This window comes from Acinetobacter tandoii DSM 14970 = CIP 107469, from assembly GCF_000400735.1.
In the GTDB taxonomy this organism is placed as follows: domain Bacteria; phylum Pseudomonadota; class Gammaproteobacteria; order Pseudomonadales; family Moraxellaceae; genus Acinetobacter; species Acinetobacter tandoii.
On record NZ_KE007368.1, the window covers coordinates 1 to 54,621 of the forward strand.

The 54,621-nt window shown below is 40.2% G+C and carries 71 protein-coding genes and 5 tRNA genes (1 of these 76 only partly in view); 16 read left to right on the forward strand and 60 right to left on the reverse strand.

The window, feature by feature from the left end; translation table 11 throughout:
• Positions 1-587: 587 nt before the first annotated feature.
• The 3 genes from I593_RS13285 to I593_RS13295 are packed head-to-tail and all read left to right on the forward strand — an operon-like array spanning position 588 to position 2,750.
• On the forward strand, positions 588-1,040 hold the full coding sequence (locus I593_RS13285) for a regulatory sequestration protein YfiR (RefSeq protein WP_052662019.1): 453 nt from the start codon (positions 588-590) through the stop codon (positions 1,038-1,040).
• A 2-nt stretch (positions 1,041-1,042) separates the two neighbouring features.
• Positions 1,043-2,254 carry a diguanylate cyclase DgcN/YfiN gene (locus tag I593_RS13290; protein WP_016168101.1) on the forward strand — a complete coding sequence of 404 codons (1,212 nt, stop codon included), beginning with the start codon at positions 1,043-1,045 and terminating at the stop codon, positions 2,252-2,254.
• A 10-nt stretch (positions 2,255-2,264) separates the two neighbouring features.
• Positions 2,265-2,750, forward strand: coding sequence for an outer membrane lipoprotein YfiB (locus I593_RS13295; protein WP_016168102.1), 486 nt, complete (start codon positions 2,265-2,267; stop codon positions 2,748-2,750).
• A gap of 251 nt (positions 2,751-3,001) precedes the next feature.
• Here the strand turns inward: I593_RS13295 and I593_RS13300 are convergent.
• The 13 genes from I593_RS13300 to I593_RS13355 all read right to left on the reverse strand — a co-directional run bounded on the left by I593_RS13300 (position 3,002) and on the right by I593_RS13355 (position 10,958).
• A tRNA-Pro gene (locus I593_RS13300) sits at positions 3,002-3,078 on the reverse strand.
• A 315-nt stretch (positions 3,079-3,393) separates the two neighbouring features.
• Entirely contained in the window at positions 3,394-4,554 is a 1,161-nt protein-coding gene (locus I593_RS13305) for a tyrosine-type recombinase/integrase (protein WP_016168103.1), read from the reverse strand.
• An 87-nt stretch (positions 4,555-4,641) separates the two neighbouring features.
• A complete protein-coding gene (locus I593_RS13310) occupies positions 4,642-5,415 on the reverse strand; it encodes a 3'-5' exonuclease (protein WP_016168104.1) in 774 nt (257 codons plus the stop codon).
• 2 nt (positions 5,416-5,417) lie between these two features.
• On the reverse strand, positions 5,418-5,615 hold the full coding sequence (locus tag I593_RS13315; RefSeq protein ID WP_016168105.1) for a hypothetical protein: 198 nt from the start codon (positions 5,613-5,615) through the stop codon (positions 5,418-5,420).
• Positions 5,615-5,881 carry a hypothetical protein gene (locus I593_RS13320; RefSeq protein ID WP_016168106.1) on the reverse strand — a complete coding sequence of 89 codons (267 nt, stop codon included), beginning with the start codon at positions 5,879-5,881 and terminating at the stop codon, positions 5,615-5,617. Before I593_RS13320 ends, I593_RS13315 begins: the two co-directional genes overlap by 1 nt.
• A 2-nt stretch (positions 5,882-5,883) precedes the next feature.
• Positions 5,884-6,198 carry a hypothetical protein gene (locus I593_RS13325; protein ID WP_016168107.1) on the reverse strand — a complete coding sequence of 105 codons (315 nt, stop codon included), beginning with the start codon at positions 6,196-6,198 and terminating at the stop codon, positions 5,884-5,886.
• A gap of 3 nt (positions 6,199-6,201) precedes the next feature.
• The gene (locus tag I593_RS13330; RefSeq protein ID WP_016168108.1) at positions 6,202-6,690 is read right to left on the reverse strand and encodes a hypothetical protein; all 489 of its coding nucleotides are present in this window, start codon (positions 6,688-6,690) and stop codon (positions 6,202-6,204) included.
• A 3-nt stretch (positions 6,691-6,693) separates the two neighbouring features.
• On the reverse strand, positions 6,694-6,909 hold the full coding sequence (locus I593_RS13335) for a hypothetical protein (protein ID WP_016168109.1): 216 nt from the start codon (positions 6,907-6,909) through the stop codon (positions 6,694-6,696).
• Between the two features lie 68 nt (positions 6,910-6,977).
• Positions 6,978-7,577: a hypothetical protein gene (locus I593_RS13340; protein WP_016168110.1), complete on the reverse strand. Its 600-nt coding sequence runs from the start codon at positions 7,575-7,577 to the stop codon at positions 6,978-6,980.
• 23 nt (positions 7,578-7,600) lie between these two features.
• Positions 7,601-10,315, reverse strand: coding sequence for a toprim domain-containing protein (locus I593_RS13345; RefSeq protein WP_016168111.1), 2,715 nt, complete (start codon positions 10,313-10,315; stop codon positions 7,601-7,603).
• A gap of 17 nt (positions 10,316-10,332) precedes the next feature.
• Positions 10,333-10,509, reverse strand: a complete 177-nt coding sequence (locus I593_RS20665; protein ID WP_016168112.1) for a hypothetical protein — start codon at positions 10,507-10,509, stop codon at positions 10,333-10,335.
• 4 nt (positions 10,510-10,513) lie between these two features.
• Entirely contained in the window at positions 10,514-10,759 is a 246-nt protein-coding gene (locus tag I593_RS13350) for a hypothetical protein (RefSeq protein WP_016168113.1), read from the reverse strand.
• Between the two features lie 4 nt (positions 10,760-10,763).
• Positions 10,764-10,958, reverse strand: a complete 195-nt coding sequence (locus tag I593_RS13355) for a ribbon-helix-helix domain-containing protein (protein WP_016168114.1) — start codon at positions 10,956-10,958, stop codon at positions 10,764-10,766.
• Between the two features lie 82 nt (positions 10,959-11,040).
• On the opposite strand from I593_RS13355, the gene I593_RS13360 reads away from it, so the two are divergent.
• Complete coding sequence (locus I593_RS13360) at positions 11,041-11,379, forward strand: hypothetical protein (protein WP_016168115.1); 339 nt, start codon at positions 11,041-11,043, stop codon at positions 11,377-11,379.
• Positions 11,380-11,424: 45 nt separating this feature from the next.
• On the opposite strand, the gene I593_RS13365 is transcribed toward I593_RS13360, so the two are convergent.
• Both I593_RS13365 and I593_RS13370 read right to left on the reverse strand, forming a co-directional pair.
• Positions 11,425-11,985, reverse strand: a complete 561-nt coding sequence (locus I593_RS13365) for a hypothetical protein (protein ID WP_016168116.1) — start codon at positions 11,983-11,985, stop codon at positions 11,425-11,427.
• A gap of 4 nt (positions 11,986-11,989) precedes the next feature.
• Positions 11,990-12,193, reverse strand: a complete 204-nt coding sequence (locus tag I593_RS13370; protein WP_016168117.1) for a hypothetical protein — start codon at positions 12,191-12,193, stop codon at positions 11,990-11,992.
• Positions 12,194-12,513: 320 nt separating this feature from the next.
• Here I593_RS13370 and I593_RS19805 point away from each other — a divergent pair, with 320 nt between their 5' ends.
• Positions 12,514-12,990, forward strand: coding sequence for a hypothetical protein (locus I593_RS19805; RefSeq protein WP_016168118.1), 477 nt, complete (start codon positions 12,514-12,516; stop codon positions 12,988-12,990).
• A gap of 3 nt (positions 12,991-12,993) precedes the next feature.
• Positions 12,994-13,206, forward strand: a complete 213-nt coding sequence (locus I593_RS13380; RefSeq protein WP_035301908.1) for an excalibur calcium-binding domain-containing protein — start codon at positions 12,994-12,996, stop codon at positions 13,204-13,206.
• A gap of 184 nt (positions 13,207-13,390) precedes the next feature.
• Here the strand turns inward: I593_RS13380 and I593_RS13385 are convergent, their stop codons facing one another.
• The 6 genes from I593_RS13385 to I593_RS13415 all read right to left on the reverse strand — a co-directional run bounded on the left by I593_RS13385 (position 13,391) and on the right by I593_RS13415 (position 15,477).
• Positions 13,391-13,618, reverse strand: a complete 228-nt coding sequence (locus I593_RS13385) for a hypothetical protein (RefSeq protein ID WP_016168120.1) — start codon at positions 13,616-13,618, stop codon at positions 13,391-13,393.
• A gap of 268 nt (positions 13,619-13,886) precedes the next feature.
• Positions 13,887-14,357, reverse strand: a complete 471-nt coding sequence (locus tag I593_RS19810; protein ID WP_016168122.1) for a hypothetical protein — start codon at positions 14,355-14,357, stop codon at positions 13,887-13,889.
• A complete protein-coding gene (locus I593_RS13400) occupies positions 14,350-14,580 on the reverse strand; it encodes a hypothetical protein (RefSeq protein ID WP_016168123.1) in 231 nt (76 codons plus the stop codon). Before I593_RS13400 ends, I593_RS19810 begins: the two co-directional genes overlap by 8 nt.
• A 1-nt stretch (position 14,581) precedes the next feature.
• Positions 14,582-14,995, reverse strand: coding sequence for a hypothetical protein (locus I593_RS13405; RefSeq protein ID WP_016168124.1), 414 nt, complete (start codon positions 14,993-14,995; stop codon positions 14,582-14,584).
• Entirely contained in the window at positions 14,988-15,179 is a 192-nt protein-coding gene (locus I593_RS13410; protein ID WP_016168125.1) for a hypothetical protein, read from the reverse strand. Before I593_RS13410 ends, I593_RS13405 begins: the two co-directional genes overlap by 8 nt.
• Positions 15,172-15,477 carry an ogr/Delta-like zinc finger family protein gene (locus I593_RS13415; protein ID WP_081401318.1) on the reverse strand — a complete coding sequence of 102 codons (306 nt, stop codon included), beginning with the start codon at positions 15,475-15,477 and terminating at the stop codon, positions 15,172-15,174. The genes I593_RS13410 and I593_RS13415 overlap by 8 nt, the downstream gene beginning before the upstream one ends.
• 117 nt (positions 15,478-15,594) lie before the next feature.
• Between I593_RS13415 and I593_RS20145 the strand changes: the two genes are divergently transcribed.
• On the forward strand, positions 15,595-15,798 hold the full coding sequence (locus I593_RS20145) for a Com family DNA-binding transcriptional regulator (protein WP_081401285.1): 204 nt from the start codon (positions 15,595-15,597) through the stop codon (positions 15,796-15,798).
• Positions 15,761-16,567 carry a DNA adenine methylase gene (locus I593_RS13420; protein ID WP_016168127.1) on the forward strand — a complete coding sequence of 269 codons (807 nt, stop codon included), beginning with the start codon at positions 15,761-15,763 and terminating at the stop codon, positions 16,565-16,567. Before I593_RS20145 ends, I593_RS13420 begins: the two co-directional genes overlap by 38 nt.
• 33 nt (positions 16,568-16,600) lie before the next feature.
• Here the strand turns inward: I593_RS13420 and I593_RS13425 are convergent, their stop codons facing one another.
• From I593_RS13425 to I593_RS13545, 25 genes are all read right to left on the reverse strand, one after another.
• Positions 16,601-17,812, reverse strand: coding sequence for a contractile injection system protein, VgrG/Pvc8 family (locus I593_RS13425; RefSeq protein ID WP_016168128.1), 1,212 nt, complete (start codon positions 17,810-17,812; stop codon positions 16,601-16,603).
• Positions 17,809-18,234, reverse strand: coding sequence for a phage tail protein (locus I593_RS13430; protein ID WP_016168129.1), 426 nt, complete (start codon positions 18,232-18,234; stop codon positions 17,809-17,811). Before I593_RS13430 ends, I593_RS13425 begins: the two co-directional genes overlap by 4 nt.
• 11 nt (positions 18,235-18,245) lie before the next feature.
• Positions 18,246-21,386, reverse strand: coding sequence for a hypothetical protein (locus I593_RS13435; RefSeq protein WP_016168130.1), 3,141 nt, complete (start codon positions 21,384-21,386; stop codon positions 18,246-18,248).
• Positions 21,383-21,487 (reverse strand): GpE family phage tail protein, encoded by a 105-nt coding sequence (locus I593_RS20885; protein WP_228130583.1) that lies wholly within the window; start codon positions 21,485-21,487, stop codon positions 21,383-21,385. Before I593_RS20885 ends, I593_RS13435 begins: the two co-directional genes overlap by 4 nt.
• Positions 21,488-21,510: 23 nt before the next feature.
• Positions 21,511-21,846 (reverse strand): phage tail assembly protein, encoded by a 336-nt coding sequence (locus I593_RS13445; RefSeq protein WP_016168131.1) that lies wholly within the window; start codon positions 21,844-21,846, stop codon positions 21,511-21,513.
• 73 nt (positions 21,847-21,919) lie between these two features.
• Positions 21,920-22,435 (reverse strand): phage major tail tube protein, encoded by a 516-nt coding sequence (locus I593_RS13450; RefSeq protein ID WP_016168132.1) that lies wholly within the window; start codon positions 22,433-22,435, stop codon positions 21,920-21,922.
• Between the two features lie 17 nt (positions 22,436-22,452).
• Positions 22,453-23,625 carry a phage tail sheath protein gene (locus tag I593_RS13455; RefSeq protein ID WP_016168133.1) on the reverse strand — a complete coding sequence of 391 codons (1,173 nt, stop codon included), beginning with the start codon at positions 23,623-23,625 and terminating at the stop codon, positions 22,453-22,455.
• 102 nt (positions 23,626-23,727) lie between these two features.
• On the reverse strand, positions 23,728-24,141 hold the full coding sequence (locus I593_RS13460; protein ID WP_016168134.1) for a hypothetical protein: 414 nt from the start codon (positions 24,139-24,141) through the stop codon (positions 23,728-23,730).
• Positions 24,141-27,068 carry a phage tail-collar fiber domain-containing protein gene (locus I593_RS20890; protein WP_016168135.1) on the reverse strand — a complete coding sequence of 976 codons (2,928 nt, stop codon included), beginning with the start codon at positions 27,066-27,068 and terminating at the stop codon, positions 24,141-24,143. The genes I593_RS13460 and I593_RS20890 overlap by 1 nt, the downstream gene beginning before the upstream one ends.
• Before the next feature lie 3 nt (positions 27,069-27,071).
• Positions 27,072-27,602 (reverse strand): phage tail protein I, encoded by a 531-nt coding sequence (locus tag I593_RS13470; RefSeq protein WP_016168136.1) that lies wholly within the window; start codon positions 27,600-27,602, stop codon positions 27,072-27,074.
• Entirely contained in the window at positions 27,599-28,504 is a 906-nt protein-coding gene (locus I593_RS13475) for a baseplate J/gp47 family protein (RefSeq protein ID WP_016168137.1), read from the reverse strand. Before I593_RS13475 ends, I593_RS13470 begins: the two co-directional genes overlap by 4 nt.
• Positions 28,501-28,848 (reverse strand): GPW/gp25 family protein, encoded by a 348-nt coding sequence (locus tag I593_RS13480; RefSeq protein WP_016168138.1) that lies wholly within the window; start codon positions 28,846-28,848, stop codon positions 28,501-28,503. Before I593_RS13480 ends, I593_RS13475 begins: the two co-directional genes overlap by 4 nt.
• Entirely contained in the window at positions 28,845-29,474 is a 630-nt protein-coding gene (locus I593_RS13485; protein WP_016168139.1) for a phage baseplate assembly protein V, read from the reverse strand. The genes I593_RS13480 and I593_RS13485 overlap by 4 nt, the downstream gene beginning before the upstream one ends.
• Positions 29,475-29,550: 76 nt before the next feature.
• Positions 29,551-29,997, reverse strand: a complete 447-nt coding sequence (locus I593_RS13490; RefSeq protein ID WP_016168140.1) for a phage virion morphogenesis protein — start codon at positions 29,995-29,997, stop codon at positions 29,551-29,553.
• Between the two features lie 3 nt (positions 29,998-30,000).
• Positions 30,001-30,510, reverse strand: coding sequence for a phage tail protein (locus tag I593_RS13495; RefSeq protein ID WP_016168141.1), 510 nt, complete (start codon positions 30,508-30,510; stop codon positions 30,001-30,003).
• A gap of 34 nt (positions 30,511-30,544) precedes the next feature.
• Complete coding sequence (locus tag I593_RS13500; protein WP_016168142.1) at positions 30,545-31,399, reverse strand: N-acetylmuramidase domain-containing protein; 855 nt, start codon at positions 31,397-31,399, stop codon at positions 30,545-30,547.
• On the reverse strand, positions 31,396-31,668 hold the full coding sequence (locus tag I593_RS13505; RefSeq protein ID WP_016168143.1) for a phage holin family protein: 273 nt from the start codon (positions 31,666-31,668) through the stop codon (positions 31,396-31,398). The genes I593_RS13500 and I593_RS13505 overlap by 4 nt, the downstream gene beginning before the upstream one ends.
• A complete protein-coding gene (locus I593_RS13510) occupies positions 31,665-32,015 on the reverse strand; it encodes a putative holin (protein ID WP_016168144.1) in 351 nt (116 codons plus the stop codon). Before I593_RS13510 ends, I593_RS13505 begins: the two co-directional genes overlap by 4 nt.
• Before the next feature lie 2 nt (positions 32,016-32,017).
• Positions 32,018-32,230 (reverse strand): tail protein X, encoded by a 213-nt coding sequence (locus I593_RS13515; protein WP_016168145.1) that lies wholly within the window; start codon positions 32,228-32,230, stop codon positions 32,018-32,020.
• Between the two features lie 5 nt (positions 32,231-32,235).
• Positions 32,236-32,463, reverse strand: a complete 228-nt coding sequence (locus I593_RS13520; RefSeq protein WP_016168146.1) for a hypothetical protein — start codon at positions 32,461-32,463, stop codon at positions 32,236-32,238.
• 3 nt (positions 32,464-32,466) lie between these two features.
• On the reverse strand, positions 32,467-32,706 hold the full coding sequence (locus I593_RS13525; RefSeq protein WP_016168147.1) for a hypothetical protein: 240 nt from the start codon (positions 32,704-32,706) through the stop codon (positions 32,467-32,469).
• A complete protein-coding gene (locus I593_RS13530) occupies positions 32,703-33,152 on the reverse strand; it encodes a head completion/stabilization protein (RefSeq protein ID WP_016168148.1) in 450 nt (149 codons plus the stop codon). Before I593_RS13530 ends, I593_RS13525 begins: the two co-directional genes overlap by 4 nt.
• A 112-nt stretch (positions 33,153-33,264) precedes the next feature.
• Positions 33,265-34,083: a phage terminase small subunit gene (gpM, locus tag I593_RS13535; RefSeq protein WP_016168149.1), complete on the reverse strand. Its 819-nt coding sequence runs from the start codon at positions 34,081-34,083 to the stop codon at positions 33,265-33,267.
• A gap of 6 nt (positions 34,084-34,089) precedes the next feature.
• Positions 34,090-35,100 (reverse strand): phage major capsid protein, P2 family, encoded by a 1,011-nt coding sequence (locus tag I593_RS13540; RefSeq protein ID WP_016168150.1) that lies wholly within the window; start codon positions 35,098-35,100, stop codon positions 34,090-34,092.
• 31 nt (positions 35,101-35,131) lie between these two features.
• A complete protein-coding gene (locus I593_RS13545) occupies positions 35,132-35,974 on the reverse strand; it encodes a GPO family capsid scaffolding protein (RefSeq protein WP_016168151.1) in 843 nt (280 codons plus the stop codon).
• A gap of 187 nt (positions 35,975-36,161) precedes the next feature.
• On the opposite strand from I593_RS13545, the gene I593_RS13550 reads away from it, so the two are divergent.
• Together I593_RS13550 and I593_RS13555 are read left to right on the forward strand one after the other, a co-directional pair.
• A complete protein-coding gene (locus tag I593_RS13550) occupies positions 36,162-37,931 on the forward strand; it encodes a terminase large subunit domain-containing protein (protein WP_016168152.1) in 1,770 nt (589 codons plus the stop codon).
• Positions 37,928-38,989, forward strand: coding sequence for a phage portal protein (locus tag I593_RS13555; RefSeq protein WP_016168153.1), 1,062 nt, complete (start codon positions 37,928-37,930; stop codon positions 38,987-38,989). The genes I593_RS13550 and I593_RS13555 overlap by 4 nt, the downstream gene beginning before the upstream one ends.
• Before the next feature lie 43 nt (positions 38,990-39,032).
• On the opposite strand, the gene I593_RS20675 is transcribed toward I593_RS13555, so the two are convergent.
• A complete protein-coding gene (locus tag I593_RS20675) occupies positions 39,033-39,209 on the reverse strand; it encodes a hypothetical protein (RefSeq protein ID WP_016168154.1) in 177 nt (58 codons plus the stop codon).
• Positions 39,210-39,372: 163 nt separating this feature from the next.
• Here I593_RS20675 and I593_RS13560 point away from each other — a divergent pair, with 163 nt between their 5' ends.
• Entirely contained in the window at positions 39,373-39,552 is a 180-nt protein-coding gene (locus I593_RS13560) for a type II toxin-antitoxin system HicA family toxin (protein ID WP_016168155.1), read from the forward strand.
• 60 nt (positions 39,553-39,612) lie between these two features.
• On the forward strand, positions 39,613-40,026 hold the full coding sequence (locus tag I593_RS13565; RefSeq protein WP_016168156.1) for a type II toxin-antitoxin system HicB family antitoxin: 414 nt from the start codon (positions 39,613-39,615) through the stop codon (positions 40,024-40,026).
• Positions 40,027-40,280: 254 nt separating this feature from the next.
• Here the strand turns inward: I593_RS13565 and I593_RS20470 are convergent, their stop codons facing one another.
• The 9 genes from I593_RS20470 to secA all read right to left on the reverse strand — a co-directional run bounded on the left by I593_RS20470 (position 40,281) and on the right by secA (position 47,541).
• On the reverse strand, positions 40,281-40,445 hold the full coding sequence (locus I593_RS20470; RefSeq protein ID WP_016168157.1) for a hypothetical protein: 165 nt from the start codon (positions 40,443-40,445) through the stop codon (positions 40,281-40,283).
• Positions 40,446-41,077: 632 nt separating this feature from the next.
• Positions 41,078-41,154, reverse strand: a tRNA-Pro gene (locus I593_RS13570).
• 4 nt (positions 41,155-41,158) lie between these two features.
• Positions 41,159-41,234, reverse strand: a tRNA-His gene (locus I593_RS13575).
• A gap of 35 nt (positions 41,235-41,269) precedes the next feature.
• A tRNA-Arg gene (locus I593_RS13580) sits at positions 41,270-41,346 on the reverse strand.
• Between the two features lie 45 nt (positions 41,347-41,391).
• Positions 41,392-41,468 (reverse strand) — tRNA-Pro (locus I593_RS13585).
• Between the two features lie 154 nt (positions 41,469-41,622).
• Entirely contained in the window at positions 41,623-42,690 is a 1,068-nt protein-coding gene (gene nadA, locus I593_RS13590) for a quinolinate synthase NadA (protein ID WP_016168158.1), read from the reverse strand.
• 148 nt (positions 42,691-42,838) lie between these two features.
• Positions 42,839-44,059, reverse strand: a complete 1,221-nt coding sequence (gene argJ / locus I593_RS13595; RefSeq protein WP_016168159.1) for a bifunctional glutamate N-acetyltransferase/amino-acid acetyltransferase ArgJ — start codon at positions 44,057-44,059, stop codon at positions 42,839-42,841.
• Between the two features lie 220 nt (positions 44,060-44,279).
• The gene (locus I593_RS13600) at positions 44,280-44,636 is read right to left on the reverse strand and encodes a hypothetical protein (RefSeq protein WP_016168160.1); all 357 of its coding nucleotides are present in this window, start codon (positions 44,634-44,636) and stop codon (positions 44,280-44,282) included.
• Positions 44,637-44,811: 175 nt separating this feature from the next.
• Positions 44,812-47,541, reverse strand: a complete 2,730-nt coding sequence (gene secA / locus I593_RS13605; protein ID WP_016168161.1) for a preprotein translocase subunit SecA — start codon at positions 47,539-47,541, stop codon at positions 44,812-44,814.
• Positions 47,542-47,876: 335 nt separating this feature from the next.
• Here secA and I593_RS13610 point away from each other — a divergent pair, with 335 nt between their 5' ends.
• From I593_RS13610 to I593_RS13620, 3 genes are all read left to right on the forward strand, one after another.
• Positions 47,877-48,518: a peroxiredoxin gene (locus I593_RS13610; protein WP_016168162.1), complete on the forward strand. Its 642-nt coding sequence runs from the start codon at positions 47,877-47,879 to the stop codon at positions 48,516-48,518.
• Between the two features lie 142 nt (positions 48,519-48,660).
• Entirely contained in the window at positions 48,661-49,473 is an 813-nt protein-coding gene (locus I593_RS13615; protein ID WP_035301906.1) for an MBL fold metallo-hydrolase, read from the forward strand.
• Complete coding sequence (locus I593_RS13620) at positions 49,470-50,060, forward strand: dual specificity protein phosphatase family protein (protein ID WP_016168164.1); 591 nt, start codon at positions 49,470-49,472, stop codon at positions 50,058-50,060. Before I593_RS13615 ends, I593_RS13620 begins: the two co-directional genes overlap by 4 nt.
• Positions 50,061-50,077: 17 nt before the next feature.
• Here the strand turns inward: I593_RS13620 and I593_RS13625 are convergent, their stop codons facing one another.
• From I593_RS13625 to trpA, 4 genes are read right to left on the reverse strand one after another with little or no spacing between them, the layout of a single operon-like run.
• The gene (locus I593_RS13625; RefSeq protein WP_171069603.1) at positions 50,078-51,106 is read right to left on the reverse strand and encodes an SPOR domain-containing protein; all 1,029 of its coding nucleotides are present in this window, start codon (positions 51,104-51,106) and stop codon (positions 50,078-50,080) included.
• On the reverse strand, positions 51,097-52,383 hold the full coding sequence (gene folC / locus I593_RS13630; protein ID WP_016168166.1) for a bifunctional tetrahydrofolate synthase/dihydrofolate synthase: 1,287 nt from the start codon (positions 52,381-52,383) through the stop codon (positions 51,097-51,099). Before folC ends, I593_RS13625 begins: the two co-directional genes overlap by 10 nt.
• Entirely contained in the window at positions 52,380-53,276 is an 897-nt protein-coding gene (gene accD, locus I593_RS13635) for an acetyl-CoA carboxylase, carboxyltransferase subunit beta (protein WP_016168167.1), read from the reverse strand. The genes folC and accD overlap by 4 nt, the downstream gene beginning before the upstream one ends.
• On the reverse strand, positions 53,273-54,076 hold the full coding sequence (trpA, locus tag I593_RS13640) for a tryptophan synthase subunit alpha (RefSeq protein WP_016168168.1): 804 nt from the start codon (positions 54,074-54,076) through the stop codon (positions 53,273-53,275). Before trpA ends, accD begins: the two co-directional genes overlap by 4 nt.
• A gap of 361 nt (positions 54,077-54,437) precedes the next feature.
• Here trpA and I593_RS13645 point away from each other — a divergent pair, with 361 nt between their 5' ends.
• Positions 54,438-54,621: the 5' end (the start) of a Na+/H+ antiporter NhaC family protein gene (locus tag I593_RS13645; RefSeq protein WP_016168169.1), read on the forward strand. It continues 1,154 nt past the right edge of the window; the window shows 184 of its 1,338 coding nt (coding positions 1-184); the start codon lies at positions 54,438-54,440; its stop codon lies off the right edge, out of view.

The following is a 54,621-nucleotide window of genomic DNA, read 5'->3' on the forward strand; positions in this document are numbered from 1 at the left end:
ACTCTTCAGTTTAAAATCAATAGTGCTTTATTCTAAACACCAAATCTGGCTCATCAATTTTCTGACATTAATTTCTCAAATAAACTTCGAGTAATTTCTACCATCAATCAATGAAAATAATTTCGATCAATCAATCAGTAAAAATCCACACAAGTTGTTCTTCATAATCTCTTAATGATCTTCTCGATGATTCGTCATCATCAAGCTAGGTCGGCTATGTTACTCTAATCTAAATCAAAGTCAACAGGTAATTTCGATATTTTTAAAACTCATTAAATCAATCTAAAAATTTAACTACTAAGCTAAATCCTTGTTAATCAACAAGTTTTTATCAACACCACCGCCGATGGATGTGCATTCTACAGCATTTCTGATCGCTTGCAATACCCTTTTGAAAATTAAATTATCAAGCGTTCTTTTTTTAACCATAAAATACTATTTCCAGCATTACCCTCTCTAAATATGAGAACTATTTTTATTGACTAGTTTTAGCTACAATCATCCAATTACTTCACTTATTAAATAAATTACTTGAAATGGTTAACACTAAAATAAAGGTTTATGTATTTATTTTCATCACTGTGTTGATGTCAAAGCCTGTGTATGCCGTTTCTACACACAATATGTTTATTATCACATTATCTATCTTAAGTTATGCGAAATGGAATACTCCCACTCCAGCTTTATGTGTGATTGATAATCCAAACTATGCCGTGCAATTTAATCAAGCCTTACGCTTGCAAGGCTATCATTACAAAATTTCATCGATTCGTTTAAATGAATTAGATAAATCTTCATGTAATGCCATTTTTTTATCGACCTTTTCTCCTCAAGAAGAACAAAAAATTATTCACAGTCAAAGACAGGATCCTCCCCTCTCTTTTAGTTCAACCAACCAAGCCTGTGAAATTGGAAGTGCTTTCTGTCTTTATACACGTAATAACAGCACCTCATTTAAAGTGAATTTAGATAGTTTGAGTCAATCCAAAGTACGAGTTGATCCACGCGTGTTATTGCTTGCGAAAGCGACGGAGCAATAAAAATGGCTAAATATTCTCATATGACATCACTACAATCCTTATTTAAACGTTCGCAGCTCGCAATCTTTGCTTTAACTTTTTCAATTTGTACGATTATTTTTATTGTGGTTTCCACCTACACCATGAATACTTACGCAAAACAAAGCTTAAATATTCTTGCGGAGGCGTTGAGTGAGCGTATACAGCCTGCTATGGTATTTAATGACCGCATAACGATTCAACAAATCTTAAATAACTACACCACGCAATATTCTATTCGCTCCATTCAAGTCCTTGATCCTTCAAAACATGAGATTGCAAATAGCCGACAAGTTGTTCAATCCTTCCAGAACACTCAAAGTCTTTTAGATCATTTATTTTTTCAGCAACCCATTCAAATCGCTATTCGACACAATCAGCAATATTACGGCTCGATTGTGGTCTATGGTAGTTCGCAGAGCCTGTTAGATTTTTTCTTTAAAATCTTAATTGGTCTGTGTCTAGCTATTATTTTAATTTTATTCGCACTTCTTTGGTCTGTCCGTTCTACATACCAATATTTAATGCATTCTATTCACCCGCTGGTTTCTACTGCACGCGAAATTAGTGAATTTAAAGCCTATCAACTACGCTTGCCACATTCAAATATCAAAGAACTACAACAACTGAATGAGGTATTTAATGAATTGTTAGATAAGATTCAAGTATCAACCCAAAAACTACGTGCGGAAAATGATGTATTGGCTCATCAAGCATTACATGATCAGCTTACACAACTACCTAACCGTCACTATTTTTATCAAACACTCCTGGCTAGCTTTGACCAATCTCCAAAGACCACCTCTGCATTATTTTTTATTGATAATAACAACTTTAAAGAAATCAACGACCAATATGGTCATTTAGCGGGTGATGCAGTATTACAGGAAATGGCTAAAAGATTGCAAAACAGTTTAAGACAAGATGATTTTATTGCACGCCTGGGTGGAGATGAGTTTGCCATCCTCATTCGCAACATCACCAAGACCGAACACCTCACTAAAATTAGTGAAAATTTATTGAAATGCTGCGAACAACCGCTTCATTTTGATCAACACCAGATTTATTTCAGCTTCTCTATCGGGATTGCTTCAACCGAGCAAGCACATAGCCCCGAGGATCTCATCACGGCCGCCGATAGCGCAATGTATAAAGCAAAAACATTGCAACAAGGCTGGTACTTCTCTCTACGTTAGGAACTTTACAATGATAACCCTTTCCCGTCCTATTAAACTCGCACTCATTCTATTGCTCAGTAGCGTTTTGAGCGCGTGTGCCAGTTGGGGACATTTAAACTATAAACAAGCTCGCATGCTCAAAAAAGAGGGCTTCGTATTAACTGATGAAGGCTGGAGTTTACGCTTACCCGAGCGCTTATTATTTGGTTTTGACAGCTATGAAATTAAAGCTGAGCAAACTGATGAACTTATGCGCCTATCAACACAGTTGCAAAAATATAAGCTCAATAAAATTAAGATTGTTGGTCATACCGATGATATTGGTGACAGTACTTATAATCAAATTTTGTCAGAAAAGCGTGCGACCAGCGTATCTACAATTTTTCTTCAAACAGGCTTTCAACCTAATAATCTTCACACCATTGGACGAGGTTCTTCACACCCCCTTGTAGAAAATAGCTCTGATGAAAATCGTGCGACCAACCGTCGCGTGAATATTATTATTATTCCTTAAGGCTTAAACGACCAAGCTACATTCAAGCTATAAAACAACCGAAGCATCCATCAACATATTTCAGGTTGTCTAGCAATTTGCCTAGACAACTTTTTTTGATTTAAGCAATTAAAGATAAAACAAGAGGAGTTCGATTACTAATCTACTAATCGTGATTATGAAAATTTAGCAAGATATAATAGGGTTTTATTAAATTTTAGACATAAAAAAACCGCTTAACGCGGTATCTTTATCTCGACCATTTTTATAAATGGTCGGAGCAGTAGGATTCGAACCTACGACCCCCTGGTCCCAAACCAGGTGCACTACCAGGCTGTGCTATGCTCCGAAATTGGGGTGAATGACGGGATTCGAACCCATCACAATTTGGATACTTGATCTATAAAAATCATATATTTAGGTAATTGTCGTATTGATAAAGGTGCAAATATGGGAATTATTTGACTCTAGGTCTGAGAAACAATGGGTTTAGACACTCGTTTTTGTGCTTGTTTGAGAATTGAGATTTTGTGACTTAAATTGACCAAACTGACGGTTATTCATATTTAGAGTAATGGAGTAATAAATAAAAAAGTGCCCAATTAATTAGGCACTTATAAAATCTTTCGATTACATTCGTAGAGTAAGTTTCAAGTAACTTTCATTACATACTTATATAGTTATTTAACTTGGTAATGTAATCAGGCAAATCTTCTGCAATTAACTTCCCATAGTGTTTGTAAATCATTGATGTATCACTATGGCCAAGCTGCTCTGCGATCCATTCAGGTGGAACTTGTCCTGAAGTTAAAAGCTGACTGGCAAAGGTGTGTCTGCCTTGGTTAATTCCTCTTTTACGAACTTTGGCTTTCTTAAGGTGTTTATTCCACCGATAGCGTAATTCATGATATTCAAAATGATTCGATCTCTCATGATTGATCCAGACAAAACGGACTCTTTCAGATTTCTTGGTCTTATTGTCACGTTGCAGAATATCAATCGTTTTACCACGCATGTTTCCAGTGATCACATATTGTTTTTTTAATGCTGTGATTGCTGGTTCAAGCAGCTTTATTTTCCGCTTACGTCTGCGGTTTTTGGTTACCCGGTAAATTCCCCGGACATATGATCGTGAAATTTGAATTGTCCCTTTTTCCAAGTCGATATCTTCCCATGCAATTGGGATCTGTTCTGACATTGATAGCCCAGTCCAAAATAAGCATGGCAGAAGGTTCTGAATATCGAGATCTGTTTCAGTATTCAGGATCATTGCGATTTCGGTTTTGGTAAACGGATCTGGCTCTGGAGTATCGGTCTGATGAATGACGATATTTTGAAAAGGATTATATTGAATTTGGAATTCATCTCTCCAAATGGCATGAACTTGAGATAATCGGGTGAGGATCTCTCGAACTGTTTTGTTGTTCAATGTGTCTTTGAGTTGCTCGATCCACTTTTTCAACATATTGGTATTAATGTCTTTGGGGTGCAGTTTGCCCCACTTTGGCAAAATATGATTGTTTACATGACCTTTATATGAATCGAAAGTACTTGGGGCTACTTCCTTTATTGTGATGGTTAGATACAAATTGGCGTAGTAGCTAATTTGGTTCTTCTTTAGATTTTTGGAATTTGGAAAATGCTTGGCCAAACTAAATTTATTAAGTTGGATCTCCAATTTAATGAGCTCTGCAAGTTGCTTTGCTCGCTTTTCATTTTCTGGTGTGAATGGCCAATCTAAAGTTTCACTAATTTTTGGCTCGGATGGATGTGGTTTCATCCAGATACGCATGCTTTTGCCACGTACTTCTAAACCTGCAGACATGTTTAAACCTACATTTAAGTATTTATAAATTTAAGAGATATTTTAGAGGAATGCACCTCCATTCGGAGGTGCTTGAGAGGTGCGCTGTTAGTCGAAAGGTAGTTGGTTTTGTTCGTCTAAATTACTTCTAGCAAGAAGTTCATTTTCAAGTGATATACGAAGATATTGATCATCGGTTTTGTTCAATACTTCATGAAGCTCCTTATCTTCCATATCCTTGATAGCCCAACCTCGATATTTGCCATAGAAAATATGAGTTGGGTACCTTGATTGCTCTGAAAATTCATACAACTCTTCAAAAGAGGAAATTCCAGTTTCTTCAACAATTGCAGTTAAAACTGAAAATGTCGTTTTACAATCACTTAATGCTGAATGTGCAAATCTCAACTCGTGTGCGGTCATTCCTCGATTTGGACTGATATGAAGAGCCATAGCAGAAAGATTATGCGCATCCAATGTTGGCCATAAATATCGAGACATTGCCAAAGTACAAATTGTTTTGATTCCTTTGGTTACGGTGCCTGCTCTATTTACTGCTGCAATGTCGTAATCAATATTATGGCCAATCAAATATTCCGTATTAATTTGCACAGGAAATTTAAACTCATTAAATGATGGGCAATTCTCTAAATCTTCATCTACGATATGGTGCACCGCCATAGCACCTAGACTTATTGGTTCACTTGGTTTATAGCGCTCTGAAAATGTAACTGATTTATGTAATAGAAGTTCCGGGCTTATGCGGTAATCATCCGAAAGTTTGGCGTTTTCCATTATTGAAAAATCAATAGCAATCCCTGCAGCTTCAATGATATCGCCATGTAACTTATGAGTTTCAGTATCAAAAATTAATGCTGTCATGATTATTCCATCCATTGAACACAATTATCAGTCTCGCACTTTGCTGCGATGTGCCCATTTACAGCACTAATTTGATAGCTCAAAGTCCCTGCATTACAAATGGGACAAGACATTTCTGCACCAAAGGTGAGTTGTGGTTTTTGGGTACCATGTTTGTCAGTGATTGCTTGACGGGCTAAAGCGATATTTTGAAAGTTCATTACGCATGTTCCTCCCAGTCGAACTCTTCGCCTAACTGCTCGCGATTATCTTCATCAATTAAAATAACTGAGATAATTTCATAATCATTAAGCTTCTTAACAGTAGCCATTTTCTCAAAGGCATCCTTCATATTTAAAAATGTACCTTCAAGCGTACGAATTTCAGCAACAATACATGCCCCAAAACAAGTCTCCGCTATATGATGGATTTCAGAGTTCTCTAAAATTTTTCGGATACGTACTTGATACTTTTTTGATTGCTTCATGATCAAGCTGCTCCCTGATGATTGTCATCTAATTCACAACGGCATCGACCTATCCGAAAATATTCAATTGGTCCTGGTGCATCCTTTGGCGTAATTTCATAACGTGAAAGCTCATAGGTACGGACTTGGGCTTTTACAGTGATGTCATCACCATCAATTTTAGTAATTTTTCCAGAATGGGCAGTTTGGCTGACGGAAATATTTCCATTGCCTATACTTTTGCGTTTCTGGATCATAAAGTTGACTTCATCACCCACTTGGTATGCTTCAAAATTTGGCAGGATTAAACCACCACAATTACAATGATATTTAGACATGGCTTAACCCTCCAAACCTTCTTCACATTTTTCTTTAATGCAGTCTTCAAGATGTTGAATACATCTTGCCTTTGATTCAAATGGACCTTGCCAACAACCATCTAAAACAATATCCCACTCAACTAAACCATGTTCTTCAATTCGATCTATTTGAACTCTGCCAAAAAATGGAACATCATGCGCAAACCAATGTTCATTATCATCAGTGCCAAATTCTATTTTTGAGTTTTGTGTGACAGCTTCAGCTTGATAGACTTTTTCTGCATGCTTAATTAATGCAGCAACTAATGATCCTTTCATAAACCAGGTTTGATTAATCATGCAGTCATTCTTTAAAGTCTGTGGCTGTGATTCACAAGTTACCCAAGTCAACCAACAAAGTTGTGTTTTCTCATCTTCATAAAGTTCCAGTTCATCATTCCAAGTAAAATCTTTCAGATCGCAAACCATTGCTTCTTCAAATTTTAAATGTGTATCTGTCTTAGTGTTCATAGACTAAGCTCCTAATACTGCGGTACTTGGTATTTGCGCCATTACGGCTGACTGGTTTAATACCCAGCGTTGACGCAAATCAGTTTCAAAACTAGATAAAGGCTTTGGCTGTTTTGGATTACGCTTACTGTGCGTTGTATGTGGATGCTTTTTTGTCATTCGAAAAAAATTCGGATGAATAAGTTCTGGTGTTAATACTGCGTTAGAATTGCTGTGCATTATTGGTTCTCCAACTGATTGATGTGACACATACAGGAGTGGCCGCTTCTGTATGTGTGCTTTTTAAATTAATGAATTGGATGCTGAGTTTTTTTAGATCGCTCTGTTTCAGACTTATCTGACATCACTGCAGCTAAAATAAGGAGTTTCAATAATTCTGGAACTTCTGATTTAACTTCTTTTCGCTTTGGGAATTGTGGAAGTTGTAGCTGCTCATAAAATTCATTCGCATATGCCCATTGATGGATACGTTCTTCTTTCAGACTTCCTCTTCTTGAATGAAATTTCTCATGTTTTTTACAGTATTCGACGCCAGACATAATTTCTTTATCATCAAATACAACGATAATTTCTCGGCCATGCTCAGGCAGTGTTTTAATGCTGTGAAAAATAGGATTCAATTTCGAGTGTGCGGGAATTGCTTCAATTTGCACATGAAATGTTGCGGAATTTGATTCTTTTAAAATGGCATTTGCAAAGTTATAAACGCTATTTAAGAATGAACCTCCTTGCCCACCAATACCCACTGGATAGCCAATTATTTGCATTAGTTCATCTCTTTTGATTTCTTGCTCAATAAGACGATTTTCTAAGTAATGAGCAACGTCTGCAGAAACTGGCAAAGATGCCTTCATGCATGATGGTGTCCAAATATTAAGTTGATACATAGTATTTTCCTTTTAAGTTGGGATTAATCCCGTTGTGAAGTTGGTTTTTCAAAAATCCAACAGCGCTTGGTTGTCCCTGCAATTTTGCTTTGCACGGGTTTATTTGCTTCAATAAATCGATAATGCATGCTGTGGCGTAGTGCATTTTGTAATTCAGTTTGGTCTGGTAAGGCGTAACGATAATCGGCAGCTAGTTTGTACAAGCTTGCGAAATGAATGGCGATTTGATCAGATTTCGCTGAATGATTGATATTACTTAAAACATGCTCTGGTCTTTTAATAGAGTCTTCCATTTCCTCGACTGTGTTCCAGAAGTTTTGCACCAGGACTGAATCAGACTTAAGAACTTTGTCTCGGTTCTGAGCCATTGTTAAAAGTTCGGCGTGGACTTGCTTCTGGATTTGTACTGGTACATCAACAATGTGTTGACACATCGAATCAAATAGAGCCATGAGTTGGGCATGGTTATGTACTATTCGGGAACTTTGTATGTTGTGATGATCTTGATGCAAAAAATCATCATGCTTTTGCAAATTTAGGCTATATGACTCCAGTATTACTTTTTCTTTATTCAGACATTTCAAAATAAACTGACTAACATTCTGATGTTCATACTTGGACAGTCGACGGGATGCGAACAGACTTGCTTTAGTCAATTGATCCTTAAAAAACTTGGTTTGAACAATACGTCCCATCACGGCTTCAGTCGAAATAATTTCGGCATTTTGGCTCATGATTAATGTACCCATAAATGGTGGTTCATAAGTTTCGTTCCCACCATTTTTAACACCTTGTGCACCTAATGATCCCCCGTCATAAAGCGTTTTAAGCGAGTCCCAATCGAATTGCTTTACCCCTTTGTCTCCTTCACGATCTGACTCGATAAGTACAATTGGTAAATTAGAAACTTGTCTGAATGTACGCAATAAACCTGATTTAGAAGATTTGGCTGGATCTAAACCTTCATAATTGATACGACCAAAAAGCTTCCATAAAAATTGTAATAAAGTTGACTTACCTGTTCCTGGTTCACCGACAATTTCCACAAAAGGGAAAGATTTATGCATTTTTCGAATTTGCTGAGCATAAAGGCTGCCAAAAAATGTGGTTAAAGCGATAAGCCCCTTTACCCCATAAGCATCAATTAAGTCTGTGATCCATTGCTTTTGGTAATCTCCTTGATTTGAATTGATATCCAAACTAAATGGTGCACGGCTTTTTAAATTGATATTCTTTGGTAGTTCAAAATAGTCTTCATTGTTAATTTGAAATTGTTTACCTGATTGATAGGCTAGGTCACCTAGGACATAAGTTTTTAATTCAGCTTGATAACCAACATAGTTAATTAATTGCACACGTTTGATGTCTTCAATCCATTTTTCTAAGAGTCGATCAAGTTGGGTACCATTTCCCGTATAAACTACACCAGGTGCAACAGCGAGCAATCTCTTCTTAAATTCTGAGGCTGCTGCTAACTGCGAACCTGTGAATGTATTTTTTACAGCTTTGTTATTTCTAGGAAAATCAATATTAAAGTAATACCAAGCCTCGTCAGTTTCTTCACTGTACTGGTAATACAAAGCTGTTGGTTTACAACTCATAATTTTGGTGACATTTGCTGCAGCATGTAAGGCTTTATCACGACGGTCAGCTAAAGCTTTCTCCTTTTCTTCTTCTAACCAGTCTGAGTTTTCTTTATCTTCGAAGTTAATATCCTTTAGATATTCATCGTATTTATCATTATCTAACTTGAACCAATAAACCTGATTGTGAAAATCAAAAGGGAAAGTTTTTGTACCATTACGCTTGTAGATAAGTAACGCTTTATCCACAGGTTTTGGTGCAACCAGTAATGCACCATAGTATTTATAATTTTCTAAATCGGTAAATTTGAGACGATCCTGTTTATAAAGATCATTCCAATCTACTTTTTTACGTCCACTAGGAGGAAGAGCTGCTTCACATTCAAATCCGTCTGTTAAGCCTCTTTCCATATTATGGAAAATACCATCATGCCCTGCTTTGTCATTATCAAAAGCCCACACCAATTTCGGTAATGGCTTCCCTGCAGAGATACACTCTTGTTTAAGTTCATTCAAAAAGATAGACGGATAGTAACCTGATCCAGCAGATAAACAGCTAAAACTCGTTATGTCGGATAACCACAAAGCAATGGTGTCGAAAATACCCTCTGTAATCCAAATTTCTTTTGAATCTATGTAATTAGTATTGGGTGTTAACCATGAATGCCCTTTCGAATTCCATCCTTTCTTATAAGTGGTTTTAGGTAAAACACCTTGATCATCTAAAATTCGTTGCCACCAACCTTCATTTCCTTTTTCATCTTTAATAGGAAAACGTAAAGTCGTTGAACCAACACCTAAATCGTAATCTTTGAAATATTCTTGTGAATAAAGGCCTTTCAACCGATCAATAGGCAACCCACGACCTTCGACCAAATAAGCATCCACTGTTTTGTTAGGATTTTCAGCCGTTGGTTTAAAACGTTTTTCCCATTTTTCAAAAAGGTCTGGATAAAGATCACGAATATAGGTCGGAATACCACATTTATTGTTACGTGGACAGTGGACAACCCAAGGGCTCTCCAAACTGGTCCACGCTTCCTTATGCGAACAATTGGGGCATTTGCCAAGGCGAAGTTTGTCACCGCGCTCTTTAAACTCATATTCAGCTTTTAAACGATCAACTACTAAAGTTTGAGTTTCTGGAAACATCATTTAATTTGACTGCCTTATTACAAATGCCGTTTACGTTTAACTTCATCTCCTGCCAAGTTGAGCAATTTTTCTTGGATGCGCTCTCTGGCCAGAAATTCTATTGTTTCTTCAACTGAAGCAAGCCCCAGTTGCTTTTGCACTTCTTGCACGATTTTTAGTTCTTGCTCTGAAAGTGCTATTTCCTGTTTGAGCATTCTTTCAGCTCCTAGAAAGCTGCTTGTTTGCACCTTCACTTAAAAATTCGTACAAATTAAAATCATCTTCAGAATCGTCTACTAAGGTATGAATGGCTTGCTTCATTGCCATTTGGCGAATGAGCACACTAATTTCGATGCCCAACATATTTGAAGCTGCTGTGAGTAAGTCGGTTTCATCATTCGTTAAGTTGATGCTGAAGCGGTTATCACGAAGTTGTTTTTTAATACGACGATGTTTTAAGGACATAGTTTTAACCCTCTTGATTGATGTTTTTACCTAATAAATAGAACTTGGTAATAATGCTCGACTGGCTTTGCTGTGTTTGATTTGCCAATTCATTAATAGCGTCTGCTTCTTCTTTGGGGAGATAGACATTGAACCGAACACGCCCACCAGTGATCTTTTTTGATCTGGGGCGATTTTGAGGTGAAGTTTCTGTACCCATACAGTATCCTACGGTTATAGTGATGTGCTACGGGTCACTATAGCATAAATATTTAGTCTATCAATACATATCGGTGAAATATATGTCCGAAAATTTAACTATGGAAATTACGCAAAGATTCTCGGAAGAGTTGGAGCGTAAGAATTTGAAAGCCAAACCCCTTTCTAGGAGCATTGATGCACATGAAAATACGTTAGGTAATTATGTGCGCAACAAAGTGCCAGATCAGTGGGTATATTTGGCTAAACTGCAGCAACAAGGTATTGATATTCGTTATGTGTTGCTTGGAATTGATCCTGATTACTCAGGACTAACCAGTGAAGAAAGCGTGTTATTAAAAGCCTATAGACAATTAAGCCCTGAAGCACAAGAAGCATTATTGGGTCTTGGTAAAGTGATGGCGAAAGAATCGGAGAAATAAAAATGATAACCAAATAAAAAGCCCACTTTGCAGTGGGCTTTTTTTCTATTCCTCTATTTGGCTTTGGACCAATTCCAATTTATGTTCTAGCTCCATGAGCTTATAAATCAGATCATTATTACTATACGTTACGTCTTTATCGTTGCCTGCTGCTTCGAGAGATTGTCTCCAAATACGGAGATTGGACAATGTTTGGTCTAAAAGTAGTTCTTTATCAAGTGTTTGCATAGGATTAGCTCTATCAATTTGATTTAATTGAAATTGCCAAACACGTATCTCTTCTTGATTCCAAATGGGACTTATGACCGTAAGTTCGCCATTAAACTTAGGATATATCAAGTCATTCAAAGATTGCTTTAATACATCAATATCTAAGTCTTTGGTCTTACCATCATTTTTAGATACTTCTCGCAACAAATCATTTAACTGATCAGGGCTGACTGAAAGCAGTCCTTTTGCTGTGTCATGATTAAAAGTGATTTGTGCTTTGACACAACGATCAATCATTTCAAACAGCTTTTCACAAAGCAGTTGGCTTTTGGGATTACTCGCCTGAACACGTGGTGCAATGGGCACGTAAGGGATAATATTTTCATTAAAAAGCATGTGCTTATTCCCCCAAAAATAGAATGGAGAACGTTAGCACTGCCATACAAATGAATGCCATGCTTTCGAAGGTATTTTTAAGAATTTGCTGAAATTTGCGTTTCTTAAGACGTTGCTCATAGGCAACTTCGTCGATAATTGGGGTGTGTTCAATGATGTGGGAATTTTTGAGGTGTGCAGATGCACGGGCTTGAATCTGTCTGTTCATGACTAAATTCCTTCTGGTAAGTTTGAAACCTACCGCCATCCTTCTCACGGAATGGTGGCAGACCGAACAGGGGTGAGAATACCGTACCAGAAGAAACGGCCAGCCTGACGGCTGCCCTGCCCGATCTACCATAGCGAGTATAGCCGATTAGACATTTTAGGCAAAAAAAAGCCGCTACTGAGCGGATGATTTCTGCCCTTCTGGTTAAATTTTCAGGTTCTCACGCCTGCACACAGATTTTGCTGTGTTATTACATGTTGCCGATAGTGGGGTGTTATGTCAATATAGCGAGGTACTATTTTTTATAAACCACTGACTTTATGAATTATTTAAGAAAAAATAAAATTTATGGACTTGCTTTAAGTTGTTTATTAGTGAGTACCGCGAGCTTTGCTCAAAGTGTTGAAGATGTTGTATTTGGTATGAATATCAAAGGATTAGATTTTGTCTTTCCATTTGATGCCAGTAATGACCCAAATCAACAACTTGGACGCCCAAATCAATATATTGAAAAAGCTTCGTGGCCAGATCCAAAAATTGATCCTAAATTTGAAAAAGATGGATATTACGATCCTGATATTGACCCTACTGAGTTTAAGGGTGGAACAATTGAGAAATTCAGCAATCAAGCTGATCTTAATAGACGATATAACTACATCAAAAATATCACCTTAAATATGCCTACATACAATCAATATATGTATAAGAAAGGCCTTTTTTTATTGCGTTTAGATAAAGAATTTACACCTGCTCAGGCTAAAGAATATGAAAAAGAATTGAATCGATTGGTGAAGTAAGCAATGAGAAATTTTGTTATTTGTACGCTGCTTATGTTTAGCTTTCCAACTTTAACTTTTGCAGTCGCATGTAAAGACTTTAAAACACACCAAGAAGCACAGGCATATTTCAATGCAAAAAAGGCAGGATATAAGCGTTTAGACCGTGATAAAGATGGCAGTGCTTGTGACTGTTTACCTGGTGGAAGCGGGACTAAATGTCCGAATCGGAAATGATGATGATTTGCTTGATTAACTCAGAAGAAATCTTGCTTAGTTCGACATTGTCTTTGACATAAACTGAATGAATCAAAAAGTAAGATATTGAAATTAATTAATATTGTTTTGACATTCCCTTAGACATATTTGCTTGATCAAAAAGAAATAGCTTCTTGCTTAATAACGCATCTCACAGAAAAGGTCACTCATCGTGACCTTTTTCATTTTCCCTATACCCTGCCAGCCACATCTGCGGTGCTTCCGCCCAACTTCTTAGACCATATGGTTCTTCAATACCATAAAAAGCATTCCTAAACCGTTCATGCCAAAAATGATGTACGCCCTTAGAATCATGTTTGTAAATAAAAGGGGGATTCATATCTGGGCGAATGTTTTTATAAAAAAGTTCGAAGAGCTGTTCTGGATTCATTGGATCTCCTTGATTGGAGCCCATTCGCTTGATTCAAAAATAAGAAGGTAGCTGACAGCAAATATGAGCCAAATATCCCCCATATCTTCAAGTCCAGAACTCGTATTTTGAGAATAAAAATAAACAAGTTCCATAAACAAGTACCAAGTAACGCAACTGAAATATGCTGACTTTCTTATGACGTTTACCTTAATCAATACAAACACAAATATAAAAATTAGAAAAATATAAAAAAAGATAAATATTGATAATGTGAGGGTAGCTTCAGTCATTTTTGACATTCCCCTTTATCTATTTTCAATTTAATTCCTTTAAATTCAGCATAGTCAGGATTTACTTTTGGTCCACTAAAGTCCTTAAGGCTATCCCACGAAATATTTGAAACTGCATAAGCCACTGCATCAACAATGTCATCAAACCTATGTTTTACAGACTCCGCTATTTTCCCCCACTCATTCCAAATTACTTTTAATTTCGGTTTGGGCTTTGGCTTGAATGATTTTTTATAAAGTGAGTAAGACTGATATAAAGCCTTGCGATAACTCTTATTTTTTACCTTTGGAATGTCCTTCGGATTGATTGGAAAAGCTGCTTCATAATTGAATTGGATTTCTGGAAAAAATTGCTCGCAGAACTTTAACCAAAACCAGCGACGACCATTCGTTCGAGAAAATGAAAATGGCAATCTACCTGCGTAACATTTCTTAATGATTGGGTTTAAGTAACTGAGGTTATTCATGTGCGATATGCCCTACCTGAATTTCTTGTAAGCCAAACTCCTCCAGATCCTCTTTATTCAACACTTTTAATGATTTGTTTAAGCAATACAGAATTGGCTTATTAATTTTAGATTTCAATTCTTGCAGGATAGGCTTACAGCTTTCATATTCATTTTCGTCTGTAAAATAAATCACGACTGCAGCTGCATCTTGAGGAATGGTTTGTATAAGAATGTCTGTCATGTTAGTCCCAAGAAGAGCTGCTGCTTGAATCCGATCCGCTGTCCCAACCGCTCGAGGAGCTACATTCACTGGAAGAAGAATGACTATATGATGGTGTAGCATCATAAGACTGGATAGGATGATGAACGTGATGACCAACACTGCATGGCTCATTCTCAATAACAATTGAATTAATCATATTTTGCTGTTGCTGCAATAAATATAGATCGGACACATCGGTTGATTGTGTTGGGCGTTGTAGCCCTGTGGTTTTACCCATCGCACGTGGTAAATGGTTTGTTTGACATTGAACTGAATAAGGAAGTGTTACCTGACGCGTATCTATGGATTTTTCCTTTTTATGTTTAGCCCGGCATTCACACTGGTTCGATTGAAAAAACCACGTTTTACGACCGCAAATATTACATTTAGCCATTATTCTTCTCCTTTAACGCCTTAATATCCTGCTTTAGTTCAAAAATTCTTGTACTCAAAAAATGGTAACTAGCTCCTATTAGAAAAACAGCTTTTGAATAAGCCCAATCTTTCGTAATCATAAGAGTGATTAAAAAGTACATAAATGCTAAAAAAAGGGAGATTAATAGTTCTTTCTTAAACATTGTCGTTATCCTTGATGAACTCATCATTTGCAGCTTTACGCTCTTTCAACTGTTGAATGGTGGGTAATTGAATTGATGGATCTGGAGTTGCGCTTGGCGAAAGTGTGTAAATCAACTCGATGTTGCCTACACAAGAAAAGCTGCATGTTAGATTCGGACACTGCAGCCGAATTTCTTTAAGCAATGCATGCTTCTGTTCACTGGTTCTGATTTTTAGGATTGAAGTTTTGCAATGTGGACATACCATTTTGGGTCTTGAATTATTCTTATTGATTGTGTTGTAACTTATTGCCGACATGTTCACCCCAGTTATTAAGAATATATTTTTCACCATTCTAAAATAAAAGAATAAATATTTGTTCTTTTTGTTGAATTTTAATAAGATTTCGCCTGTTTTGCTCATGTAGAAAAACTTATGCAAAATTTAAAATGTCAGTGCTGCTTTAAGCTACTGGCCAAAGTTGGCGCATTTGACACCATAGAAGTGAAATGCCCACGTTGTAAAACTTTAAATACATACCAGAGCACCCTGAGTGCCTTACCTGAACGCCCAGAGCGTCAACTCGATACAGGTAAGATCGATGACAAACACTACTTCAACACCTCAATACAATCCTAAAGGTCACAGCTTTTCTGGATGGCTTGGCGGAAAATCTCAACTCGCACGCACCATTATTGAATTAATGCCTGAACATAAAACCTATGTTGAAGTGTTTGGTGGAGCTGGATGGGTACTGTTCAAAAAAGGGGAATCCCCTGTCGAAATCATTAACGACATTAATGACGATTTAATTAATTTGTACCGCATTATTAAATATCACTTTGAAGCGTTTTTAACTGAGTTTGAAAATACGCTGTTCTCACGCACCATGTTCAATGAAATGCGAAAAAATGACCGTGGCTTAACCGATATTCAACGTGCTGCCAAGTTCTATTATTTGCTCCGATCGGCTTTTGGTTGCCAACTGGATGGATCGTTCTCTTATAGTCGTGACCGAAAAAGCCGACTTAAATTGGGTGAGGATCTGCGGGCGCATTTAAGTTCGATTCACACCCGGTTGCAGAATGTGGTGGTTGAGAATGCCAGTTATGACTACATTATCAAACGTGCGGACGGTCCAGAAACACTATTTTATTTAGACCCACCGTATTGGGACTGCGAAAACGTATATGGCAAAGGGATTTGGTCTAAACAGGACTTCTATGATTTGAAGGATTACCTGGACAAAATTCAGGGAAAATTTATTCTCAGTCTGAACGATACACCTGAAGTACGAGAACTGTTTAAGGACTATAAAATTCAGCATAAAAAGATTCGATGGTCTGTAAATAACAAGGCAGCTCATGAAGAACACAATGGCAATGAATTGATTATTACCAATTTCTAAGCAAAAAAATGCCCCATCAGTTGGGGTATTTTTTTATGCACTTTTTTCTTCCTGAAGGACTTTATATTCTCTGGTAATAGCTGTGGTGGCCGTGGCTTTGTTCTTATACAAATAGGTCAAACGCTTAGGCGTAGTTTGATCACCTTTGGTGACTTTCGGTGTATTTTTTCCGTCTTTGTAATATGCCAAAACTCCAGTGAAATTGCCTATTTCATTATCGATGAGCTGTGACAAATCGTCGGCATCTGGAAGATAAATTTCAGCATTACACTCAGTGATAAAGCCTCCACTTGCATCTAAGGTATGAACGACTTTTGTGCCTAGCCAAACAATGTCATCAATCAGCGATTTAAAACCAATAAACTGCAGTGGTGCTTCAGGAATCAGCTCTGGGTTGCCGTAGGCCAGGCGAAAGCTAAAGGTAGCGGACTTAGATTTGATTTTATTGTATTCCGCTTGCGCCACGTGCTCTGCGGTTTGTTTGTCACGTTGAATATTACGCAGTTCACGGGTATTTTCATCGGATATACCCACTGTGACTTTTTGGCGTTTTGCATGGATCGTGTCATAGTAAAATACAGTCACTCCTGAGACTTCATCCGCACCATCAGTGTCACTAAATGTATGCGAGTCACCTTGAGCACGGGTAATAATAAGATCTGGGAGTGGATTACCACTTAGGGTTTTACCTTCCCCTTTGGGCATAAACAATAAAAAACCATTTTTGACGGTAGCGATCGCGTCATGCTCATCGGCAATACGCGTAATGAGATTGGCATCCGATTCGTTTTGATCCAGATGAGGCAGTAATATTGCACCAAGGCGACTATTAATTTTTGCTGTTAGCCCATGATCTGTAGCAACTGTCTGAATAATGTCAGCAATGGTTTTATTGTCAAAACTGCGTTCTTTTTTCTTTTTGAATTGGGCTTTTAAATCCGCAGATTCACCACGCAAGGACAATACATCTGGTGAACCTGAATGCCTGCGCTCCTTGATGACATATTTACCTTTGTAGACAAGCCCAGAATCACTCCATCCAATCCATGCTTCGATTTCTGCCCCTTTAGGTGGAATATCCAATAATCCGTCATGATCTGATAGTTCGATATCAATAGAGTCACATTCGATACCACGATTATCAGTGATAGTCATACTGATCAGGCGATCCTGAACTGTGGTACCGATGTCGGTACCATTCACCAGTAATTTATAAATGGCATGCGGATAGCTGTTTTCATTCATAGAACATTCCCTACCATATTGCCAAGCACGTTACCAACTAAAACGCCTGCCGTTTGGGTCTTGGTGAGTTTTAGCGAAAATTCAACTTTCTTAGGTAAGCCGTCCTCATAGAAATAAGTCTGGGTTTCTTTAACCTCATCGAGTTTCCACATACCATAAATTTTTCCATTGCCAGCAATAAGAGGAAAAGACTTACCTGTATCTCCCATGACTCGAAGTGCCGTAATAGAAAGCTGTTGGCCAAATTCAGGGACAATTGAGCCATCTAAGGTGATGGTATCTTCCCCCTTGCCCACGTATTGATACGCAGGCATGCTTCCGAAACGGTTATTACTGGCATGATTCCATGAGGTACTGCGCTGCAAGCTTTGATAGGTGGCCGTCGGAATTGAAAATACGAACATGCCGAAAATCATCATCATTTTCTATATTCCTAAAGTTGATCTAGAAAACTGCTTCGCACACGTGCTTGCTTTTGTTGATCACGACGATCTAACACGCTTTCAATCATGTTTTGCAGTTGTTGTAGGTTTTGTCCTGGTGCAGCGTGGATCTGGATTGTAATCGTGTCGCCTTGAACAATCACATCGCCACGGCTTGAACCAGAAAATTGAGCTGCAGGACTAATTTTTGCCAATGCAGGTGCGACATTAATTTTTTCTGCAGTACTGGCATTCGGATTGAATACATTGAGCACCTGATTAAATTTATCTTTTAGACCAGGTAAACCTTGTTCCAAACCTACGCGAATTCCCCCCATAACATGACCACCTAAGGCAGCCATGACACGGCTTGGGGAATGAATATCCATTTTTTTCCGCATGAAGTCTGGCATATAACTATTAATGGTCGACCAAACCCCTTTTAGTTTTTCAAAGCCTGATTGAATACCTTCAATGAGTCCTTGGACAATATGGCTACCCAAAGTTTTCATTGAACCATATAACCCGGACAGGAAATTCAATACTGAATTAAAGGCGCTGCTGATATAAGGCAAAGGTGATATGAGCGTGAAAATATTACAAAGGGTTTGCCATGCTGTAGAAACTCCTGCTTTGATACTGTTCCAAACCCCCATTACATAGTTTTGAACAATTTGGAATCCAATACTGACAATGCTGAATACTGCATTTACTTTTGCAGCGATGGTTGAAGTGATACCTTGCCAAATTGTTGAAATAAAGCCACTGACCATGCTCCAAACTGTAGTTACAAAAATGGATACATTGCTGAAGCCAGTCATAATGCTACTTATAATTGCATTTACTCTGGTCGATACACTGATGTATACCGCATCCCAGATTTGAGCAAAGAATGCTGAAATACTGGACCAATTGGCAATAATTAAACGTGGAATCCCAATAAATGGCATAAGGAACGTTAGGAATGGATTATTGGCAAAGGTGTTATCCACGCTTCGAATGATTCCCATAACAAAGTCTATGCCTGATTGAAATGCAGTTTTTACCCCACTCCACACACCCGTAATAATGGCAGTCATACTGCCCCAGATGTTCTGAAAAACATTGCTGATATCGGTGACGGCAGTATTAAAAATTGCTTTTACTGTTCCCCATAAATCGACAAAGAAGCCTTTGATTGGTTCCCAATTTTTATAAATGAGAAATGCTGCAGCTGCGACTGCTGCCACGGCCAACAAGATCGGATTTGCCATAAATAAACGGCCTAGCCATAAAACAGAGCGTCCAAGTCCCATAAATACGGATTTTACGATGCCGAATACTGATGGAATTTTGCTGAAGGCTTTACCTAAAACTGAACCACTCGCAGCGGTTGAAGCCATGATTAAACGTAGGCTTAACATGCTTAGAATAAGGGGGGAAAACACCACCAAAGCACCACCAATGGCAATTAAGCTACTTGCTATAACCAATAGCCCAATTCCAAAAGTTTTCGCTAAAGTTGGGTTTTTCTCCATCCAACCCGTAAAGGTTTGGAATGCCCCTGCTGCCAGTTCAAGTGCTTTGGTATAGACAGGCAAAATGGTTTGTCCAAAGCGTAAATACGCATCATGCAATTTGGCTTTGGCTTCGAGTTCTTTACCCGTGGTTGACCCTCTGGCTTGGGTATCCAATTGTTCAATATTGAATGCCCCTGCATTGAGTTTGGCATTCTTATGGATTTGCTCACGCTGCATGTACATTTGAGCAAATAGATTGGATGCAGTACGGTTAGAGAAGATGCTTCCGATCGCATCGACAACGTCCCCTTCTTTGGTAATACCTTTGGCATTTAAGGCAGGTACCAGGACTTGTTCCATCCATGCAAATTGATCTTTTTTAAATAATTCTGCCCCTTTAATTGCACCGATATCGAGATAAGATAAATCCCCTGTTTTATTGTGTTTAACCTTGCTCATATCCCCAATTAAATCGAACTTGGCCAGGTTATTTGCAGCTCGCTGCGTGGTTCGTCCTTGGTATAAGTTTTGGTATGCAGACATCATGGATGTACCAACTCGGTGACCACCCATTTCCTGCACCAGAGGTTCTAACTTGTAGTAAAACGCCTTGTTATCAAAGCCCTTGGCAGCAATACCGCCTGTTTTAATGACATTGAGCCATTCTTCTGGCTGAACACGTCCACCTGTTGCGGTAATGACTTGCTGAATAATATTGGCTTGCTCTTTAAATGCAGCTTCACTTTTTAAACCGTTCCGCATTTCAATGACTTTAAGCATGTCCATGAATTTCTTTTCATTTTCTGCCCCATGTTCATTGCCATACATGGCTTCATTGGCAAACTTCATCTTAGAAAGCATAGGTGCAACAATTTTTGCATGGTGCACGTCTGCAAAGGCGGTGACCCCATCACGTACTAAAGTTAAGTTGTCGAGTGTACTGGTACCAAACGTTTTCATGGCTTTTGCGTACTTGATCGCCTCTTCGGTGGCATCTTTACCTAAACCTAATGAAGCGATTCGGTTCTGCTCGACGTCGACACGTTTACTTTCATTAATCGGCTTTTGCATGGTGTACATTGCACCGACACCTGTAGCGACTGCACCTGCACCATACATGGCAGCTGTACGTGCATGACCTGAAAAATTGCCATGTGTTTTCTGCAACTGGTTTAAGGTTTCTAGTTTTTTCTTTTGACTGTCAATCGATGTGTTGGCTGAATTAATTCTTCTAGAAAGTTCAACTTGGTGATCTGCCAGACTCCCTGTACTAATGCCTGTTTGCTTAAGCTCATTACGCAACTGCTGCAATTTGGTTTGATTCTGGGTATGGGCATCTTTGAGCTTCTTGGCTTCTCTGGTCGCCTTATCAAATTCCTTGGTTAACTTTTCAGATGGATTTGCATTCATTTCAAGACGTAATGATTTAATCCGCTCTTGAACGGCTTTTAAAGCATTGCCACTTTCTTCCGTGGCTTTCTTATGTTTGACGTAACCATCAATTTGCTTTTGTTGGTCGTTCAGCCTTTTTAATTCGTCACGGGTATTCTTTAAAGCCTTGCTGGCAGCATTACTGCTGCCAGCAATCACTTTAAGCGCAGGACTGAGTTTATCCCTGCCTCCAAAAAGGACTTCTAATCTTAATTTTTTCATTCGGCATCTGACCCATTTCGTTCAATGGCTTTTTGATGCCATTGCATCAATTCACTGAGTGTCATATCGACATAGGCTTGCGGTGGCCAGTGAAATACCACCGCAATATTTGAGATAGCGTCGTCTACAGTTGGCGTAACGCTTCTACACGCACAGATTTCGGTTGCAAAAAAAGCACGAGCGCACCACCAATCTGGGCAAGATCTGCAGGTTCGAGTTGATTGATTTGGGATTTCGTTAATGTCGGTGTACTCACACGAGGTAGCACTGTACAAATGGCAGTTACATCACCATTTAAAAGATCGGCAATTTTTACCCCCTGCAATGCAGTAACATTGGGTTTACGAATTTCTAATGCATTGATTTCAATGGTTCCCATCATCAATGGCGTTTCAAGATCGATGGTTTGTAAGTCTGGGTTGATGGCTTCTAAGTTTTCAATTTGCTCTTGAGTAGACATGTAAGTGATTCCTTAAATAAAAATATGATGTAAAAAACCTTCTGCAGCACTGGGCTACAGAAGGGTAGGAAAATTAATGGCCAATGTTGGCTTTGTGCTTTTCAAGTAGATCTACACCATTGACACGTTCAATCATGTTTGGAATATCAATGAGGATTTTTTCTACGCCATCGATTGAGAGTTTGTAGTACGACCAGATGGTTTTGACTGAGGTTTCAGTGTCATCGCCTGCTTTTTGATTGCCGAAGTCGATTTCTTCATGACGACCACGTACCACAATTTCGACTGCAGTCGTTTCTCCAGTGTCATCACGCTGATATGAGCCGGCAAAACGCAACATGTTGGCCGCAACCGTTGCTGCCCCCCACTGTTCTAGAATAAGGGAATCGATACCGCCCAATTTCCAATTAAACTCGGTGGCATCATCCCCTAAGCCCAAGTCAATTTTGACGTTGCCATTCATACCACCGCCACGCCAGTCTTCAAACTTGCGAACCAACTTTGGAATGGTGACTTCACCTGTTTGACCGAGGTAGGAATTACCATCGTTAAACAGGTCCATCATTTTTAATTTTCTAGGTAAACCCATGCTGTTTTATCCTTATTTTATGCAGTCATACGTGAAGCAAAATCAGCTAAATATTTGTCTGTAATGCGCTGACGTAAAGTGAGATCTTCTAATGGTGGGACTGGAGTGAAGTCATAGTCCAAAATGAGCTGACCATTTTTCAGGGTTTCTTTACTGTTGGCTGAGTCATCAAACCAACACTCAGCATCGATGATGTAGCCTTGTGTTTTGAGATCACGGAATTTGGCATTGATGCCTTCGACAATGTCTCGCGCTAGACTAGGATGAAGTGGCTTATCAACCGCCCACATGTGCCCTTCTGCCATCGTGTCGGAAATTACATGTGCTGTACGCGTGTAGTTTTCAAATTGGAATAATGGATCTGTAGCACAAGTACGAGACCCCCAAAAGCGGAAGCCATCACGCTGAATGAGCGTAGTGATTTCATTGCTGTTGAGATAGCCTGCATCGGTGTCCATGCTTTGCAATTGCCAGAACACATCTTTAGAAATACCCGTCACACCATTGACTGGCACGTTGGATAGGGTTTTATGCCAACCGATTTCTTTATCAATTTTTGCGCGTAAGCCTAGTGCTCGAGCAGTCGCTTCAAAAGTTGAGGTTGATGACGTTACGGTGTCCCAACCTAAAAAGTCTGGCCAGATGACCATGGTTTCGCGTGAACCGATAGCATCACGATAAGCCGATGCTTCTTCTTTGGTTTCACAGCCATGTGCTGATACATAGTTAAAGGCACGTAAACTTCCTGCAATACTTGTAAGTGAAGCCGTCACCGCTGCAGTGTCGAGTCCTGGTGCACCTAAAATACGTGGTTTAACGCCAAGGTGCTGCTCCGCGGTAAGTAACGCTTTCATACCTGTGTAGTTGCCGTTGACTGTGCCACCAATGACTGCTGTGGTTTGTTCCGCTTCGCTGACGGCCGTTGCAACACGTACAACCACGACAAGGGTATTGGTTTGGTCAACAATGGCTTGTAACGAACGGGCTAAAGTTCCTTTTGTCCCGGCTTTACCAATTGCAGTTTGGATGTTGGTAATTAAAGTGGCTTTATTGAGTGGGAAAGTTTCTGCATCTGCATCTTCACTGGTGGCAATAAGCCCAATGACTGCGGTGGATACGGTGCGAATTGGTCGAATACCATCATTGAGTTCAATGACTCGTACTCCATGAAAATATGAATCTGTAGCCATAAAAAAGCCTGTGATCTGTTGTTTTGTTTTCAGATCACAGGCTTACAAATTGGAATTTCTTTGTCAGTCGTTTAGGTTTGTATGTGAGTTATATACAAAAATTTATAACGACATTGCATAGGTCCACATTTCATCGACTTGCTCAGCAGTTAAGTTTAGAAACCCAAGCATATATTGAACAGATTCATTGATCCGCTCAAAGCGTTCCGATTCGTTATATTCAATTTGAATACGGGTTTTCATGATTGGATCTTCGATTGCATTAATGGTCTGCTCTACGGTTTCGAGTAGGTTATTTTCCAATAATGCCAATTTAAACTGACGACGCGTGAGTGATTGGAATTGAGCCAGTCGAAGCTGTTCTTTTTCTTCATCACTGAGATAGTTTTGTGGATTGAGATGGCGATCAATTTCATCTGTGGTCATTGCTACAAATTCATCTGTAATTAAATCATCTTGTGAACCATCTGCTTCGAATGCGTAGACTTCACCTGTAGGGTTCTTAAAGTATTTCATTATCTTAACTCCGACCAGAATGCGATGGTGTTGGCTGTACTTGTCACACTATAGGTTGCACCTGCTGGAACAATGGCCTGAACTGCTGCACCACCACCAACTTGGTTTTGACGACCTCGATCTACAGCAACTCCGCCAACTGTAAGCGTCATTTCACCTTGGTTACTCTGCTCCCATGCGACAGATACCATGATGGGTTTACCTGTAGAATTGGTATACGTAGTTGCAAGTGAACGACTTGCTGTTAAGTTTTGCCATGTCTGGCCAACACCTAAGCCAACCGTATCGATAGAAATATTACCTGAGCCATCGAAAGTAGCTGAACCTGTAATGGCACCTGTCAGGGCAATAGTACGAGCCGTGGCAAGTTTGGTCGCTGTTGCAGCATTACCTGTGGTGTTTTGATTACCTGCCGTATTTACACCAGGTAAATTGATATTGGCCGTACCATCAAAATTGACTCCGCCAATGGTGCGCGCTGTTTCTAATTTTGTTGCACTCGCAACATTGTCAACTAAACGCGCAAGCTTATAAGCAGTGCCGTTATGAAAATATGCACCATCTTCACCGAGAAAAAGTGTAGAAATCGTAGCGCCTACATCGTTGGCCAAACTCAGACCAATTTGTCTATTAGTGCTGTTCCATTTTCCAGTATGTAAATATTGTGCATAGCCTGCACCAGAAACTTTGTTGTAGTTGCCGAATTTTAATAAGTTATAACCTTCGGTATTACCGTTCCCAATAGTAATATCCGCAGGAAGATTACTAATATTAATATCAGCAGAACCATCAAATGGGGTGCCATTGATATTTTTCGTTGCTGCAAGTTTGGTCGCAGTCGCGGCATTGCCTGTGAGATCTCCTTCGAATTTGTTGGCATACATAGACCCAATGGTCTTGATATCACCTTTAGCGTAGATCCCATTCACTGGTACCAATGATGCATCTGAATATGAGTTCGATACTAATAAGCCACCAACATTAATATTTTGAGCAGAACCAGAATTAAGAAAGCTGACCGCCACCGCTGAGTTAATCCCACTTTTAAGTGTAATTGAGGCATTAAAAGTCGTTACACCTGTAACCGTACCGCCTGTCAACGCAAGCTTTGTAGCATCAGCAATTGTAATGTTTGCTGAACCGTCAAAATTGACACCATTAATTGTCCGTGCTGTAGCAAGTTTGGTTGCGGTCGCTGCATTGCCTGTAATATCTGAACTGGTCAGCGCAAGTGTGCCCGATGCTAAAGGGAAATAAACAACTATTTGACCTGTATTATTACTTGGTTCAGAACGTCTCCATACATAGCAGCTAGACGCATCTCCAGTACCTGAAGCTTCAATCCCCCACCATTTACTGGTTGAACCCTCATTTACATTTGCTAGTTCGAGACGTAATGAAGGGTATGAAGCGCTAATCGATTGAGGTGCCCATTTATTTGTTGCATTCAGTAATGGTACCGCAGCCCCAGAAGTCCCAATATTATATGTTGCTGCTGAACCCAGCCCTAAATTTGTTCTTGCAGTTGCAGCATCTGCTAAATCTGACAGATTAGCACTATTTGCTAATTTGCTGTCCTGAAGTGCTTTACCTTGGGCAGCCGTTAAGGCTTGATCTGTAGCGGTACTGGTCAATGTGTTATTCAGTTGAACTACACCGCTTTGGGTAACAGAAGCTGAACGAATGTTCTGTTGTGACAAACTTGTGATTTGCCCTTTGTCATTCACCGTAATGGATGGAATTTGAATGGTGGATGCATAAGTCCCCGCAACCACGCCAGAATTGGCTAGGGTCAATACACATGAAGAATTTGCTGAGCCATCAATGGAAAATGAACCAGTTGCAGCACCAGAGAAACTGACAGTTCGCGCAGCTTGCCATTTAGATGCACTGGCAACATTACTGCTTATACGAGGCAAAATGTAATTTGTTGCAGCTCCTAAATTATCAGGAGCATTCACTTGTGCAACTTGCGGATTAATATCAAGCTGTGAATTTAAGCCTACAAATGCAACCCATTGAACCCGTGTATAACCTAATGCATTAATCCAGATTTCATAATTGTCTGAACCAAGAGCAACTAAACCTACATTCAAAAAATTATTAAGGCCATCAACAACATACCAGACGCAATTCATACCTGTTGATGGATTATTATTTCCAGAGCGTAAAACGATAGTTTGAATAGCACATTGCGATACTGATCCTGCATTAAAACCTTGACCACCCGTAAAGTCGATTCTGACACTATCACCATTTTGTGGAATTTTAGCAGTAGCAAACTTCAACCAACCTGGACTCGCTCCAGTGAGGAGCTTATCGCCTGATAGTCTTAGTTTTTCAGCGCTTACAGCATTTGCCGTTTTGTCTAACTTATTGTCTTGAAGTGCTTTACCTTGCTTGGCCGTCAACGGTTTCGTTGAATCACTGGTGGTCAGATTATCCACCAATTCATTACGACGAATATAATTGGTATCGACCCATGCTCTAGTCGCGTAAATTAATGAATTATCTAAATAGAGTGCGATAACTTCAGCATTTTGAATATTAATAACGAGCTTCAGCGCAATTTCACGTGCGCCACCTTCATCGGCTAAAGGTTTATAGGTGGGTGGATAGTTGGCATTCACCACCATGGTTGAACCTGCATAAAGCCCAAGTTCACGAATATAGAAACCACCTGTAGTTGAAGGAATAATAGCTTCACAGACGATTTGATTGGTGTTGTTTGGATTGATCTCGACGACATTGAGAGCGATACGAGCTTTTTCATTTACTAATGCAGTTCGCGTTTCTAAAGGCGTAGGCACTGAGCCATTGCCATCCCCAACCGCAATATGAGAATAGTTAATTTTATTATTGAGGGTTGCACTGGCAATCAGTGCTTTACCGTTATTGGTTAAAATACCTTTGTAGGTTGCTGCCATATTCTACTCGACATAAATTGTGACTGTTTCCGCGCCATGAGTGCCGACAGCAACTCGCGGAATACAGATGGGTTGAACATTAATAATTAAATTGGTGAGGTGACGACTGGCAGGCTTTGCATCTTTTACAAGCCGATTCACTTCGGCATAGGTGTCCTCGGTCAGTTCCAAACCATTGAGATCCAGTTCTAAGGTGAAAGTTCCTGGTGTACCCATCGGGGTGGCTTCGAACCATTCTTTGAAAATGCACTGATAGCCAAACTGTGCCAGTACTTCACGAACCGCCTGACGCGTTCCTTTAATTTGATGTTGACGAAAGGATTTTTTAATCAGTTGACGCTGTAATGACGGTTGCCAACTGGTGTCCCATGAGTCGACTGAATACTGCCAAGCAAGAAATGATAAAAATGGATCTGGCGCATCATCGATGGAAGCCAGTGTTTTGATTGCTACAGATAAGGCACTATTTTGTGATGTGACTGCTGTGAAATTTCGCTCGAATTGAGTGCTATTCGGAGGGAGTAATTGGCTCATTCAACCCCTCCGATCGTTACTGAAATACTGGTGCAATAGGATGCTTGGGCAGGTGTTAATACGACATCTGCCGTAGGGCTAATCAATTCGACTCGATTTACACCATCAATATGTAAAGCTGCATAGATTGCAGACATGCGAATGGATCTGCCCAATCGTTTTTGTTTGGTGGCGTAGGCAGTTACATTGGCAATTGCTTGTTGCAACAACGTTGCTGCTTCTGGATCTTTGCCAATGTAGAGTTTGGCATTAATGGCATAGTTAACAATCGATGCCGACTGAACGGTGACTCGATCACCAATAGGACGAACATCTTCTGCGGTCACCGCATTTGTGACAATTTGAACCAGTTCTGGAGAAGCAGCTCCAGTCAAAGAGTCCGCTTGTAAAATGGTTAAAGTGACATAGGCAGGTTGAGGTGAAACCACTGAAACATCACCGACACGACCATCGGCATCACGCGCAAATTTCTTATAAGCTGCTTCAGGTCCTGCAACGGATAAGGTATCAAAAGCCAGTTGAATCCGTTCACGGAAAGCATCGTCTGATTCCATCACCGCTGCAGTTGGAGGTGTTTTAGTATTATCTGCAGGCTTGATGACTAAACGAACCACATTGAAGTTTGCCCCGACTTGATCCAGATCATTATTGGTTGCATAAGCCAATAATAATGCACGTGCAGAGGTATTAATACGGTTACGCAAGACCAATTCACGATAGGCGTTTTCTTGAAGAAACTTAGTCAGAGGTTCGCTCTCACGCTCTAATGTTTCCGAAATTTGAACTTTTTGATCGTCTGAAAAAAGTGAAATTAGAGCGATTTTTCTTTCTGCATAAATAGATTCAAAGTCTAGACTTTCAATAATGTCGGGTGGTGCAAGTTGGCTAAAATCAACACTCATGCTTTTGCCCCCATATTGAGTGGAATTCTTAAATTCATGGCTTGTCCTGATGTTTTAAAAACACCTTCTATGTCAAAAACCAAACCACTCCCTGCTACGCTATAAACAGTAATTTGGCTAATGTTGATTCGCTGTTCCCAAGTTGAAACTGCGGTATAAATTGCGCTGTAACATTTCAGTACCAGAACATCATTGATGGGTTGATCGAGCAGTTCGAAAATAAGTGACCCATAAGATCGACGCATGACACGACTACCAATGGGTGTAGTAATAATGTCTTGTAATGATTGCTGAATGGATTCTTGTACTGTGGTGATGACTTGGCCATTATTTTTATTAATCATGGAACGGGTACTCCTGATGTTCCGCCACCTGTTTGAACGCCAGATGTTTTGTGCGACTTCAGGCTGATATTGCCTGCTTTAACATCGGCTTCTGTGCTGAAATCACCTGTTGAATGGCTACTACCCTGTACTAATTGGCTACCGCCAACCGTGTTATTCCCTGTCATGGCCTGACTACCATTGACCTGAACGTTGCCATTGATGGTGGTATCTCCATTGATGGTGATGCCACCTAAGGCTGTGATAACTGCCGTACCACCTGTAGGCAGGATAGCTTCCAATGCATGGCTACTCACGTCATAAGAAATCAGGCAACCATCGGCAAAAATACGAATATTTTTATTCAAATCGTTTGAAGGAGCAGGATTGGATTCGTTGTTTAAACCTGCAATCGCCACGCCCATTTCTAAAACACCGCAAGGACTGAGGACTACGACTTCCTCTCCAATACTAGGTGGATCCCAAGTTTTATCGTCCCCTGCTCTTAAATTTAAATAACGAATTTCTGCAGTCGTAATCTCGCCTAAATCGACGGTGACTGTTGTAAAAGGTTGAGACGGTGTAATGGTCTTGATCCGTCCTAAACGGATTAAATTTTCAAGACGTCGAGCGAGTTCTGCATTCATGATGCAATCGTTATGCAGCCCACTAATTTATGCATGTGGTTATTTTTGTATGTGAGTTATATACAAATGAATTTTATTATTTTGATAAATGATTCAAGACTTCAGATTCGATCAGATCTAATTCGTCGGGTGTGAATCCTAAAAGTTCACGAGCATCATATTTGACAGTTGGACCATCTCTTTCGACCCGATCTCGTAAACCATATTGGTGAACACGTGCAATGTTTGCCACTCGATTCATAAAGCCTATAGCAACGCCATCGGCAGTTCGTTCAATACGCATATATTTTGAAGTTTTAATGACATTGAACATTTTGTTCTTAATTTTATTTTTCTTGTCCCGGAGACGTTTTTTTCTGGGTACAAAAGCAGAGCCATCTGGATTTTGCTGTTTCGATATCCTGGTCTTTTGCGATGCCCGAATTTTACGGGCAATACTCATTTCTAATTTATGCAACTCAGCATCACTTAACTGAATCAGCAAAGCGCCAAGATGCTCATTGAGTGCCTGCAGCTCTGCCATGTATTAAGTTCCAAAGTAGTAATTTTCAGGAGGTGCAGATAACCATTCTGCCAATGTTTCCCCAGTTTTCTGGTCAATCATTTTAAATGGTTGAGATTCTGTGGCCGTTTCGTACTGAGGTTCATCAGGGAATGTGATATCCAATGTGCCATTTTCCTGACGTTTGACAATGACTCGCTCTGTAATTGGTAAGGTCAAGGACAAATCCACCGTATTATTACTGAGAATTTCAGTTTCAAATTTGAAGGCTTCTTTGGATTTATCCAGATTGACCAATAACTCACTTTGATGGACACGTACCCATGCAAACAATGGAAGCATGACTGCATCCAATTCTCCTGCAAAACCTGTCAGGATGAAATTTAAGTCATAGACATATTCGAATGAAAGCCCATTTGCCAGCGTACAACGGACATTACCTTTGTCAGTAAAAATGAGCATACGATCTGGATCGCGCTGTAACTCTTTCACTGAATTGAGTAAATGGGTGCGTAGGCTATTGGGCTTTTTCATGGTTTTGCTCCTGAAATAAAATGCAGTGTTACCATCATGCGACTTGCTTCATGCCATAGATCGGCTCTAGGTGATCCCATTCTTTTTGGAACTTGGCTTGATAACCCAATTTTTTATAGTTCGGACCGTTGTAAAGACTAAATACGGAAGCCCAATCTTCGGCACGGAGTGCATCTAGTAACGCCACTTTTTTTCCATTGACTGTTCCAGTTTTCCACTCAATAAATCGGATAAAGGCTTCAAGCTGCAGCGATTCACTGGTTTGCATTTGCTCGACAAAGTCTGCGACTGAGTCATAACCCAATTCTTTCCAATTTTCACCCATGATTTGGAACTGCCCCCAACTACAGGACATCAGAGCAGAATCTGTATGAATATTCTGTGCCAGACGTAAACGGGTGTATTCAGCTTCATTGCCTTTGTAGCCACCAGTGACTGGATTCACGATACTTGGGCATGATTTTACTTGCAGATTGGCAAAGGCTTTGCCTTTGAATTCGGTCAGGTAAAAGTACATACGATGACGTTCAAATAGGATTTTTGCTTTACCATTTTTAAGGAAGCCAACGCCACGACCTTCAACTGCACCAAACACACGAATGGCTAACTCTGAAACTTTCAAGCGTTTGGCAGCTGCAACATAATCACTGTCTTTGAGCAATTTACTAATGTCTGAACCTGCAAGTGCTGCACGGGTTTTATCCCCGACTTTGCCGTCGACCAAAAGTCCTTTGCTTTTTTGGAATTGAATAACTGCATATTCGGTACTTTCACCAAACAAACCATCGGTACTGAGTGGCTTACCTGTTTTGCCCTTAAAGCCTAATTCTTTTAATTTTTTTTGGATGATGACGACATCTTCACCACGTGCACCAAATTTAATAATCATCGTGCTGAACTCCAAATAAGCTTGGCCACGTTACCTTTTGAATGCCAAATAATTACCGCAAGCAATACGGCAAACACGGTGTCCCACAAGGTGACAGGATCTTTAAAAAAGAGAATATGAATGGATTGCCCTAAAAAGGAGGCAATTAAAATGGCAGCTAACCATGAATAGCCACGATGGAAATTTCCACCATGGCTGAAACATGCAATACGAAAACCGCAGAGCAAATAGGCTACGACTGCGACCCACTGGAAAATTAGTTCGATCATGGTTTTCCACCTCGGAAAATGTTCAAGATGTCTGAAAGTTTGGCGGTCTTGACCCAATCCACCACTTTGATGAGTACAAATAGGCAAAGGGTTGATGTAAGAAGTGCTGCGACCGCATCTGTTTTTAGAAATGTATGCTCGGTGATTAAAGGTGCACTGATATAACCAATACCAGTCGCAAGCAACATGTTGCGGATGCGCTGATAAGCATTTAAGTCTTTCTCAAATGTGGCAATAAATGCTGCCCCTAAAACCGCCCCAAGCAATGCATTGCCATTAATAAATGGAAGTAATGAAACCGCACTGAGGGTTGCAATTGTTGCTGTAGTTGTTGTTGGCTCTGCCATGTTCAGTCCCATAGTTGGATGCTTTGTTTTGTTTGTTGTGGCGTTTCAATATCAGGCAGAATCACTTCCGTCCCCATCGGAATCAGCACACCGTGCTCAATGATGTTTGGATTTGCTTCGAGTACCATTTCGACGACTCCAGAGCTGCGTCCGTATTCACGCCAACAAATGGAGTCGATGGTGTCGTTTTGTAGGGCATTGATGGTTTTGCTCATAATGCTCAGTCCTTACAATCCAAGCTTTCAATAATTTTAATTTCGCACTCATAAGTATTAACATCGATGCCCTGAGACTGCCTAAAGAGCCTTGTTTCTGACTTCAAATTGGACTGTGTTAGATCCAAACCAAGTTCCTGAGCAATTTTTTCAAGTGCAAGTCGCTCTAATTCTTTCTGAGAAAAACGATACCAATGCGTACGTTTATGACTTTCGACTGAAGAAATATTCATGTTTCAAAATTCCCGTCTTTTTTCAATAAAGTGAATAGCAACTGCATGTGCTTCAAATTCAGTCGATGAAAGATGCTGTAAGTTTTCTAAATTGGTGTAATAGAAACTATTTTTTTCATCTTCAAGATCGATACCCAGTTTTTCAGCAATGGCTTCCGCAATAAGTCGACGTAATTCAATAGAATCCACGACTGCTATCGTTTGTTTGAACTCATCATGTTTAGTAATTGGAAAAACTTTCATATCAGCTCCACCACGGTATGGTTTTCCCCTAATAAGTGCTGAATAGCCCACTGCTTATTGCGACGATAATCATCGACGGTGCCTTCAGCTTGATCTGCTCTTTTGGCACCAGAATTGGAACTGTCATAATTGCGATAGTTCTCGTTTACTTTGGCTGCTACACCATTGGCGACTGCAGACAAATATAGAAAATCCGTTTCTGGTTGATCATTGATTTGGGTAGTGGAAAGTTCAGACAAAACGGATGCTTTGGCTTTGAGTGAAACTAGCAATCGGTTGATGTCGAGCACTTCTTCAATGATGGCTTGTTTGAGTCGTTCGTTTGTAACCGCGCTATCGATACGGACAATTTCTCGGATGTGATCCAAAAGAATAATCGGATAAAACGGGTCACTTTTGATTTCGATTTGGCTTGGTGTGTTATTGCCATTTGCGACGAATCCCATGCGATCCCCTGCCGTTGTTTTTGTTAGTGCATGGGTGGGAACAATAGTATTTATGTGTATTACAGTGTAATGACATCCCTATTGTTCGCCCATGCGGTGCGTGGGCACTCGGTTATGTCGTTTTGAACTGCAGGTCGCCCTGGTCATCTACGACTTGTGATCCATTTGCATTGAGCAATGGTTCAGTTTGTTCTGATGTTTGCTGTGGAAACTTTTTCAACAATGCTTCCACTGTTTTTAAATCCTGTTTACCGCCACATTTGTCATCCAATTCAATGGCACGACTTAAATAGCCTTGTGCAGATTTAGCACTTTCCAAATCTTGCTCTGATGGCTGGTCAGTGCTTTGAATGAGCTTGATATTGGCTTTACCGAGTGCAACAAAAAGTTTGGCTTTAACCTGATCTGGCATGTCCAAAACTTTTGGATCGATGTCTGGATCTTCTTCATCACTTGGAATAACCAGTGATTCAAGTTGCTGAAGAACTGCAATATCCACTGCAGCATTGGTTTTAAGCGCTTTTAAAAAGGCATTGGCAATTTCTTCGGTGACTAAAACAGCCGTTTTACGCTCAAAACGATCTGGCATAATCATGTTATGACGCAGTGCAAACTCAGCCATTTCTAGGGCTTTTGCATAATTTTCTGTATCAATGCACCACACCAATAGCGTCATAAAAACTTCATCTTGGACACCTGTATTGGCTTCCATGATTCCATCTGCATACGGAATATAAGTTGGCACCAAGCTTTGTTTGAGCTTAATTTTTGCTTCAGTGGATTGAATTTGGCGCAGTCGGTGACGGTCTTGGTTGAGCTGCATCAATTGCATTTCATAAGCCGTTTGCGACTGCATGGTGCCGTACTCAGCAGCCGAAACGGCTGCTGCTTTAGCACTATGTTTGAGGAAATGTTGTCGTGCTAAGTTCATTCAACATTACCCCGCTTGGATTTCAATTTTTTCTGCCATCGCAGCTAAACCAAGATCTTCGATGTAATAGTCTTCATTCGATGATTCATAGTTTTCGATTTGATCGCGTTTAGGGTTATCGATGACCGTACGACGACGAGATCCTTCCTGCACATAAATCGATAAGTTATCGAAAGTGGTGACCAAAATGGCATCTTCTGGGAAGTATGGCACTGCATAAACAGGTAAATTGCCCATACGCTTTTGACTGATAATGATGTCTGCAGCCAACTTCTCCGAATTCGGTTGATCCTGGTTCACCAACGGGAAATATTTGTCTGCTACAGTTTTTCGGTTGCACAGCACCACAAGGTCTGGATTGTCCTGATGAACTTCATCGATCATTTCATCGACTAAGGTCATCACCAAAGCATCTACATTTTTATAATCACCTGTTTTTCCGATGATAATTTTCCCAGTGGTTGCACCTGAAGAAAGGACACGTGCTTGATTTTCTTCACGCATTTTTTGTAACCAACCTTTGTTTACATCCTGCAATTTTGGATTAGCAACAATGTCGGTTGTAGTCGCAATTGACGTACCATTGAAACCAATCATGATACGGTCAAGGGCTTGGCGTTTATGGATTTGACCGCTAAAACGAGCATAGAAATCTTTAAACTTCGCCCATTGATCCAGTTTTTGATATTTGATAGCTGTATCAAAGTCCGTTTTACGGCACATATAGAAACGCTCATCCATACCTGACGGATCTTTTGCTTGACGATCCGTATTATCCGTATTGGTACGTGAAGCAATCGGTCGAGAAATGCCAAGTCCTACGGCTGAACCTGATTGTTCTTCCACCAAAAAGACATTAATTTTCTTTAAGAATGCCGATGACAACTGGATTTTATCTTCCAGCTTTTGCTGAACAGTTGGGGCAACTGTAAACTTTTGAGAGACTTTTTCTACACCGTTTAGTTTTGCCAATTCCTTCATGGCAGCACTGAATTTAAAACGTGTTTCTGTACGCATAAGATTTACTCTTTATAATTTTAATGAAGGGTTAACATTCAACTTTTTCGGAGAATGTGTTGTTACCTGATTTAGGACGAGGTTCTTGTTCAGGTTCACCTTCCAGTTTGGTTTTCAAGTCATTGAAATCTTTTTGCAGCTGCTCATGCGCTGTGTTCAATGTATTGAAATTGCCTTCAAGTTTTGAAACAGCTTGACCTTGATCTGCTGTCTCTTGTGCAATTTCAAGAATGGCTTGTTCCTGTTCTGAGAAAGACTCCGCAGGCTTTTTCTCTACTTTTTCTTTTTTGCTAAATTTTTCTTTTACTTTTTGGATTAAGCCTGCGGAATAGGATTGCTGCTCTTTGACCTCTTCAAATTCGAGAGAGACTTCTTGAGAAGCAGTAAAGAGATTTTCAGGGCGCTGTTTTTTATCAGTAAATGGATTTACTTTGGCACCCGCTGCAAACTGCAACATTTCTGTTCCCAGTGATGCAGGACTGTCTGTTGCAGCAAGGCCGACTAAATACGCTTTACCTTTATTGGCAAAATTTGGATCAACTTCAATCGATGTATAAACTTTTTGTTTTTTCTGATTGAGTGCAATTAAGCTTTCCGTAGGTTCAATCTGAGCAAACAGCGCATCTTTTTCTTCACCATCGATGGTGACTTTTTCAGTTTTGAGTGCCAATACATCGCCATAAGCACCAAATACGCTATCGGGAAAAGGACTACGGATATGCTCAACATTGATACGCGCACCATAGGTGTTTGGATCATAGTTTTCAGCCATTTGGATAATCCAATCTGCCTGAATTTCTCGACCATCCGTAGTGTCCCCTGCTACAGCAATACAGAACCACTTGGATTTATATTTTTTATCTTCTTTGCCCATTTGCAAACCTATTCAGTAAATTGATTGTCGGATAAAAATCACGTTTTCGAATAGGTGCAGAATGGGCAATGTCACATGCCGTCTGCAATCCGAATTCCTTGTATATAACTCACATACAAATTAATCAGACTGCTAAAAAGACACGGTACTGCCAATGTTTGCACATTAAAGCAAACAGCCCTTGGCAATGAATGATCTATCTCCAATCGCAAATTTACATCTGATAATGGACAACAAACTTAAAGCTAAATTTCTATATTGGCTTGGGTGGAAAATTGTCGATATTGCAGAAGTACTGAATGAAAATGAGCGAACGGTTCAGGCATGGAAAACACGTGAAGATTGGGAAAAAGAGAAACCCGAAAATCGTGTTGAAAATGCTTTAACTGTTCGCTTAATGGTGCTCATTCTTAAAAATAAAAAGACATCGGGTGACATTAAAGAAATTGATATGTTGATGCGGGCGTATAAGGAATTTGCCCGTATTGAAAAGTATCGCAATGATGGTACCGAAGCGGATTTGAACCCTGAGATCCGTAAGCGCAATTCTGCACCACGCAAAAAAGTCCCGAATCATTTTACCGAAGAACAAATCGAAGAACTGGTACTGGCATTTGAAGAAAACCTATTTGAATACCAATGGAACTGGTATCGGGCAATGGATCAACGTTCCCGTGCAATTCTAAAAAGTCGACAAATTGGTGCAACCTATTATTTTGCCCGTGAAGCCTTAATTGATGCTTTGAAAACTGGTCGAAATCAGATTTTCTTGTCGGCTTCTAAAGCGCAAGCCCATATTTTTAAACATTACATTAAAGCCTTTGCAGCCGATGTTTGTGGGGTTGAACTGACGGGAGATCCGATTGTTTTATCCAATGGTGCAGAGCTGCTGTTTTTGGGTACGAATTACCGAACTGCACAAGGTCACCACGGTAATTTTTACTTTGACGAATTTTTCTGGACACATGGTTTTAATGAGTTGGAAAAAGTTGCCTCGGCAATGGCGCTACATAAGAAATGGCGCAAAACCTATTTTTCTACACCTTCAACCATTACCCATGAAGCCCATTCTTTTTGGACTGGGGAGCGTTTCAATAAAGGACGTCCAAAAAATAAACAAGTCAGGATTGATGTTTCTCATGATGCACTAAAAAAAGGGCGTCTATGCGAGGACAAAATTTGGCGACAAATTGTCACGATTTTGGATGCAGAGGAAGGCGGTTGCGACTTATTCAACATTGAGGATCTGAGGTTTGAATATTCAGCCGATGATTTTCAAAACTTGTTGATGTGTGAGTTTGTCGATGATGGCCAGTCGATGTTCCCACTTAATATGCTACAGCATTGCATGGTGGACAGTTTAGAAAATTGGGATGATTTCAAAGTTTGGCACTCGCGCCCATTTGCCAATAAACCTGTGTGGGTAGGCTATGACCCTGCTTTGACTGGTGACAATGCAGGCTTGGTTGTGGTTGCTCCCCCTGCTGTAGCAGGTGGTAAATTCCGAGTTCTGGAACGTCATCAATTTAAGGGCGATGACTTTGCACAACAAGCTGAACATATTCGCAGTATCACTTTACGTTACAACGTCACTTACATCGGTATTGATACTACGGGCATGGGCGTAGGTGTCGCTGAACTGGTTCGTCAATTCTTCCCTGCTGTACATGCCTTTAAGTATTCACCCGAAGTTAAATCTCAATTGGTTTATAAGACTTTAGATGTCGTTCGCAATGGACGACTTGAATATGACGCAGGTGATAAAGATTTAACGCAGTCGCTTATGAGCATCAAAAAAACGATGACTGCCAGTCAGAAGCAAATCACCTTTACTGCAGGGCGTTCAGAAGAAACTGGGCATGCGGATCTGGCTTGGGCACTTATGCATGCCATTTATAACGAACCATTGGCAGGGATTACCGAAACAAATACATCTATGGTGGAGATTTATTCATGAATCTATTTTCAAACGCAAAAAGTTTGATGAACTCAGCTTTAAGCTATTTACCGCAACCTGTACAACAAGCGATTCCTCAAAAGGCAGAAGCCTTTTCCTTTGGTGATGCTGTTCCTGTTCTAGATGGACATGATTTATCTAATTATATGGAATGTTGGTTCAATGGTCGGTGGTATGAACCTCAAGTGAGCCTTGAAGGTCTATCCAAAAGTTTTAAAGCCACGCCTTATTTGAGCAGTGGCATTATTTTCAAACGTAATTTCTTGGCGAATTTATTTGTTCCTCATCCCAAAATGAGCCGAAAGGCTTTTGAACAAATAGGTCTCGACTTTATCTGGTGCGGAAATACTTATGTTGAAGATGTTCAATCACGGTTAAGAAATACGATTGAATATAAGCCTGCTTTGGCTAAATACACTCGCGCAGGCGATTTCTCTGGACAATATTTTTATTTGAACAATAGCCACAAAGGTTATGAGGAATATGAGTTCCCACAAGATCGCATTTGCCATATTCGTGAAACGGATATCGATCAGGAAATCTATGGAACGCCTGAATATATTTCTGCACTTCAAAGCGCATGGTTGAATGAATCGGCTACGCTCTTTCGTCGCAAGTATTATAACAATGGATCTCATGCAGGATTTATCTTGTATGTAAATGACCCTGCTTCCGATCCGAATGACATTACCGCATTACGAACTGCCTTAAAAGAAAGTAAAGGACCAGGAAACTTTAGAAATTTATTTTATTACAGTCCGAATGGGAAAAAAGACGGGATTCAAGTCATCCCTACTTCTGAGATTGCAGCAAAGGATGACTTCACCAATATTAAGTCCATAACGCGAGATGACACTTTGGCTGCTCTGCGTATTCCACCGCAATTGATGGGTATCGTACCCAGTAATGCAGGTGGCTTTGGCGACATCAAATCGGCAACTGAGGTTTTCTATCACAACGAGATTATTCCTTTACAATCCCGTTTGCTTCAATTTAATGAATGGGCTGGCGATGAAATTATTAAGTTCAATAAATATGAACTCATTCAACCAAAATAATCATAAAACATAAGCCATAAAAAAAAGCCCTAAGGGCTTTTTTTTATGGGGTTAAAAACTTTAAGAGTTTTACTAATTCCTCATTTACATGATTGATCACGATTTCACCTAAAGCATTTTCACAATCTGTATAAGATAATTTATCGAGTTCCTCATGTAACATTAACAATTTACTTTTTGCACGTTCAATATTCATTTCAACAACACCCATATCTTTCATAAAATACCTATAAAACAGTTATTTAAATCATCTTTATGACAAGGATTTTCGCTCCATTCCAACTGTATTGCAAGCAAAAAATAAGACATTTTTGTCTTATTTTATATTGATAGTAAGACAAATTTGTCTTATAATAAGTTATTGTTTAAACAAGGTGAAGCTTATGAGCTACAACGAATTTAAACGATGGCTTCTAGCACAAGGTGTTGTTATTTTGCGGAAGGGAAAAGGATCACACATGATTATTGAGTTAAACGGTAAGAAAAGTGTTTTCCCCAACCACGGAAAAAAAGAGATACCAGAAGGCACTCGTTTAAAGATCAAAAAGGATTTGGGGCTTTAGCCTCAAATCCTACGTAGCTTTTAAGTTTAAGCTCGAACCGTTAGTCGAGGTAATTATAAAATGAAATATGCAGTCCAAATTGTTCAAGAAGGCGATGCCTTTCTTGTAAGTGCTCGTGATCTGCCTGAGTTGAATAGTGTTGGATATTCATTAGAAGAGGCTTTATCTGAAGCCTTGGATGGTATCGAGACAGTATTTATGTTGTATATGGATGATCGCAAGGCAATTCCTTTGCCATCTGATCAGGAAGATGGTGAGTATCTCGTCCACGTTCCTGTTTTGGTTGCTTCAAAAATCTATCTATACAATGAAATGTTAGATCAAAAAGTTACTAAGGCAGAACTCGCTAGACGCTTAGGTGGTATCCAGAAAAATGCAGATAGATTGTTATCATTAAAACATGGTACCAAAATTGAAGCAGTTGAAGATGCATTCAAAGCACTAGGCAAAGAGTTGAAGATTCAAATCGCCTAATACCTTCCAAATAAAAAAGCCTGCACATGCAGGCTTTTTTATTGCCCTTAGAAAATTACCCACAAATGAGAGTCATTCCCACCTACCACACCCCCACCCAGAGCCGCGCAGTTGCCCCACCCCACCTACGCTCTCTAAATGTGGCTGTTTTACTGCAAAGGCAGGATAAAGCGAATCTGCGCGAAATGAGCGCTATTACACGTGATGTTCAAAGGAAAGGAATAAAACTTAATACTTCATTCTACTGCAAAATACTATTTTCCACATTCTTCGGATAAACGTCTTATAGCATCATCAACAGACCTTTTAACAGAAGGGTTTTTATATGATTCTGTGACCACAATCTGACTTAAAGCCAACAATTGCTCTGCACGTGCTTGTTCAAGTTTCACTTTAAATTTCATTTCATCTTTTTTCATAAAATCCCCAAAGACATAATTTTAATTCTGCAATTGTAATAGATGTATTTGCTGAAATGACAAAAAACCAATTATTCCTCCTCTTATTCCCTTAGCACAAACTATTGACTCATCTTCGATTAAACGACCATGAATATGTTCTTTCCTAGGGATGGCTAGAACTTTGAGGTAATAAAGTAATAAAAAATCATAAGACACTGAATTTAAAAGAAATAAATCATTACTTCCCAAGGTAATTTTTTGTAATTTTCAAAGTAATATTTTATAAGTATTTGATTTTATTGATAGAGAATTTAGCTTGATCTAACTTTTTTACACAGCAATAAATTACTTAGATATTACTTCTAAATTACTTATGAAAAACCATATAAGATATTGAAATTAATTAATTAAATTATAAATATTACTTTATTACTTAAAAATTTAGATACCCCATAACTTTTTTCTGATTATCAAAAAACTATGGTTTCGAATATTTTTCACACGGAATTAAAAAAAATTCTGGGAATAAGTTGGGGATAGAAAAGTGATCTAAAGAGATGCTTAAATGCAAGGTAATAAGAGGAAACTTACATTTAAATTTGTTAGCTTAAACGCTTAACTTTGGGAATTTCTTATTAAAATCAAGAATATGGTCGGAGCAGTAGGATTCGAACCTACGACCCCCTGGTCCCAAACCAGGTGCACTACCAGGCTGTGCTATGCTCCGAAATTGGGGTGAATGACGGGATTCGAACCCGCGACAACTGGAATCACAATCCAGGGCTCTACCAACTGAGCTACATCCACCACTATATATAGTCCTACAATATCAAGCTACCAAATGGCGCGCCTGACAGGATTCGAACCTGTGACCATCCGCTTAGAAGGCGGATGCTCTATCCAACTGAGCTACAGGCGCATGACCGATGATACTAATATCATATGATACTTTGCCTTGAAGAATTGGTCGGAGCAGTAGGATTCGAACCTACGACCCCCTGGTCCCAAACCAGGTGCACTACCAGGCTGTGCTATGCTCCGATTCATCTCAGCTTTTACCGTATCGCACATCGTGCGGTACGGTGTGCATTCTAGGCGCGACGCCCAAGAACGTCAACACCTATATTTAAAAAAAGTTAAAAAAATGCGTCAAACGTATAAATATCAAGCATTTCTGATATTTTTTAAACAATTTTTACCGTTTTAAACTCGCACTAAAGTTAAGCATGCGATCTAGAGGTAATTTGGCACGTTCTGCTAAGGCTGGATCGACATGAATTTCCTGATCACCTTGCTGCAATACCTGCAAAATTCCATCCAATTCATTCATCGCCATCCAAGGACAATGTGCACAAGAACGACATGTCGCTCCCTCACCTGCCGTCGGTGCTTCAACTAAAATTTTATTAGGTACCGCTTGTTGCATCTTATAGAAGATGCCTCGGTCTGTCGCCACGATTAAACGTTCATGTGGTAAGGTCTGTGCAGCTTTAATCAGTTGCGAAGTACTACCAACGGCATCGGCAATATCAACCACAGATTCTGGTGATTCAGGATGAACCAAAACCGCAGCATCTGGATAGAGTGCTTTCATGTTGGCAATGCCGCGGGCACGGAATTCTTCATGTACGATACATGCGCCATCCCAAAGCAGCATATCTGCACCCGTTTTCTTTTGAATATAGCGCCCCAAGTGCTGATCTGGCGCCCAGATGATCTTCTCACCCAAGCTATCTAAATGCTCAATAATCTCGACGGCACAACTAGAAGTCACCACCCAATCTGCACGTGCTTTTACGGCAGCAGAGGTATTGGCATAAACCACGACAGTATGATCAGGATGCTGATCACAGAACGCTGTAAATTCATCTACAGGGCAGCCTAAATCGAGTGAACAAGTTGCTTCTAAGGTCGGCATCAACACAGTTTTTTCTGGGGAGAGAATTTTTGCAGTTTCTCCCATAAATTTCACACCTGCTACTACCAACGTCGAGGCTGCGTGATCGCGACCAAAGCGTGCCATTTCCAAAGAGTCTGATACACAACCGCCCGTCAACTCTGCCAATTCCTGAACTTCAGGGTCGCAGTAATAATGCGCGACAAGAACAGCATCACGTTTTTTCAATTCCGCTTTGATTTGTTCAAATTTTTCCTGTTTGGCTTGCTCAGTCAAATGATTGTCTTTTGGCTCGCCTAAACGGTCTAAATGCGCCTGCACAATCGATTTTGCGTCATTGGCAATTAAATTGGTCGCATCATTCATAAAAACGTCTTCTCTATCCCAACTGCTTGTTCACAAGCGGTGCATCCATAACACGGTCAATTTGGCACTGTGCTGAATTGACCAGTCATTCAAAACTTTAATTGGTAAAAAAGCCTCACAACGGAGGCTTTTCTTCACTCAAATGCCATTAAGAACGGTAATCCGCATTAATTTTGACATAGTCATAAGATAAATCACAGGTATAGACCGTATCCTTCGCTTGACCGCGACCCAAGTCCACCCGAATGGTAATCTCTGTTTGTGCCATTACGCGTGCGCCTTCTGCTTCCGTATAATCCGCTGCGGCGCCACCATCCTTACAGATTTGTACATCATCTAACCAAACCTGAATTTTTTCAACCTCTAAATTTTTTACCCCAGCATAACCAATGGCCGCCAAAATACGGCCCCAGTTTGGATCAGAAGCAAAAAATGCAGTTTTAACCAACGGAGAATGCGCAATACTGTACGCAATATCACAACATTCTTGTGTATCTGCACCACCTTCAACTGCGACTGTCATGAACTTGGTTGCACCCTCACCATCACGTACAATCAATTGTGCTAGGCGTTTCATGACACGAACAAGGATTTCAAGCACAGTTGCATAGCGAGTATCTTCTGTTGATGTAATTTCAACACCACCTGCTTGACCCGTGGCAACAAAAATACAAGAGTCGTTGGTCGAAGTATCCCCATCAATGGTAATGCGATTAAACGATTGATTCACAGCAATCTGTAACAATTGTTGAACCAATTCACGTGAGATTGGTGCATCCGTCGCAACATAACCCAACATGGTTGCCATATTAGGACGAATCATGCCAGCGCCTTTGGAAATACCTGTCATGGTGTACAATACACCATCTAGCTCAAACTGCTCAGATGCACCTTTAGGTGTAGTATCTGTGGTCATAATGCCAAATGCGGCATCTGTCCATGCATCTTCCTTCAAACTGTCCAATGCTGGCTGTAAACCTGCAACTAGACGTGGTAATGGTAACTGTTCACCAATCACACCTGTAGAAAAAGGGAGAACCTGCTCTGGATTGACACCTGCCAATTTTGCCAATTGCATACAAGTTTCTTGGGCATTTTGCATTCCCAAAGAACCTGTTCCAGCATTGGCATTGCCTGTATTAATAATTAAATAACGTGGATTTTCCACAGCTAAATGGGCTTTTGATACATGTACTGGTGCTGCACAGAATGCATTCTGTGTGAAAACGCCCGCAACATTTGAACCTTCAGCAAATTCAAAAATGACCAGATCACGTCGGTTCTGATAGCGAATATATGCTTCAGCCGAACCGATTTTTACCCCTTTGACCACATGCATCTGTGGCATAGTAACGTCACCCACTGCCATTTTTAAATGTCCACTTTGTTATTCAAGTAAGTGTCACAGCTTAGTAGAAATGCAACTAAAAATCGAGGTGTTTCAGGCAATTTCCTGCGTATTCCCTTTACACAGCTAAAAATTATTTTCATCTCAATTTAAAAGAGTATTTCGAATAATTAAATTCGACTCGAACCAATACTTATACAAAAAAAAAAGCAGCTCGTAAGCTGCCTTTTGATGTATCGACTTAGTTTGCCACCAACTGCGTTGGACTTCCTGCAAGCGTTAGTTTCGCTTGCTCTTGGCTTTCCGCAGAAAGTGCTGGGTTGGTCGCGACAATACGACTTGCCGTTGTTGTGGTTGCAGCACTCACTGCTGCTGTTTTTAAGATAATTGGACGTTGCTGCGCATTTGGGAAAGTATATTTAATCCCAGTACGCGGACTCATCACCGTAACATTAGTATCTTGTACCGTAGCTGCTGCGGTTGTTGCACCTTGAGCAGCTTCTACTTTGGCAACTGTTGTTGTTTCAGGCGTATTCGCCATAGCCAAAGTTGGGATTGCCAAAACAGCAACAACTAAAGGTCGTAATAATTTTTTCATTATCTTTCGCTTTTCAGGTTCCAATCAGCAACTTAATAACACTTAATAATGAACACTGCAAACCTTATTCACATCTTGAAAATATTTAACTACAGTTCACATAAAAACAAAAAACCCTTGTAGTGCTTCAAAAGATAGAAACGATACAAGGGTTTACTTTAGTCAATTGATAAAATTAAATTTTACCATGACATTGTTTATATTTTAGACCTGAACCACATGGGCAAGGAGAGTTACGACTAGCTGGAGCAACGACATCTTGATCTGTAGGGTTGAAACCTAAATGTTGTTCAGAGCTAACCTGCGAAGTCACTTCACCTGTTAAGCCGTCTACTTCATCGTGTGAAAGGTTTAATTGCATCGCTTCGGCTTGCGCTTGTTTTTGCGCTTCCATTGCTGCTAGCTCTTCTGGCGTCGGCACATGTACGCGAGATAAATCGGTCACAACATCTGTCTTAATCACAGCCAACATGTTGACGAATAAGTTGAATGCTTCTTTCTTATATTCTTGCTCAGGGTTCTTTTGTGCATAACCTCGTAAGTGAATCCCTTGGCGTAAATAATCCATGGCTGCCAAATGATCTTTCCAGTGGCGATCTAATGCACTTAAAACAAAATGACGCTCTAGCATGGCTGCCGATTCAGGCCCCATTTGCTCACGGCGTGAACGGTAACGTGAGACGATCTCATCTGTAATACGATCAACCAGCGCTTCTTCATCTAAGCGACGCTCATTTTCCAACCAGTGATTAATCGGTAAATCGACCGCAAACTCTTCACGTAATGCACGCTCAAGACCTTCAATATCCCACTGATCGTGAATCGACTCAGGTGGAATGTAATTGGCAATCACCGCTTTCATCACTTCATGATGCATTTCTTCAACATACTCTTGCAGCGTATTTTCTGCGAGAACTTCATCACGTTGTGAATAAATAATCTTACGTTGTTCGTTGTTCACATCATCGTATTTCAATAGATTCTTACGAATATCGAAGTTACGTGCTTCTACTTTACGCTGCGCATTTTCAATCGAGCGCGACACCATTTTGTGTTCAATCGCTTCGTCTTCTTGCAAGCCCATGGCACGCATCATAGCAACCACACGGTCACCCGCAAAGATACGCATCAAGTCATCTTCAAGTGATAAATAGAAGCGTGACACGCCTGGGTCACCTTGACGTCCCGCACGACCACGCAACTGGTTATCAATACGACGTGATTCATGGCGTTCAGAACCAATAATATGTAAACCACCTGAAGCCAAGACCATTTCGTGGTTTTGTTCCCACTCTTCTTTTAAGCGAGCTTCATCTTCAGGTGTATGATTTTCAATTTTGGCCAGTTTAGCTTTCCAGTTACCACCCAAGATAATATCGGTACCACGGCCTGCCATGTTAGTGGCAATAGTTACGGCTCGTGGTGAACCTGCTTGAGCAATAATATCGGCCTCACGCTCATGCTGTTTGGCATTCAGTACTTCATGCTGAATACCTGCTTCTTTCAACTTTTCCGATAAGATTTCAGAAGCTTCAATGGTTGCAGTACCAATCAAAATTGGAGCTACACCTGCTTCATGTACACGCTTAATTTCTTGGATGATCGCATTGTATTTGCCATTACGGTTCAAATAGATTAAATCGTTTTGATCCTGACGAATCATTGGTCGGTGTGTTGGAATAATCACCACATCCAAACCATAAATTTCTTTCATTTCCGCCGCTTCAGTATCTGCGGTACCCGTCATGCCTGACAATTTTTTGTATAAACGGAAATAGTTCTGGAAAGTCGTGGTTGCCAAAGTTTGGTTTTCTGGCTGAATTTCCAAGCCTTCTTTGGCTTCTACTGCTTGATGTAAGCCTTCAGACCAACGACGACCTGGCATAGTACGACCAGTGTTCTCGTCCACAATGATGACTTCACCTTCGTGGATAATGTAATGTACGTTACGTTGATACAAGAAATGCGCACGAATCGCAGCCGTCACGTGATGCACCAAGTTGAGGTTAGATGCTGAATATAAGCTCTCGCCTTCAGCCAACAATCCCATCTCAATCAATTCATTTTCAACAGTTTCAAAACCAATCTCGGTCATTTCTACCGAACGTTGTTTTTCATCAATCCAGAAATGACCGCCATCTGCAACTTTTTCTTCTTTTTGCGCATGCAGTTTTGGTGGAATGGTATTGATCGCAGAGTAAAGCTGAGAAGAGTCATCGCTTTGACCCGAGATAATTAACGGCGTACGTGCTTCATCAATGAGAATTGAGTCCACTTCGTCAATAATGGCATAAATCAAACCACGTTGTTTTTTCTCAGCAAGCGCAAACACCATATTGTCGCGCAAGTAGTCAAAACCAAATTCATTGTTAGTACCGTAAGTGATATCTGCACGGTAGGCATCTGCTTTTTCCATTGGATTTTGCATGGAATAAATAATACCAATGCTTAAACCCAAGAATTCAAAGAGGGGACGGTTTAACTCGGCATCACGCTGAGCTAAGTAGTCATTCACCGTGATGACATGCACGCCCTGACCACTGATCGCATTCAAATAACACGCCAGTGTACCCATGAGAGTTTTACCCTCACCCGTACGCATCTCAGCAATTTTACCTTCATGCAAGGTAATACCACCAATCAACTGCACATCGTAATGACGCATACCCATGACACGCTTTGCTGCTTCACGACAAACTGCAAACGCTTCTGGCAATAATTTATCGAGGCTTTCACCTTTGTTATAACGTTGTTTGAATTCTTCGGTTTTTGCAGATAAGTCTGCGTCGTTTAAGGCAGATATCGTCGGCTCGAGCGCATTAATCTTGTCTACGATTTTACGCATGCGTTTGAGTTCGCGCTCATTTTTGGTACCGAAGATTCCTCCGATCAGACTTGCCAACATGAATAGACTCTCTAAATCTTGCTTGTCAATGAATAAATTTTTTCTCAGACGTTATTATGGTGCTAGAAATTTGAAGTACAAGGGTTTTGCACAAAACCAATAAAAAAATTCTGATCACTGGTTCTAGCCCCTGACCTAAGGCGAAATAATGTAGCAAATTTCGATCAGACGATATAGAGCGTTCATCTTGAATCAATAGATATTTTCACAGCGATATCCATCTTGCTTATTCATTTCTTGCATAAACAAATGCAAAAAAGCTATTTTTCATAGTAAAAGAATTGCGCGATAGTTTGACTTAAATCAAATACACAAAACAATTGAGGTAAATAAAAATGTCACTACGTTTAGGCGATATCGCACCCAATTTTGAACAAGATTCGAGTGAAGGTCTGATTAATTTTTATGATTATTTAGGTGATAATTGGGGCATTCTGTTTTCTCATCCCGCAGACTATACGCCTGTATGTACGACCGAACTGGGCTACACTGCGAAGCTAAAAGATGAATTTGCGCAGCGCGGAGTCAAAGCAATTGCACTGTCTGTCGATGATGTTGAATCACATCATGGCTGGATTCAGGATATTAATGAAACCCAAAATACAACTGTGAACTTCCCAATCATTGCCGATAAAGATCGTAAGGTCTCCACCCTTTATGACTTTATTCATCCGAATGCCAGTGAAACATTAACAGTACGTTCTTTGGTAATTATTGACCCAAATAAAAAAGTGCGCTTAATTATTACTTATCCTGCATCAACAGGACGTAACTTCCACGAAATTTTACGTGTCATTGATTCATTACAACTGACTGATCATCATAAAGTTGCAACCCCTGCTAACTGGACGCATGGCGATGATGTGGTGATTGTACCTTCTTTACAAGATGAAGCTGAATTGAAACAACGCTTCCCAAAAGGTTATACCGCAGTAAAACCTTATTTACGCTTAACGCCACAACCCAATCTAGAATAAAACGAAGGTATTTTCAGCAAACATTTTTAGCCTGTCTACAGACAGGCTATTTGGGTAAATTCATCACCCACTGCTAAGTTCCACTTGGTATTTTGATAACAGTCAGTTATAAATACAGCAAATCATTTTAAGAATAAAGACTGTGATTCATAACATTCATCATTTACATTGTGGCACCATGTGCCCTGTTTGCGGCCCCTTATTTGGGCAAAAAGGATTCCATGCTCATGTGATCTGTCATTGTTTATTGTTAGAAACGGACCGTGGATTGGTCTTGATTGATACAGGTTTAGGTATGCAGGATCTTCTTCATACCAAAGCACGTCTTGGCAAGATGATTGCGCGGTTTGGAAAAATTGAAAACAATTTAGAACTGACCGCCATCGCACAAATACAAAAACTTGGCTTTAACCCCAAAGATGTTCAGCATATTTTTGTTTCGCACTTAGACTTTGACCATGCTGGGGGTATTTCAGATTTCCCTCAAGCGACGGTGCATGTGCTGTCTTCCGAATATAATGCTACACAAAATTTGAACCATTACAAACGCAAAGCGCGTTATAAAGTAAAACAGTTTCAACAACATCGTTACTGGAACTTTATTGAACCGATTGCTAACGATGACTGGTTCAACCTCAAACAGATTCGTAATTTTGATTTATTTGAAAATGACCTGTTGATGATTCCACTCTTGGGGCATACCGCAGGACACAGTGGTATTGCTGTTCGCGACCAAGATCAATGGTTGCTTTTCTGTGGAGATGCCTACTACTCACATTTACAACTGGATGGTCAGCACAAACTTAGAACCTTAAATCAGGTCGAACAATTCTTTGCCGAAGATAATCTAGCACGTGTAGAAAATTTAAAACGCCTGCAAACTCTGTCACAAAAACATCCAGAAGTTCAACTCATCTGTGCGCATGACCCTGTAGAATTAGCCCGATACCAATGAAAATTCAAATCAGTATTCTCTATAGCTGCCTCTGTTTCAGTACGCTAAATCTTTCTGGCTGTATGACTACGCCAGCACTACCGCCTGAAGCTCGACCAACGCAATGGGGAACCTTAATCGATCAAGCTGATAATTTTTATCAAATCAGTACCGATGTCTTTCGTAGTGAACAACCCAATACAGAGATGGCATCCGCACTCAAGACTCATGATATTGGTGTTGTAATCAATTTAAGATCGCGCCATCAAGACCCACAAAATTTAGATGCACAAAACTTTAAGTTGGTGCATATTCCCATTCATACTTGGGCTATTGATCGGGAAGATTTATTGGCTGTGATGCGCGAAATTCAATTGGCCAAAGCGCAACAACAAAAAGTACTGATACATTGTTACCACGGCTCAGATCGTACAGGTGCCAGTATTGCCATGTATCGAATTGTTTTTGAACAATGGAGTATTGATGACGCTTTACAAGAAATGAAATATGGGGGCTATGGTTTCCACCCCATTTGGCAAAACATCGGAAATTTATTTACCCCCGAAAATGTAAAATGGATTCAAGAGCAACTCTCGAATCCATCTTAAAGCATGACTGCAATGAACTAACGACGGTCTAAGGGTACCCAATCAATGACCCATGCGGACTTCATATTCAAGCTCGCATCGGTAGTAATCTTTTTACGGGTCACATCTGCGACATCACGACTTTTGGCAGGTCCAACCATAATTCGGATACCTTTCGATGTTGGACTTTGTACCACTTTATAGCCTTTTGCCTTTAACTTAGAAATGACGCTATCTGCATTGGCAGCATTGGCAGCAAGAGCCACCTGAACCATCCACTGCTTATCACCATTCTCGAGTAAATCTCGTGCCTTGTCGGCTTCAGCTTTCTTTTTCGCGTCTTCTTTATGTTTCGCTTCCGCTTCACGTAGTTTCTTTTCTTCAGCGGCTTTGGCTGTTGCTTGACGCTCTTGATCTGCCTTACGTTGTGCCTCTAATTTACGTTGAGCTTCAACTTCACGTAATTTTTTTTCTTCAGCAGCTTTTTCACGTGCTTTACGTTCCTGATCAGCCTTACGCAGTGCCTCTGCCTTAAGGTTTTCTGCACTCAATTTTTTATCAGCTTCAGACTGTTGTTGCGCCTTCTGCTGATCTAGCTTCTTTTGCGCAGTAAGTTTTTCCTCCGCCAAGCGCTTTTGCTTAGCTTTTTCATCTTCAACCAATTCAGGTGGAATATTATCTGAACTTTGTTGTGCACCCGTTCGGGCTGCATTTAATGCTGCATATTCTTCGGCTGCTTTACGTGCAGCATCCGCTTCAGCTTGCTGTTGCATGGCTAAAAATTCGGCTGCGCGGGCTTCTTGCTCTGCAACTGCCTTTTCACGAGCACGACGTTGCTCTTCAAGCAATCGTTTTTCCGTTTCAACATCAACAGTAAGACCTTGCAATTGCACCATCCCACTGTCTGATTTTGCATTTTTTTGCTGAACTTGCTCGACCAATTCAGGGTGTTTGATATTATTTTGATGTATTTCTTCTTTACCTTTCAGAAGCAAGGCTGCCAATAAAACACCACCACCTAATAAAACAACACCACCCATCCAGCGTTGTTTGTTATTCATTGACATTCTTCCAAATACTCCCAGACTGCTTCCAAAGTATGAAATGAACCACATACTAAAATCAGCTGATTATTTTTAGATTCATCGAGGGCTGATTGGAAAGCTAATTGAACATTAGTGAAATGCTGTACTGTCTGCTGTTGTAATGCATCATCAAGTTGGGCAATTTCCGCAGCTCGCGGTACCGTTAATGGGGCAATTTTCCACATTAAAATACTATTTTTTAATGACTCAACTACAGATTTAATATCTTTATCAGCCAACATTGAAAAAACAGCAACCACTTCTGTGTATTGTTTATTGTATTTTAGGAAATTTCGCAATTGCTTTAACAAAAAATCAACGCCGTGTGGATTATGTCCCGCATCAAAAATCACGGTTTTATCTGCAATTTGACGAATCTCAAAACGTCCTGACAGTTGTGCCTGTTGAATACCCTGCGCAATTGCTTCCTGTCGAATCTCCAACCCACTCAACAAAACAGCGGCAACAGCGGTAGAAATATTTTCTAATGCCAAACGACCAAGTGGTAATTTTAAGGTGGTTCCAGAAGACGCAAATAACCAATGCTGTCCATCTTCACTCAGTTGATAAAAATAATCGCGTTCAGCGGCAAATAGCGGTGCATGACACTCTTGTGCTTTTTTGGCAATCGCTTCTGGTAAACTTTGTAATCCACCAAAAATAACAGGAATATTAGGGCGAATAATGCCAGCCTTTTCATAAGCAATTTTTTCGATGGTATCACCTAACCAATCTGTATGGTCTAAACCAATATTGGTAATGACTGCAACATCTGGATCAATCACATTGACCACATCCAGACGGCCACCTAGCCCCACCTCAAGCACCCAGACATCACAAGCTTGCTGTTTAAAAATCAAAAAAGCAGCCAAAGTGGTTGCTTCAAAGAATGATAAACTCAAATTGCATGCACGACGTGCCTGATCAACCTGAACAAAAGCATCAATCAGACTTTGGTCATCTACTTCCTGACCTGCCAGTTTAACCCGTTCATTAAAACGATAAATATGCGGTGACTGATAAAGTCCAACCTTGTAGCCTTGGGCATTTAAAATAGCAGCCAAGGTCGTAGTGGTTGAACCTTTACCGTTGGTGCCAGCAACCGTAATCACTTTCGCTTCTGGTTGCGTTACACCCAACATTTCAGCGACGGGAACGACGCGTTCCAGACCTAAATCAATCCCCGTAACGTGAACATGGCCCCAATACGAGAGCCATGTGTCTAAATTATCTTGTGCAAGTGGTGCAGTGTTGTTCAAGGTAAATTCATCAATTTGGTCACAATACGATATACAGTATCACGTAATGCATGACGATGAACGATTTGATCGATTACACCATGATCAAGCAGGTATTCAGCACGTTGGAACGGTTCTTCCAATTTCTCACGTACTGTTTGCTCAATTACACGTTTACCAGCAAAACCAATCATCGCTTTTGGCTCTGCAATATGCACATCACCTAACATTGCCAATGAAGCGGTTACACCACCATATACAGGATGGGTTAATACCACGATATACGGTAAGCCTGCCTCTTTTACACGTTGAATCGCTGCTGAAGTACGAGCCATTTGCATTAAAGACAACATACCTTCTTGCATACGTGCACCACCAGATGCTGCAAAACAGATGAATGGTTGTTTAAGTGCAATTGCGCGTTCAGCTGCTTGTACAAAACGATCACCAACGACTGTACCCATTGAACCGCCCATAAAGTCGAATTCAAAAGCACATGCGGTCATTGCGACATCTTTCAATGTACCTTGCATCACGATTAAAGCTTCAGATTCACCTGTTTTCTTTTGCGCTTCAACCATACGTTCTGGGTAAGGCTTGCTATCGACAAATTTAAGTGGATCTTTCGCAACAAATTCTTGACCTAGTTCCGTTTTAACTTGGTCAAAGAACCATGTTAAACGATCACGCGCTTTCATGCGTAAATGTTCGTCACACTGTGGGCAAACATAAGCATTAAATGTCATTGCGGTGCGTGTCACCAATGCATGACATTCAGGACATTCAACCGTTGGTTCGGTAAATGTTGCTTTGAGTGCTTGTTGCTCATCGGGAACTTCAATACCTGGAACGCCACGTTCAGTCCACGGTGTCGATGGGCTAAGAATTTTCCCTGATTTCACTTCTTGATTCATACTAACTCATCGAGCGCTGCTCGAAGCTCCTTGACTTTATTAACCGTTTCAACAACGGCTTGTTCTGGTGTCAAGCTCGCAAATTGTTTTACAAATGCACTGCCGACAATCACAGCATCGGCTACACCACCCATTGCTTTCGCAGAAGCAGCATCGCTAATACCAAAACCGACACCCACAGGGATATCCGTCTCTGCTTTAATTTTTTGGATACGTGCTGCAGCTTCAGAGACATCTAAAGTTGCTGCACCTGTTACTCCTTTCAAAGATACATAATAGATAAATCCGCTGGCTTGCTTTACTACATGACGAATACGTTCATCCGTAGAAGTTGGTGCAAGTAAGAAAATTTGATCCATTTCGTACTTTTTCAGGACATCATCCAGAGCTTTAGCTTCTTCTGGCGGTAAATCGACCAGTAAAATGCCATCCACACCACATTCATTGGCATAGGCTACAAATTTTTCATAACCAATGACTTCAACAGGATTTAAATATCCCATTAAAACAACAGGTGTTTCTTGATCTTTTTGACGGAACTCTTTCACCATATTCAGCGCATCTAAGGTATTGGTTCCACCAGCCAAAGCACGCTCAGCGGCTAAAGCAATGACAGGACCATCCGCCATAGGATCTGAAAATGGGAGCCCAAGTTCAATAACATCTACGCCAGCCTCAACCATTTGATGTAACAGAGGTACTGTTACTTGTGGATGAGGATCTCCAGCCATCACATAGGAAACTAGCGCTTTACGCTGTTGAGATTTAAGTTGTCCAAAACGAGTGGCTAAACGTGACATAGGGTTGTACTTTCCTTGAATTATTTAAAACTGAGGAGTTGGTTTTGTAGAAATACAAGACGATGCATTGTAACGCTATTTTTTGCACCTTGAATAGAGTTCATGCACTTCCCTTGAATTTCATACGACATCACATGATTCAGAACAACCCGAAAGCTACATTTACTAATATTTGGCGAGTTTTCTCAATGATCAAAGATGCCTAATTTTCGCTTTTATACAGATCGAACCAACTCAAGAAAATGGCAATTTTCTTGAGTAAAGTCTACAAACTGCCCTACTCGAGTTTTACATTTTAATTTTAAGAAATGATTAAAGCTCCATTATACTGTGCGCACTTATTCGCTGTTTCCTAACATTTATGACCTCCGACCCACAGGGCAAAGTGCAAGCCCGAGCGCTTGCGCTACTCCCCCTTATTGTTTTTTTGGCTATCTTTTTAGGTAGCGGAATTTATCACTCCCTGATTGGCACCGAATTTGCCTTTTATCAAATTAAAGCGCCTGTGGCTGCTCTACCTGCGGTTATCCTTGCAGTACTAATTT

What these genes read in the sequence shown, in the direction of transcription:
- I593_RS13285 (WP_052662019.1), top strand. Translation starts at nt 588, where the DNA reads ATGTCAAAGCCTGTGTATGCCGTTTCTACACACAATATGTTTATTATC.
- I593_RS13290 (WP_016168101.1), top strand. Translation starts at nt 1,043, where the DNA reads ATGGCTAAATATTCTCATATGACATCACTACAATCCTTATTTAAACGT.
- I593_RS13295 (WP_016168102.1), top strand. Translation starts at nt 2,265, where the DNA reads ATGATAACCCTTTCCCGTCCTATTAAACTCGCACTCATTCTATTGCTC.
- I593_RS13305 (WP_016168103.1), bottom strand. Translation starts at nt 4,554, where the DNA reads ATGTCTGCAGGTTTAGAAGTACGTGGCAAAAGCATGCGTATCTGGATG.
- I593_RS13310 (WP_016168104.1), bottom strand. Translation starts at nt 5,415, where the DNA reads ATGACAGCATTAATTTTTGATACTGAAACTCATAAGTTACATGGCGAT.
- I593_RS13315 (WP_016168105.1), bottom strand. Translation starts at nt 5,615, where the DNA reads ATGAACTTTCAAAATATCGCTTTAGCCCGTCAAGCAATCACTGACAAA.
- I593_RS13320 (WP_016168106.1), bottom strand. Translation starts at nt 5,881, where the DNA reads ATGAAGCAATCAAAAAAGTATCAAGTACGTATCCGAAAAATTTTAGAG.
- I593_RS13325 (WP_016168107.1), bottom strand. Translation starts at nt 6,198, where the DNA reads ATGTCTAAATATCATTGTAATTGTGGTGGTTTAATCCTGCCAAATTTT.
- I593_RS13330 (WP_016168108.1), bottom strand. Translation starts at nt 6,690, where the DNA reads ATGAACACTAAGACAGATACACATTTAAAATTTGAAGAAGCAATGGTT.
- I593_RS13335 (WP_016168109.1), bottom strand. Translation starts at nt 6,909, where the DNA reads ATGCACAGCAATTCTAACGCAGTATTAACACCAGAACTTATTCATCCG.
- I593_RS13340 (WP_016168110.1), bottom strand. Translation starts at nt 7,577, where the DNA reads ATGTATCAACTTAATATTTGGACACCATCATGCATGAAGGCATCTTTG.
- I593_RS13345 (WP_016168111.1), bottom strand. Translation starts at nt 10,315, where the DNA reads ATGATGTTTCCAGAAACTCAAACTTTAGTAGTTGATCGTTTAAAAGCT.
- I593_RS20665 (WP_016168112.1), bottom strand. Translation starts at nt 10,509, where the DNA reads ATGCTCAAACAGGAAATAGCACTTTCAGAGCAAGAACTAAAAATCGTG.
- I593_RS13350 (WP_016168113.1), bottom strand. Translation starts at nt 10,759, where the DNA reads ATGTCCTTAAAACATCGTCGTATTAAAAAACAACTTCGTGATAACCGC.
- I593_RS13355 (WP_016168114.1), bottom strand. Translation starts at nt 10,958, where the DNA reads ATGGGTACAGAAACTTCACCTCAAAATCGCCCCAGATCAAAAAAGATC.
- I593_RS13360 (WP_016168115.1), top strand. Translation starts at nt 11,041, where the DNA reads ATGTCCGAAAATTTAACTATGGAAATTACGCAAAGATTCTCGGAAGAG.
- I593_RS13365 (WP_016168116.1), bottom strand. Translation starts at nt 11,985, where the DNA reads ATGCTTTTTAATGAAAATATTATCCCTTACGTGCCCATTGCACCACGT.
- I593_RS13370 (WP_016168117.1), bottom strand. Translation starts at nt 12,193, where the DNA reads ATGAACAGACAGATTCAAGCCCGTGCATCTGCACACCTCAAAAATTCC.
- I593_RS19805 (WP_016168118.1), top strand. Translation starts at nt 12,514, where the DNA reads ATGAATTATTTAAGAAAAAATAAAATTTATGGACTTGCTTTAAGTTGT.
- I593_RS13380 (WP_035301908.1), top strand. Translation starts at nt 12,994, where the DNA reads ATGAGAAATTTTGTTATTTGTACGCTGCTTATGTTTAGCTTTCCAACT.
- I593_RS13385 (WP_016168120.1), bottom strand. Translation starts at nt 13,618, where the DNA reads ATGAATCCAGAACAGCTCTTCGAACTTTTTTATAAAAACATTCGCCCA.
- I593_RS19810 (WP_016168122.1), bottom strand. Translation starts at nt 14,357, where the DNA reads ATGAATAACCTCAGTTACTTAAACCCAATCATTAAGAAATGTTACGCA.
- I593_RS13400 (WP_016168123.1), bottom strand. Translation starts at nt 14,580, where the DNA reads ATGACAGACATTCTTATACAAACCATTCCTCAAGATGCAGCTGCAGTC.
- I593_RS13405 (WP_016168124.1), bottom strand. Translation starts at nt 14,995, where the DNA reads ATGGCTAAATGTAATATTTGCGGTCGTAAAACGTGGTTTTTTCAATCG.
- I593_RS13410 (WP_016168125.1), bottom strand. Translation starts at nt 15,179, where the DNA reads ATGTTTAAGAAAGAACTATTAATCTCCCTTTTTTTAGCATTTATGTAC.
- I593_RS13415 (WP_081401318.1), bottom strand. Translation starts at nt 15,477, where the DNA reads ATGTCGGCAATAAGTTACAACACAATCAATAAGAATAATTCAAGACCC.
- I593_RS20145 (WP_081401285.1), top strand. Translation starts at nt 15,595, where the DNA reads ATGCAAAATTTAAAATGTCAGTGCTGCTTTAAGCTACTGGCCAAAGTT.
- I593_RS13420 (WP_016168127.1), top strand. Translation starts at nt 15,761, where the DNA reads ATGACAAACACTACTTCAACACCTCAATACAATCCTAAAGGTCACAGC.
- I593_RS13425 (WP_016168128.1), bottom strand. Translation starts at nt 17,812, where the DNA reads ATGAATGAAAACAGCTATCCGCATGCCATTTATAAATTACTGGTGAAT.
- I593_RS13430 (WP_016168129.1), bottom strand. Translation starts at nt 18,234, where the DNA reads ATGATGATGATTTTCGGCATGTTCGTATTTTCAATTCCGACGGCCACC.
- I593_RS13435 (WP_016168130.1), bottom strand. Translation starts at nt 21,386, where the DNA reads ATGAAAAAATTAAGATTAGAAGTCCTTTTTGGAGGCAGGGATAAACTC.
- I593_RS13445 (WP_016168131.1), bottom strand. Translation starts at nt 21,846, where the DNA reads ATGTCTACTCAAGAGCAAATTGAAAACTTAGAAGCCATCAACCCAGAC.
- I593_RS13450 (WP_016168132.1), bottom strand. Translation starts at nt 22,435, where the DNA reads ATGGGTTTACCTAGAAAATTAAAAATGATGGACCTGTTTAACGATGGT.
- I593_RS13455 (WP_016168133.1), bottom strand. Translation starts at nt 23,625, where the DNA reads ATGGCTACAGATTCATATTTTCATGGAGTACGAGTCATTGAACTCAAT.
- I593_RS13460 (WP_016168134.1), bottom strand. Translation starts at nt 24,141, where the DNA reads ATGAAATACTTTAAGAACCCTACAGGTGAAGTCTACGCATTCGAAGCA.
- I593_RS20890 (WP_016168135.1), bottom strand. Translation starts at nt 27,068, where the DNA reads ATGGCAGCAACCTACAAAGGTATTTTAACCAATAACGGTAAAGCACTG.
- I593_RS13470 (WP_016168136.1), bottom strand. Translation starts at nt 27,602, where the DNA reads ATGAGCCAATTACTCCCTCCGAATAGCACTCAATTCGAGCGAAATTTC.
- I593_RS13475 (WP_016168137.1), bottom strand. Translation starts at nt 28,504, where the DNA reads ATGAGTGTTGATTTTAGCCAACTTGCACCACCCGACATTATTGAAAGT.
- I593_RS13480 (WP_016168138.1), bottom strand. Translation starts at nt 28,848, where the DNA reads ATGATTAATAAAAATAATGGCCAAGTCATCACCACAGTACAAGAATCC.
- I593_RS13485 (WP_016168139.1), bottom strand. Translation starts at nt 29,474, where the DNA reads ATGAATGCAGAACTCGCTCGACGTCTTGAAAATTTAATCCGTTTAGGA.
- I593_RS13490 (WP_016168140.1), bottom strand. Translation starts at nt 29,997, where the DNA reads ATGGCAGAGCTGCAGGCACTCAATGAGCATCTTGGCGCTTTGCTGATT.
- I593_RS13495 (WP_016168141.1), bottom strand. Translation starts at nt 30,510, where the DNA reads ATGAAAAAGCCCAATAGCCTACGCACCCATTTACTCAATTCAGTGAAA.
- I593_RS13500 (WP_016168142.1), bottom strand. Translation starts at nt 31,399, where the DNA reads ATGATTATTAAATTTGGTGCACGTGGTGAAGATGTCGTCATCATCCAA.
- I593_RS13505 (WP_016168143.1), bottom strand. Translation starts at nt 31,668, where the DNA reads ATGATCGAACTAATTTTCCAGTGGGTCGCAGTCGTAGCCTATTTGCTC.
- I593_RS13510 (WP_016168144.1), bottom strand. Translation starts at nt 32,015, where the DNA reads ATGGCAGAGCCAACAACAACTACAGCAACAATTGCAACCCTCAGTGCG.
- I593_RS13515 (WP_016168145.1), bottom strand. Translation starts at nt 32,230, where the DNA reads ATGAGCAAAACCATCAATGCCCTACAAAACGACACCATCGACTCCATT.
- I593_RS13520 (WP_016168146.1), bottom strand. Translation starts at nt 32,463, where the DNA reads ATGAATATTTCTTCAGTCGAAAGTCATAAACGTACGCATTGGTATCGT.
- I593_RS13525 (WP_016168147.1), bottom strand. Translation starts at nt 32,706, where the DNA reads ATGAAAGTTTTTCCAATTACTAAACATGATGAGTTCAAACAAACGATA.
- I593_RS13530 (WP_016168148.1), bottom strand. Translation starts at nt 33,152, where the DNA reads ATGGGATTCGTCGCAAATGGCAATAACACACCAAGCCAAATCGAAATC.
- gpM (WP_016168149.1), bottom strand. Translation starts at nt 34,083, where the DNA reads ATGAACTTAGCACGACAACATTTCCTCAAACATAGTGCTAAAGCAGCA.
- I593_RS13540 (WP_016168150.1), bottom strand. Translation starts at nt 35,100, where the DNA reads ATGCGTACAGAAACACGTTTTAAATTCAGTGCTGCCATGAAGGAATTG.
- I593_RS13545 (WP_016168151.1), bottom strand. Translation starts at nt 35,974, where the DNA reads ATGGGCAAAGAAGATAAAAAATATAAATCCAAGTGGTTCTGTATTGCT.
- I593_RS13550 (WP_016168152.1), top strand. Translation starts at nt 36,162, where the DNA reads ATGAATGATCTATCTCCAATCGCAAATTTACATCTGATAATGGACAAC.
- I593_RS13555 (WP_016168153.1), top strand. Translation starts at nt 37,928, where the DNA reads ATGAATCTATTTTCAAACGCAAAAAGTTTGATGAACTCAGCTTTAAGC.
- I593_RS20675 (WP_016168154.1), bottom strand. Translation starts at nt 39,209, where the DNA reads ATGAAAGATATGGGTGTTGTTGAAATGAATATTGAACGTGCAAAAAGT.
- I593_RS13560 (WP_016168155.1), top strand. Translation starts at nt 39,373, where the DNA reads ATGAGCTACAACGAATTTAAACGATGGCTTCTAGCACAAGGTGTTGTT.
- I593_RS13565 (WP_016168156.1), top strand. Translation starts at nt 39,613, where the DNA reads ATGAAATATGCAGTCCAAATTGTTCAAGAAGGCGATGCCTTTCTTGTA.
- I593_RS20470 (WP_016168157.1), bottom strand. Translation starts at nt 40,445, where the DNA reads ATGAAAAAAGATGAAATGAAATTTAAAGTGAAACTTGAACAAGCACGT.
- nadA (WP_016168158.1), bottom strand. Translation starts at nt 42,690, where the DNA reads ATGAATGATGCGACCAATTTAATTGCCAATGACGCAAAATCGATTGTG.
- argJ (WP_016168159.1), bottom strand. Translation starts at nt 44,059, where the DNA reads ATGGCAGTGGGTGACGTTACTATGCCACAGATGCATGTGGTCAAAGGG.
- I593_RS13600 (WP_016168160.1), bottom strand. Translation starts at nt 44,636, where the DNA reads ATGAAAAAATTATTACGACCTTTAGTTGTTGCTGTTTTGGCAATCCCA.
- secA (WP_016168161.1), bottom strand. Translation starts at nt 47,541, where the DNA reads ATGTTGGCAAGTCTGATCGGAGGAATCTTCGGTACCAAAAATGAGCGC.
- I593_RS13610 (WP_016168162.1), top strand. Translation starts at nt 47,877, where the DNA reads ATGTCACTACGTTTAGGCGATATCGCACCCAATTTTGAACAAGATTCG.
- I593_RS13620 (WP_016168164.1), top strand. Translation starts at nt 49,470, where the DNA reads ATGAAAATTCAAATCAGTATTCTCTATAGCTGCCTCTGTTTCAGTACG.
- I593_RS13625 (WP_171069603.1), bottom strand. Translation starts at nt 51,106, where the DNA reads ATGTCAATGAATAACAAACAACGCTGGATGGGTGGTGTTGTTTTATTA.
- accD (WP_016168167.1), bottom strand. Translation starts at nt 53,276, where the DNA reads ATGAATCAAGAAGTGAAATCAGGGAAAATTCTTAGCCCATCGACACCG.
- trpA (WP_016168168.1), bottom strand. Translation starts at nt 54,076, where the DNA reads ATGTCACGTTTAGCCACTCGTTTTGGACAACTTAAATCTCAACAGCGT.